Origin of the sequence: Micromonospora halophytica, from assembly GCF_900090245.1 — a bacterium.
Classification (GTDB): Bacteria; Actinomycetota; Actinomycetes; order Mycobacteriales; family Micromonosporaceae; genus Micromonospora; species Micromonospora halophytica.
On the sequence record NZ_FMDN01000007.1, the window covers coordinates 1 to 56426 of the forward strand.

Sequence of the window (56426 nt, forward strand, 5' to 3'; positions counted from 1 at the left end):
AAGCAGGTCGACGGGTGGCAGGACATGCCGCTGACCCAGGCCGCCCAGACCGTGCAGGTCTCGGCCTACCCGGACCACTACGCCCAGTGGGAGCAGCAGGCCGCCGACCTCGTCACCGAACACTGGAACAGCTGACCCCACCCCGCACCACAACGCTGGCCGGCACCCCGATGGGGTGCCGGCCAGCGGCCTATCCACCAGCACAACCGGGATGACCACTTGTCCACGCCTCACCAGCCCTGCCCGCCCCACCACCGACCCGGCCGCGCTGGCGTTGCTGCGCCGTGGCCTGGTCGCGCCGGGACTGCTGGCCGGGTCGAAGCGGCGTGAGCGTGGCACTCCCCTCCCCACCGAGACGGGAGTACGGGCGCTGGAGGCCGACGCGCTGAGCCTCGGCTACGTCGTCGGGGCGCGGCTGCGCGCGTACCTGTGCCGGCAGGAACCGGCCCGGCTCGCCGCCCTCGGCTCCGCCCTGCTCACCGGCCTCGCCACCCTGGTCGGCGCGCACGTGCCGCACCTGCCGCTGTTCAAGGACTTCGACGGCGGGTTCCGGCCCAGCCTGTGGGAGGTGGCGTGCTGGTACGCCGCCGCCCGGGCCGAACGGGTACAGGTCCGCGCCGACGGCGTGCGCACCTACCGCCGCCAGCCGGGCGAGAGCCTGCGGGACTTCGCCGCCCGGCTGACCCACCTCGGGCCGGCGGAGGAGACGTCCGCCGGGCAGCCGCAGCCGGCGACGTTCGCGGCTCTGGTGCGTGGTGACGCCCCGGTCCGCGACGCCGCCCGGGTCTACGCGCTGCACCCTGACGGCCCGGACACCACCCGGATCCGCCGGCACACCGCCGCGGACCTGGTCGCGCAGCTCGCGCCGGTGGACTGACTGACCCCCGGGTACGACAGAAGCCCCGGCTCGTCGTGAGCCGGGGCTTCGCGGTCTGGTGGGCGATACTGGGTTTGAACCAGTGACCTCTTCCGTGTCAAGGAAGCGCGCTCCCACTGCGCCAATCGCCCGTGGTCGAGAGCGGACGACGGGATTCGAACCCGCGACCCTCACCTTGGCAAGGTGATGCGCTACCAGCTGCGCTACGTCCGCGTGCCGCCCGGTTTCCCCGGCGACAGACAGAACTCTACCCGATGCCAAGATCGCCGCCGCGCCCGCCCCGCCGGTTTCGTCCGGCCCGGGTGATTGCGCTGGTCAACGACGGGGTACTGACTGTCCTCGACAGCACACCGCATCCCCCTGAAGGAGGCTGTCGTGGGAATCGGAACGAGCATCTTCCTGCTCGCGGTCGGCGCGATCCTGACCTTCGCGCTGGACGCGAGCGTCGGTGGCGTCAACCTCGACGTCGTCGGTTGGATCCTGATGGCGGCCGGCCTGCTCGGCCTCGTCATCACGGCGCTGCTCTGGGGCCGCCGCCGCGAGGTGGTCGCCACGACGACCGAGCCGGTCGAGTACCGGCGGGTCGAGGAGCGACGGGACGTCGCCCCGCCGCTGTGACGACCAGGGGCGCGGCCGCCGGAGCTGAACGGTCCGCCCCCGCACACCGGTCGACTCCACGCCGGCCACCGGGAACCGGTGGCCGGCGTGCGTGCTGGTGACGGTCGCCATGATCGCGGTCGGGGAGCCGATCGACGGGGCGCTGCTGCGCGACGTGCTGAGCCGGGTGGTGTCCGCCCTGCCCTGCTGATCGCGGCTGACGGAACGACGAAGGGCCGGTCCCGGAGGACCGACCCTTCGTCGCTGGTGGGCGATACTGGGTTTGAACCAGTGACCTCTTCCGTGTCAAGGAAGCGCGCTCCCACTGCGCCAATCGCCCGTGCTCGTACCGAGGTGGGGACGGGATTTGAACCCGCGTACACGGCTTTGCAGGCCGTTGCCTCGCCTCTCGGCCACCCCACCGAGGTTGCCCCCGTCATGCGTGGCGGCATCTCCGAGCGGACGACGGGATTCGAACCCGCGACCCTCACCTTGGCAAGGTGATGCGCTACCAGCTGCGCTACGTCCGCTTGTCTCCGGGCGTTCCCGGTGACGGATGAGAACTTTAGCCGAGCCGTCGAACAAGTGCCAAATCGGGGGTGGTTCCGGCGCGCCACCCGGGGCTGCCTGCGCGCACACGACCCCTGAAGCTTCCTAGGAGACTGGGTGGTGAGGCGGCACGGGACGAGGGCCGCCGCAGGGAGGTCGGAACTGCCCCTACGGCAGGTCGAGCGGCCCTGCGCAGCGGGCCGTCGAGGCGTCGAGCGGCTGTCCGGCTTCCGACTGTCGAGGACGCAACCGGCCGGTTCGGTGACGCGCTGTGCTCACTTCGATGGGTTACCGTAACCGGCGTGACGAGACGTGCCGCCGATGTCCGCCTGGATTCCCTGCTGCGCACGGCCTGCGACGTGATCGTCGAGCGTGGACTCGCCAACACCCGGACGGCCGACGTGGCGCAGGCCGCCGGGGTCAGCCAGGCCCTGGTGTTCTACCACTTCGCCACCAAGGAACGCCTGCTCGCCCAGGCCTTCGCGTACGCGGTCGAGCAGGACCTGGCCCGACTGGACGCGGTGGTCCGGTCCTCCACCCCGCCGCTGACCAAGCTGCGCCGACTGCTGCGGCTCTACACCCCCGCCGGCCGGTCGATCTCCTGGTCGATGTGGATCGACGGATGGGCGGAATCGCTGCGCACCCCGGAACTGGAGAAGGTCTGCCGCCGGCTCGACCTGCGCTGGCGTCAGGACCTGGCCGCGGTGATCAGCCACGGGGTGGCCGACGGCACCTTCGTCTGCACCGACCCGGCCGGCGCCGCCTGGCGGATCAACGCGGTGATGGACGGACTGGCCGTCCAGTTGGCGGTGCACGAGCGGGTGATCACCCGCCGTCAGGTCGGTGAGTGGATCCGCCTGGTCGCCGCCCGCGAGCTGGGCCTCGACCAGAGCCAGCTCGACTGACCGGCGTCGACCCGCCGGCCCGGCCCGCCAGACCGACCGGCTCCGCCCCGGCGGGGCCGATCTGACGGGCGGGCCGCAAAACCGCCCGGACCGACACGAACAGCCGGACAATCGACGGCATGGACCTGCTCGAGACGTACCGGCGGAGCCTGGCCGAATTCATCGACCGGGTGGAGCAGGTGGCCCCGGCGCAGTGGTCGGACCCGACGCCCTGCCCGGGCTGGGACGTGCGCACCCTGGTCAACCACGTGGTGGCCGAGGACCGGTGGACGGTGCCGCTGCTCGCCGGTCGGACGGTCGCCGAGATCGGCGACCGTTTCGACGGCGACCAGCTCGGCGACGACCCGGTGGACACCGCTCGGCAGGCGGCGTCGCAGGCCGAGGTGGCCGCGACCCACCCCGGCGCGCTGGACACGACCGTGCACCTCTCGGCCGGCGAGACGGCGGCCGGCGAGTACCTGCACCAGCTCATCGCCGAGCATCTCGTACACGGATGGGACCTGGCGGTGGCGATCGGCGCGGACCCACGCCTGGACGGCGAGGCGGTCGCCGCCTGCGCCCGCTGGTTCGCCGGCCGGGCGGCGGACTACCGGCGCGGCGACCTGGTGCGGCCCGGCGTCGACGTGCCCGCCGACGCCGACGAACAGGACCGGCTCATCGCCGCCTTCGGCCGTGACCCGGACTGGACCCCACCGGCCTGACCCCGCCCGGCCGGCCGGGCGCGGGACCGACGGACCGGCAGGCGCGGCACACACGGCAGTCGCGACGGCCCGGCAGCGGGCGTACCTCAGGAGGGGGCAGCGGGGCGACGGTCATGGCGCTCCCGCAGCCGGCGCAGAGCCGGCGGGTGGACGTTGGCCAGGCCGAGGTCACCGCCGTAGTGGGCGAGCACCCGGCGGTCCATCACCCGCCGCCAGAGCGGGGGAACCAGCGCGGCGACGACCATGGCGGCGTAACCGGCGGGCAGCTGCGGCGAGGAGTCGAAGCTGCGCAGGGTCTGGTAACGGCGCAGCGGGTTGGCGTGGTGGTCGCTGTGCCGCTGGAGTTGGAAGAGGAAGACGTTGGTGACCGTCCGGTCGCTGTTCCAGCTGTGCCGGGGATCGACCTTCTCGTAGCGGCCGGCGGAGGTGCGCTGCCGGGCCAGCCCGTAGTGCTCCAGGTAGTTGACCACCTCCAGCAGGGAGAAGCCGACCACCGCCTGGAGCGCCAGGAACACCAGCACCCCCGGGCCGAAGGCAACCGCCAGCACGGCGTGGAGCACGACGCTCATCGCCCAGGCGTTGAGGATGTCGTTGCGCCACGTCCAGGGGCTGCGGCCGCGCAACCGGAACCGGCCCGTCTCCAGTCGCCAGGCCGACCGCAGACCGCCCACGACGGTACGCGGCCAGAACGCCCAGAAGCTCTCCCCCAGCCGTGAGCTGGCCGGGTCCTCCGGGGTGGCGACCCGGGTGTGGTGGCCCCGGTTGTGCTCGACGTGGAAGTGCCCGTACCCGGTGGGCGCGAGCGCGATCTTGGAGAGCCAGCGCTCCGCCGTCTCCCGCTTGTGCCCCAGCTCGTGGGCGGTGTTGATGGCGATGCCGTTGACCACGCCGACGGTGGCGACCAGCCCGGCCGCGCCGATCCAGGACAGCTCGCCACCGGTCCAGACGGCGCAGCAGAGCACCAGGGCGGCGTACTGGGCGGGCAGCCAGAGGTAGGTGAGCCAGCGGTAGTAGCCGTCGGCCGACAGCCGGGCCATCGCCTCCTCGGGCGGGTTGCGCCGGTCGTCGCCGATCAGCAGGTCGACCGCCGGGATGAGCCCGAAGACGACCAGCGGGGTGAGCCACCAGGCCCAGGCGTCGCCGGTGCCCCGCCAGGCGAGAAAGCCCAGGAAGGGCAGGACCGGGACCAGCAGGGCCAGCGGCCAGAGCGGCTTGCGGGTGTCACGCCAGGCGACGGGTCCGGCCGTCGCGGTGCCGAGGGTCATCGCCAACCTCCGATCTGTCGGGCTGCTCCCCCGACTGTGGCACCAGTCACGTCAATTTACAAGTGGCACCTTTTTGTAAAGCGAATGGAGTGACCGGGGCGGCGCGTACCGTCACCGACGACGTTGTCCGTGCCGACCCGGACACCTTCGAGGCGGTCGCCGGGACGTGCCGGCTCCTCGCGGTGGCGCCCGGCTTCGGGCAGCCGCGGCTCGGCGTGGTCGCCCGGGAGGGCCGGCAGGGATACGTCGACCTGCGGCGGCCCCCGGTCAGCGACGCGCCGGCGTCCAGCGGCGGGGACGCTCGAACGGCAGGCCGCCCCCCTTCGTCCCTTCAGGACTCGCGGGTCAACTGCCGCAGCCGCAGCAGCAGCCCGGCGCCGAGGAAGAGCAACAGCCCGCCGAGCAGGAAGGCCGCCTGCACCACACCGAACCCGCCGGTCGCGCTACCGGACGTCGGGCGACCGGCGGCGGGTGGCACCTCGGCCACCGCCCCCTCGGCCTGCCCGGCCGGCTCGTCGGCCGCGTCGGACTCCTCGACGCTCGCCTGCGACTCCGCCGGCTCCGGCGCGCGGCTGCTCGCCGGTGCGGTCGCGTCCGGGCCGACCACGTCGCGGGTGGCGGTCCGCCGGGCGAGCAGGCGCAGGTTCGGGTCGTACGCCTCGGCGGCGAGGGTGATCCGCCCCCGGGTGACGTCGGCGTCGAAGGCCACCCGGTAGCGGGCGGTGACCGTACGGTCGGGGCAGAGGGTGCCCGGGTCGAGCCGGCGGTCGGTCAGCCGGGCCACGGCCCCCTCGGTCTGGATCTGGAGGGGGAAGATGCCGGACTCCTCGACCCGGTCCATCTTCACCTGGTCCAGCCGGAGCCCGTCGACGGTGAGCACCATCGACCAGCGGACCTTCACGCACCCGCCGGGATCGGTGCGGGAGACCACCGCGGAGACCGTCCGCACCTCACCGCCGGCGGTGAACTCGTCGGGCAGTCCGCTCAGCTCGGTGGCGAAGGCGGCGAACGCCGGTGCGGGGGCCACGAGCCCTGTCGCCGACAGGCAGGCCAGCACCACCCCGAGCCGCACCGCGTTGCGCCACACCGTCGCCACCGTCATCCTCCTTCTGCCCTCTGCCGGTCCCGTCCAACCGCCACGCTATGAGCGGTGCGGGGAAGCGGGTAGACGGGCGTGTTCGCACGAGCCGTGAATCTTGGGACGGGTTGTCACGCACAGTGGTGAACCGGTCACCGTCGACCCGCGACACGCCCGGGAACGACGCCGGGGGACAATCCACGGGTGTCCGATCTCGCCACCGCCTTCGTCCGGCTGCACGCCCGTCTCGCCCCGGTGGCCTTCGTCCCGGAGGTGCGGCTGCACCAGGCCGACGAGCCGATCGGGCTCTGGGAGCTGACCGAGGGCGAGTTCCGCAGCGCCCAGCCGCCGCCGTTCTGGGCGTTCGCCTGGGCCGGCGGGCAGGGGCTGGCCCGGTACGTCACCGACCACCCCGATCTGGTGGCCGGCCGTCGGGTGCTCGACCTGGCCTCCGGCTCCGGCCTGGTCGCCATCGCCGCCGCCCGGGCCGGCGCGGCGTCGGTCCGGGCCGTCGAGGTCGACGAGCGGGCGGTGGCCGCCGTCGCGCTCAACGCCGAGGCCAACGGGGTACGCGTCGACGCCGAGTTCGGCGACATCCTCGACGGTGACGCCGCCGACGCCGAGGTGGTGCTCGCCGGGGACGTCTTCTACAGCGAGGCGATGGCGAGACGGATGCTGCGCTTCCTGCTCCGGGCCGCCCGGTCCGGGGCCCGGGTGCTGGTCGGCGACCCGGGGCGGGCCTTCCTGCCCCGCGAGCGGTTCCGCGAGCTGGCCGGGTACGACGTGCCGGTGCCGGAGGCGCTGGAGAGCGTACGGGTGAAGCACACCACCGTCTGGGAACTGGACGCCGCCCTGCCGGGAGCCGCCCGCTAGCGTGACGGCGTGCTGTTCCAGGGCTGGGGGGAGTCCGTCGACGAGCGGTGGCCCGACGTGGCCGTCGTCGCCGACCACGTCGGGGTCGACCATCTGGTGGTCACCCGGCACGCGCTGGTCCGGCAGGTCCTCGCCGACCCGGTGACCTGGCGGCCCGACAACGCCCTGGACGCGGTGACCCCGCTTCCGGTGGCGGCGCTGCGGGTGCTCGCCGGGCACCGGTTCCGGCTGCCGCCGACCCTGGCCAACAACTCCTCGGCCAGCCACCCGGCGATCCGGACCGTCGTCGCCGAGGCGTTGCACCCCACCCGGGTGGCCGCCCAGCAGCCCTGGCTGACCGGCCTGGTCCGGCAGCGGGTGGCCCGGCTCGCCGCCGCCCTCGACGCCGGGGAGCCGGTCGACCTGTACGCCGAACTCGCCGCCGACCTGCCGCTGCTGGTGCTGGCCCGGCTCGTCGAACTGCCGGACGCCCCGGTCGAGGCGGTGAAGGACTTCGCCCGGGCCGCGCTGGAGCTGTTCTGGGCCCCACTGGACACCGACCGGCAGCTCGCCCTCGCCGCCGAGGTGGGGCGCTTCCACACGGTGCTGCGCGACTTCGCCGCCACCGGGGGTGGCCTGGCCGCCACGCTGCGCGCCGACGGGCACTCCCCCGACGTGGTCGTCGGCGCCCTGTTCTTCCTGCTGGTGGCCGGCCAGGAGACCACCTCGCAGTTCCTCACCCTGCTGCTGCACCGGCTCACCGCCGAGCCGGCGGTCCGCGCCGGGCTGCGGGCCGGCACGGTGGCGGTCGCCGACGTGGTCGAGGAAGGGCTGCGGCTGGAGCCGCCGATCGTGACCTGGCGGCGGGTGGCCGCGGTGGACGCCACGCTGGGCGGGACGGCGGTGGCGGCGGGAACCAGTGTGGTGCTCTGGCTGGCCCGCGCCGGACGCGACCCCGACGTGGTCGCCACGCCGGGACGGTTCCTGCCCGGGCAACGCGGGTCGCGCCGGCACCTGGCCTTCGGGGCCGGGGCGCACCGCTGCGTGGGCGCGCACCTGGCCCGGATGGAGGCGGCGGTCGTGGTGACCGAGGCGGCGACGCTGCTCGACGGGGTGCGGGTGGCCCGCCCGCCCTGGTGCCCGGACAACCTCACCTTCCGGATGCCGGACTCGTTCGTCGTCCGCCGGGGCTGACCGTCGAGCGCACCCACGGCGAGGTCCGGGTGCGCACCCGACGCCTGTGCCGACCCGGACACCGGCACGAAGGTCAGGTGCTCAGCCGGCGTCCTCGGCCCAGGCACGCCAGTCGTCGAGCACGCCGTACAGGGCCGGGGTGAGCCAGCCGGGCGCGGAGCGGCGGAACACCCCCGGGTCGATCGCCCCGGCGCCGGCCGGCAGCGCGCCGAGCAGATTCGGCACCAGCTCGGTCAGGTTGGCCCAGTGCACCAGCTCCGGCTCCGCCGGCCAGGCGCCGATCACCACCCCGGCGGGGATCGCCCGGCGTTCCAGCGCCTCCAGGGTGAGCGCGGTGTGGTTGAGGGTGCCGAGGCCGGCGCGGACCACCACCACGGCCGGGGCGCCGAGGGAGACGGCCAGGTCGGCGACGGTCCACGGTTCGCCGGAGGGGCGCAGTCCCATCGGCACGAGCAGCCCGCCGGCCCCCTCGACCAGAACCAGGTCGTGCTTGTCGACCTCGGCGCGGATCGCGTCGACGGCGGTGTAGAGCTCCAGCGGCTCCAGCTCGGCGACCCGGGCCGCGGCGAGCGGGGCGAGCGGGTCGGGGTAGCTGGCCAGGGTCCGCCCGGTGAACGGGGCGGCGAGCCGGGTCACCGAGTCGACGTCGCCGGGTTCCCCGGTGGCCGTACCCGTCTGACCCGGCTTGACGACCGCGACCCGCATGCCGGCGGCCTGGGCGGCCGCGGTGATCGCGGCCGTCACCACGGTCTTGCCGACCTCGGTGTCGGTGCCGGTGACCAGCACCGCTCCCTTCCACGGCGTGGTCACCGCAGCACCTCCGCCCCAGCCGGCGCGCTCACGGCGCGCACTCCACGATCACGTCCAGCGCCCGCGCGAAGTCGGCCCGGCCGATCCCGGCGGAGATGGTCAGCCGCAGCCGGGAGCGGCTGTCCGGGGTGGACGGCGGGCGGAAGCAGCCGACCGCGACACCCCGGTCGCGGCAGTCGGCGGCCCAGGCGGTGGCGGCCTCAGGGCCGGGGGCGGTCACCGACACCACTGCCGCGTCCGGGGCGGAGACCGTCAGGCCGGCGGCGGTCAGCCGGCGGACCGCCAGCGCGGCCCGGTCGGCCAGCTCCGCACGCAGGTCGTCGCCGGCCCGGGCCAGCGCGACGGCGGCGCGTACGCCGGCGGCGACCGCAGGGGGCGGCGCGGTGTCGAAGATGAACGTCCGGCCCGTCTCGACCAGGTGCCGGACGAACTCGGCCGGACCGGCGACCACTCCACCCGCACCGCCGAGCGCCTTGGAGAGGGTGGCGGTGACCACCACGTCGGGTTCGCCGGCGAGACCGGCCGCGGCCACCCCGCCGGCTCCGTCCGGCCCGGTGACCCCGAGCGCGTGCGCGTCGTCGACCAGCAGCAGCGCGCCGTGCCGGCGGGCCACGGCGTGCAGGTCGGCCAGCGGGGCGAGGTCGCCGTCGACGGAGAAGACCGACTCGGTCACCACCACGGCCGGGCGGCCGGGGGCGGCGGCGAGCGCGGCGGCCACCGCGTCGACGTCGGCGTGCGCGGTGACCACGGTCTCCGCGCCGGAGATCCGGCAGCCGTCGATCAGCGAGGCGTGGTTGTGGGCGTCGGAGACCAGCAGGGTACGCGGCTGCGTCAGGCCCCGGACGGCGGCGAGGTTGGCCAGGTAGCCGGAGGAGAAGACGAGCGCCCGGTCGACGCCGAGCCAGTCGGCGAGGGCGTCCTCCAGCGCGTGGTGGACGTCGGTGGAGCCGCGGACCAGCCGCGACCCGGTGGCCCCCAGCCCGTACGCGGCCAGCGCCCGCGCGGCGGCGGCGGTGACCTCGGGGTGGGTGGCCAGGCCGAGGTAGTCGTTGCCGGCGAGGTCGACCACGGCGTCGCCGGCGGCCCGGGGGCGCAGCGTGCGGGTCAGCCCGGCCTTGGCGCGCAGCCCGGCCCGACGGTCCAGCGCCGCCAACCAGTCCACCACCGTCCCCGCCTCCCTCCGCCTGTGTCGCCGGCGTGCCGGGGATCGGCGCGCCGCCGGGCGAAATTACCACCCGGCCGGCGCCGCACGGCGTGGCGCGGCCCCACCGCACCGGTGGCGGTACGGACCCCGCGGACGACCCGGGCACGGGCCCGACGTGGGCGTTCCCGGCCACCCGGGGGCCTTGTAGGGTACGAGCCATGCCAGAGATCCTCGACCAGGCCCGGACCCAGGTGCTGGAGAACGGCGTCGGTCTCGACGAGTCCGGTGTCCTCGCCGTGCTCAACCTGCCCGACGAGCACCTGCCCGCCGCCCTCCAGCTCGCCCACGAGGTGCGGATGCGGTGGTGCGGCCCGGAGGTCGAGGTGGAGGGCATCGTGTCGCTGAAGACCGGCGGCTGCCCGGAGGACTGCCACTTCTGCTCGCAGTCGGGGCTGTTCACCTCCCCGGTCCGCTCGGTCTGGCTGGACATCCCCTCGCTGGTCGAGGCGGCGAAGCAGACCGCGAAGACCGGGGCGACGGAGTTCTGCATCGTGGCCGCCGTGCGTGGCCCGGACGCCCGGCTGATGAAGCAGATGCGCGAGGGTGTCGCCGCCATCAGGGCCGAGGTCGACATCCAGGTCGCCGCCTCGCTGGGCATGCTCAGCCAGGAGCAGGTCGACGAGCTGGTCGACATGGGCGTGCACCGGTACAACCACAACCTGGAGACCTGCCGCTCCTACTTCCCCAACGTGGTCACCACGCACTCCTGGGAGGAGCGCTGGGAGACGCTGCGGATGGTCCGCGAGTCCGGCATGGAGGTCTGCTGCGGCGGCATCCTCGGCCTGGGCGAGTCGGTGGAGCAGCGCGCCGAGTTCGCCGCGCAGCTCGCCGAACTGGACCCGCACGAGGTGCCGCTGAACTTCCTCAACCCGCGGCCGGGCACCCCGCTCGGCGACCGTCCGGTGGTGGAGGGCAAGGACGCGCTGCGCGCCATCGCCGCGTTCCGGCTGGCCATGCCGCGCACCATTCTCCGGTACGCGGGCGGCCGCGAGATCACCCTCGGTGACCTGGGCACCCGCGACGGTCTGCTCGGCGGCATCAACGCGGTGATCGTCGGCAACTACCTGACCACCCTGGGCCGACCGGCGACGGCGGACCTCGACCTGCTCGAGGACCTGAAAATGCCGGTGAAGGCGCTGTCGGAGACCCTGTGAGGCGACGGTGACCGAGCTTGCCGAGCCCGTGCGGCCGACCGACCGCGCCGGTGCCACGGCCCCGCCCTGGTGCGACCGGTGCGGCGGGGAGTCGGCGACCGGCGGGCACGCGGCGTGCGCGGCGGCCCGCGTCCTGGAGCCGCCGCGCTACTGTGCGCACTGCCGCCGCCGGATGAAGGTGCAGGTGCTGCCGGTCGGCTGGTCGGCGGCCTGCGTCGAGCACGGCGAGATCCGGGGCTGAGCAGGTGCTGCGGGGGCGGTCGGTGACGCTGCGTCCGGTGACGGACGCGGACGTGCCCACCCTCGCGGCCATCCGGGCCACCCCGGAGGTCCGCCGGTGGTGGCGCGGCGGTGACGACCTGGTCGGCGCGGTCCGCGCCGACCTGGCCGACGCCGACCTGACCGTGTACGCAATCGAACACGACGGCCGGGTGGTCGGCGCGATCCAGTGGTACGCCGAGACCGACCCCGACTACCGGCACGCCGGGTTGGACGTCTTCCTCGACCCGCAGGTACGCGGGGCGGGCCTGGGCGGGGACGCGATCCGCACCCTGGCCCGCCACCTGTTCGACGACCACGGGCACCACCGGCTCGTCATCGATCCGGCGGCGGCGAACACCGCCGCGATCCGGGCGTACGCGAAGGTCGGCTTCCGCCCGGTCGGGGTGATGCGCCGCTACGAGCGGGCCGAGGACGGCACCTGGCACGACGCCCTGCTGATGGACCTGCTCGCCGGCGACCTCGCGGACTGACCGGGCTGCGGTGACCGCCCCGGTGCCGGTGGGCGGCCCGGTGCCAGTGGGCGGGACGGTGCCGGTGGGCGGGACGGTGCCGGTGGGCGGGACAGGGTCAGCCGGCGTCGGCTGCGGCCCGGGCGGCGACGCACCGGGTGGCCTGGCCCCGCCCCGGAGCTGAACCGCCGGTGGGCCGGGTACGTGTCAGCCGTCCCAGTGCACGGTGGCGTCGGGGCCGCGACGGGCCCCGTCGGCCGGGCGGTGCGGGACGGTCCGGCCGTCCGGCATCAGGTGCCGCACCGGCACGTCGTGGCCGAGCACCGCGACGTCGGCGATCAGCCGGCGGTGGCAGCGCCACCAGACGCTCTCGCTGCACATCACCGCTGTGGTCCGGGTGCCCGCGTCGGCCAGGACGTCGTCCAGCGCCGCGCTGAAGTCGGGGGTGCGGGTGTACGCCGCGTACGCCCGGAACGCCGGGACCGTCCACCAGGTGTCCGGCTCCGGGGTGCCGGCCGGGGTGTGCCGGCGGCCGCCGAGCCGAGGCTCCCAGCGGTAGTCGACGCCCCGTTCCGGCAGCCAGCGTTCGAGGGCCTCCCGTCGCACGTCGGGGTTGGTCCGGCTGGCCGGGTACCGCCGGACGTCGACGACCAGCGCGACCCCGGCCCCGGTCAGCAGTTCCCCCAGCCGTTCCCGGTCGGCCGCCCCGTGCCCCACCGTCAGCAACGTTCGCGTCACGCGTTCAGCATGCCCCGGATCTTGGACAGTTACCGTTCCATGCGAACGACAACTGTCCAAGATCTGCGGTCGACGGGGCAGCGCGCGGGGGGTGCTATGGGCACACTGGGGCGGGTGTTGCCCGCGCTTCCCGCCGACAGGGCGGATGCCCTGGACTGGCTGGTGTTCGAACAGTCCGGTGTCGTGACCACCGCCCAGGCCACCCGCCTGCTTACCGCAGGGGTCGTCCGAGGGTTGGTCCGGTCCGGACGATGGCGGTCGGTCTGCCGTGGCATCCTGCTCACCGGCAACGGCCGGCTCACCAGGGACCAGCAGTTGTGGGTCGCCGTGCTGGCCGCGGGTCGGGGCGCGGTCCTGGCCGGGGCGACGGCGGCGGCCGAGGCTGGGGTACGAGGGCTGCGCCTGGCTCCGCTGCACGTGCTGGTGCCGGCGGCCCGACGAGCGGCGCGGACGGTGCTGCGCAACCTCCCGATCGACATGGCGGCGGTGCTCGTGCACCGCACGGCCGTGCTGCCGCAGTCGCACCTGCAACTGGCCCGGCCACCTCGCACCACGACCGCCCGTGCGTTGGTGGACGCGGCGGGCTGGGCCCGCGACGTCGACGAGGCGCAGACGCTGCTCGCTGCGGGCTGCCAGCAGCGCCGGGTGACGCCCGAGGAAATCCGGGCGGTGGTCGACGCGCTGCCCCGCGCACCCCGCCGGGCGCTGATCCGACAGACCGTGGCGGACATCGCCGGTGGGGCGGAGGCGCTGTCCGAGATCAACTTCGTCCGGCTGTGCCGACGGCACGGCCTGCCTCTGCCGGACCTGCAACACCGGCGGGCCGACGCCGCCGGTCGGGTCCGCTGGCTGGACGCGTACTGGCGGGAGTGGGGTGTGCACGTGGAGATCGACGGGTCGCACCACATGGACGTGCGGCACTGGGCGGCGGACATGCGTCGGCAGAACGACATCTGGACCACCGGGGACCGCATCCTGCGCTTCCCCGCCTGGCTGGTCCGCGCCCGCCCGCACGAGGTCGTCGCCACCCTCCACCGCGCCCTCACCGCAGCCGGCTGGCGCCCCCAGGAATGAATCTTGGACAGTTGCCGTCCGGTGCGAACGGCAACTGTCCAAGATTCCGGGGACGGATCAGGCGATGGTGCAGGTGGCGCCGTTGAGGGTGAAGGCGGTCGGCTTCGGGTTGGCGCCGGTGTGGGTGCCGTTGAAACCGAAGCTGGTGGACGCGCCCGGGGCGAGCGTCCCGTTGTAGGAGACGTTCGTGGCGGTCACCGCGGTGCCGGTCTGGGCGTACGTGGCCGACCAGCCCTGGCCGACCTTCTGCCCGGCGTTCGGGAAGGTGAAGGCCAGCGTCCAGCCGTTGATCGTGCTGGTGCCGGTGTTGGTGATCGTGATGTTCGCGGTGAAGCCGGTGCTCCAGTCGCTGGTCGTCCAGGCGACCGTGCAGGTGCCGCCGGTCGGCGGGTCGGCGGTGGTGACGGTGACCGGCGCGGAGGCCACGGAGGTGTTACCGGCAGCGTCCACCGCGACGACGTAGTGGGTGTAGGTCGTCGCGGGGGTCAGGCCGGTCAGCGCCAGCGTGGTCGTGGTGGGCGAGCCGACCAGGATGTCGGTCGCGCCGGCCTCCCGGTAGACCCGGTAGCCGGTGACCCCGACGTTGTCGGTGGCCGCCGGCCAGCTCAGGGTGAGCCCGGTGGCGGTGACCGCCGAGGTGGTCGGGGTGCCGGGTGCGGTGGGTGCGGTGGTGTCCGGGGCTGGCGCGGCGGGGGTGGTCACCGACACCGTCGGCGAGGCCGTGGACCGGTTGCCGGCCCCGTCGCGGGCCCGCACCGAGAACTGGTACGTCCGCTCCGGCGTCAGCCCGGTCACCGCGAGGCTGTTGGTCGACGCCGGGAGCAGCAGCGTATCGCTGCCCACCTGCGCCTGGGTGACCTCGTAGCCGGCCAGACCACTGCCACCGGCGTCGGTGGAGGCCGGCCAGGTCAGGGTGAGCCCGGTCGGGGTGACCGCCGAGGCGACGGGCGTGCCGGGCGTGGTCGGGGCGGTGGTGTCCGGGGTGGCCGGGCCGGGCTCGGAGCCCCAGACCCGGGTGCCGTCGTGGTAGAGCGGCACCGCCGGGTTCGGCCCGGCGGTCCCCTGGTACGACGGGTCGTTGGTCGGGTCCCAGGTGCCGCCCTCCGGCACGCCGATCTTGAACTGGACCTCCATCCGGTGCTGCGACTGCCCGGCGGGGGCGATGGTGTGTCCGGTGCAGTCGACCTCGACGTACCAGATGTCGCCACTGAACTGCTTCGCGGTCGACGGTGACGGGCAGCCCTGGGTGTAGCCGGGGGTGACCTGCACCGGTCCGGTGCCGTCGGGGCGGAAGTAGTAGCGGAACTTCGCCGTGGTCAGCGCCCGCGCCGGGAAGGCGGACCTGTTGTAGACGACGGCCTTGAGCCCGGTCGCCCGGGGCTCGGCCTGCATCACCGTGGTCTCCACGGTCAGCTCGTCGATGTCCGGCGTCTCGGCGGTCGGGAAGCCGGTGAGCGGGCTGCCGCCGTACTCCTTCGTGAGCCGGACCAGGGCCGAGGTGAAGCCGGCGTTGTAGTCGGTGGCCACCTCGTTCATCACGTAGTCCGACCGGCTGTCGGTGTAGGCGTCGTTGGCCGCGGACGGGCCGCCGACCAGCGCGCCGTGGAGCACGTGCCGGGTCTCGGCGGGCACGGTCTGGCTGTCCCACCAGGAGCCGTGGGCGGTGCGGTGGTGCGGGTTCTTCGGCGGGTTGGCCCCGAAGCCGATGACGTAGCTGGAGTTGCGGGGGTTGTCGCCGAGCGCGTAATTGATCTGCCGGACGGCGAAGTCGTGGTATCGCGCCTTGCGGGTGGCGTCGGTGATGTGGTCGCTGTGCACCAGGGCGACGAAGCTGGTGTTGGCCGCGTACCGCAGCGCGCCCCAGGAGTCGAGCACCGCCATCCCGCCCGGCGAGTAGGGCACGCGCACGCCGTTGACGCCGACGGTCCAGTAGTCGAGCCACCGGTTGGCGTCGTCCAGGTACTTCTGCCTGCCGGTGAGCTTGTGCAGCAGCACGTAGGCGCCGTACTGCTTGTTGTCCCAGGCGATGGTCCACTTGTAGGACTTGGTGCTGGTCTGGTTCTCGTTGCCGAGCTTGTCGTACTCGCTCTCGGCCTTGGCCAGGTAGGCGGCGTCTCCGGTGGCCCGGTGCAGCCAGATCGCGCCCCACACCAGCTCGTCCTGGTATCCGCTCCAGGACCGGTAGAAGCTGGTCGCGTCGGTGATGCACTCGTGGTAGTTCTTCCGCACCGTGTCGGCGAAGGTGTAGAGCTGCTTCGCGTGCCCGAGCAGTTTGTCGGCGTAGGCGGCGTCGGTGGGCCGGAAGACCATCGACGACGCGGCCATCGCGGCCGCCGTCTCACCCGCCAGGTCCGCGCCGCCACAGCTCGCGTCGATCTTGTACGCGGGTCGCGCCATCGGCATGACCTCGGCCGGCCCCCACCACTTGTGGTCGTCGTCGCCCTTGCCGACCTGGCCGTAGAGCACGTTCGGCGCGGGATGCGCCCTGACGAACCAGTCGTTGACGAAGCGCAGGTTGTTGAGCAGGTGCGGGAGCTGGCCGGAGGCGACGTAGCCGTCGCGGTACTCCACCGCGCCCCAGGCCAGCATGGTGGTGCTGAACGCCATGGGGAAGCCGAACTTCACGTGGTCGCCGGCGTCGTACCAGCCGCCGGTGAGGTCGAGCCCGACGTCGGCGCCGTCGGTGAGCGCCGAGTCGCCGCGCCAGGAGACCCGGTTCCAGGCGGGTTTCCTCCCGGACTGCTGCGCCTCGTAGAAGAGCAGCGACTTCTGCAACGCCTCTGCGTAGTTGAAAGCGGGCGCGGCGGCGGCGTCGGCGGTCCGCACTCCCGCACCGGCCCGGACCGCGCCGTAGTTGAAAGCGGGCGCGGCGGCGGCGTCGACCGGGGCGGCGGTCGCGGCGGACGGGGCGGCGACGGCCAGGGCCAGGCCACTGGTCAGTGCGGTGCCGGCGGCGAGGACGCGGCGCAGCCAGGGTCTGCCGCGCAGCGGCGACCGGAGGGGATGGCGCATGGCGAGCTCCTGTGGCTGACGCCTCCGGCTGCGGTCACCGGACGGGACGGGTGTCGGAGGTGGTGGGCCGCCGCCGGAGGCTGTGGTGGTGGTGAAGGGTCCAGAAGAGGCTCGGGAGCGCTCCCATGGATGTTCGACAATGTAATCTGGACCTCACCGGTTTGTGAAGGCCGCAGCACGCCGGACGCAGCGTCGGATGCGCCGTAGGTGTTACAGCGACACGCCGTCCACAGCGTCTCGACCGACCGGATTCTCGGAATGTCTCCGGCACGTCGTCCCAGCTCAGGCCGATCGTCCGATGCCGCAGGCGACTGCCACTCGTGAGATCATGTGCCGTCCCCTCTACCGATCTCGGAGGATTTCCTCATGCCACAGCGTCGGCACGTGGCGCGCGCGGCCTTCAGCGCGGCTGCCGCCACGGCCTGCCTCGCCCTCGCCACCCCGGCTTGGGCGTCGAGCACCATCCCGCTGCACACCGACCACAAGGGTTCGACGGCGGCGGACTTCCCCACCCAGATCTGCGGTGACGAGCGCTTCGAAGGCCGCGCCGCCAACCAGGACGGCTGGCACTTCGTACTGCCCGGCGGCAAGGAGTCCGGCAGCTTCGAGACGCTCACCCTGACCTACACCGACGGCATCACCGAGGTCGAGATCAAGGTTCCGGACGCCTCGGACGCCTACCCCGACTTCCTCTACTCCGCCGGCGGCCAGGACTCGCGCGTCATCCACGCCTACGTCTTCACCCCGGCGGGCTGGACCCTGGTCGACGGCAGCGCCATGATCAGCGGCGAGGCGGAGAAGTTCAACCTGAGCCACACCTGCCCCGGCACCCCGTCGCAGAGCCCGAGCCCGACGCCGTCGACCACCGCGTCGCCGAGCCCGTCGACCTCGACCTCCCCCACCCCCGGCGAGTCGAACACCCCGAGCGAGTCGACCTCCCCGTCCGCGAGCACCGGCGGTTCCGGCGGCAGCGACGGCGAGCTGCCGCTGACCGGCGTGGCAACCACGGGCATCGCCGTGACCGGCCTCGTGCTGATCGGTGGCGGTGTCGCGCTGACCGCGCTGCGGCGTCGTCGCGACCGGATCACCTTCACCAGCTGACCGCACACCGCGACACCACCGGCCGTCGGAGCATCCCGCTCCGGCGGCCGGTTCGCGTTCCGCGGCGGTCGGGACGGTGGGCCCCACCCGCCCTCGCCGAACCCTTCCGTCGAGGACGCACGTCACCGACCGGACGACCCCCGGTGCCGTACTGACCGGTAACCCTCGCCGACGACAAGCAGGCATTCATCACACCATCGACGATCCTCGATTGCTGATGGGCGTATGCGCAGCTCAGCACTCCTGCGCCAGGCTCAACAAACGGCGCAATGGACGGTAGAGAGCACCATTCGCGTCCTGACATACGAACGTACTGTTGCCGCCCCGTTCAGCCGCGCGCGACAGTACGCCACACCAGCGGTGCCATCGACGCCGCCGCTTTCCCCGGTCGACTGAGGAGAACGCGATGGCTCTACGACTCGCCGACGGCACCGCCTGGTCCGACACCCTCGCCCGCGCGGTGGCCGCCGTGCCGGAGGCCTTCGGGCCCGAGGCGGACGGCGTCACCACGCTGCACAACCTGCTCTCCGGCGAGTGGCGGGCGGCCGGCGCCCCGAGCCCGGTACGCACCCCGATCGACAGCACCGTCCTGGTCAACATCGCCCGACTCGACGCCGACACCGCCCGCGCCGCGGTCTCCCAGGCCGCTGCCGCGCACCGCGACTGGGCCGCCACCCCGCTCGCCGAGCGCAAGGCCCGCGTCACCGACGCCCTGGACGCCCTCACCGCGCACCGTGACCTGCTCGCCCTGCTGCTGGTCTGGGAGATCGGCAAGCCCTGGCGGCTGGCCTGCGCCGACGTGGACCGCGCCCTGGACGGCGTCCGCTGGTACGTCGAGGAGATCGACCGGATGCTCGCCGACGGGCGGGAGCCGCTGCCCGGCCCGGTCAGCAACATCGCCTCCTGGAACTACCCGATGAGCGTGCTGGTCCACGCCGAACTGGTGCAACTGCTCGCCGGCAACGCGGTGATCGCCAAGACCCCCTCGCAGGGCGGCGCGGTCTGCCTGACCGTGGCGCACGCGCTGATGCGCCGCGCCGGGCTGCCCGCCACGCTGCTCTCCGGCAGCGGCGAGGAGCTCTCCGAGGTCCTGGTCCGGGCGCCCGAGATCGGCGCGGTGGCGTTCGTCGGCGGACGCTCCAACGGCGGCAAGGTCGCCGCGGCGCTGCTCGACACCGACAAGCGGCACTTCATCGAGCAGGAGGGGCTCAACGCCTGGGGCGTGTGGAACTTCTCCCAGTGGGACACGCTCGCCGCGCACCTGAAGAAGGGCTTCGAGTACGGCAAGCAGCGCTGCACCGCGTACCCGCGCTTCGTCGTCCAGCGCGACCTGGTGGACGAGTTCCTGGACATGTACCTGCCGGTGGTGCGCTCCGTCCGGTTCGGACACCCGCTCGCCGTCGGCGCGGACTGGCGGGCCGGTGACCCGCTGCCCGAGCTGGACTTCGGCCCGCTGATCAGCGCCGCCAAGGCCGAGGAGCTGCGCCGCAAGGTCGAGGACGCGGTCCGTCACGGCGCGGTGCCGCTGCACCGCGGCAAGCTCGACGGAGCGCCCTTCCTCGACGGGCAGGACACCTCCGCGTACGTCGCGCCGGCGGTGCTGCTGGCCCCGCCCGGCCGGTCCCGACTGATGCACGCCGAGCCGTTCGGCCCGGTCGACACCATCGTCGTGGTGGACACCACCGACGAACTGCTGGCCGCGATGAACGCCTCCAACGGCGCGCTGGTGGCCTCGCTCGCCTGCGACGACGAGGAGTTGGCCGGCAAGCTCGCGGTCGACCTGCAGGCGTTCAAGGTGGGCATCAACAAGCCCCGCTCGCGAGGCGACCGGGACGAGCCGTTCGGCGGCCGGGGCGCCTCCTGGAAGGGCGCCTTCGTCGGCGGCGACCTGCTGGTGCAGGCGGTCACCCAGGGCGGCGACGGCCGACTCTACGGCAACTTCCCGGACTACAGCAGCTACCCGGCGACCTGATCCCGGGGCGGCTGGCACCCGCTGATGTCGATGACCGGTCAAATCTCCCCGGGCGTCACCGACGACCGTCGCGCCGGCCGATGCTGGGCCGCCGCGCTCGGCTACGTACGACGACCGCCCCGCTACGTCGGCGACGGCGACGGCGACGGCGACGGCGACGAGTGGATCGTCGTCGAACCGCCGCCCGGCATGCCCGGCGCGGCGATCGCGATGGACATCAGCCAGAGCCCCCGGAGGAGTTCCCCCGCGTCCACCTGGACCTGGACGCGGGGGGACGGGGTCTCGACGAGGAGGTCGAGCGGCTGGTGGGGCTGGGCGCGCGGCGGGTCGACTGGCGGCACTGTCCCACCGAGCCGGAGCCCGGCCAGCGGCCGTACGTCGTCCTGGCCGACCCGGAGGGGAACCGGTTCTGCGTCTCCGGGCACCGGCGCGCCGGCGCCCACTTCGGCTGACCCCGGCCCGGGCAGGGCCCCCGCACCGGCCCTTCCCGGGCGCCCGCCGGAGAGCACCGGGGACTCGGCCGTTGTCATACCGTCGCCGGCGGCGTCGGGTGAGGTGGACCCGTCACCCGACGCCGGGTGGTCACGGACCGGCGTCGCCCCGCCCGCCGCAGCGGCGGCACGCGCCGTCGGGTCGTCTCAACCCGGCCGGTCCGCGCGGGCGGTCGCGTCGGCCTGCCGGGGCGGCCCGACCCGGCCCGCCGACGCGACGCGGGCGGCCAGCGGCACCGTCACGGTCAGCAGGGAGCCGTCCCGCTCGACCGGGGTCGACCGGCCCAGCCGGCGTACGGTGCGCAGCATCGGGGCGTTCTCCGCCTGGACGTGCAGCAGCACGGCGGCGTACCCGGCCCGGTCGGCGTGGCCCAGCAGCCGGCGCAGCAGCGCCGAGCCGAGACCGCGCCGCTGCCAGTCGTCCCGGACCAGCAGGGCCGCCTCGGCCTCGTCCCCCTCACCGAGGAGGTTCGCCATCGCGACGACCGACTCCGCCGCCCCGCCGGAGCCGGGGACCGTCGCGACCAGGGTGACCCCCCGGGCCGGGTCCAGCAGCCGGCGCAGCCGGCCCGGCGACGGGCTCGCCGCCCCGCTCAGGTAACGCCGCTGCCGGCTGCGCGCCGAGCACGCCTCGTGCAGCTCCACCACGCCGGCCAGGTCGTCCACGGTCGCCGGGCGGACGACCGTCTCGGACGAGTCGGGCAGCACCAGGGTCACCCGGTCGGCGTCCCGGCGGGCGACGCCGACCGCCAGCTCGACCAGCGCCTGCGCCCGGGCGTACTCGGCCGGGGTGAAGCTCGGCTCCCGCCGGCGCAGCTCGTACGAGCCGCCGCTCGGGTCGGCGAGCAGCATGGTCGACGCGCCGACCCCACCGCTCGGGCCGGCCGGCGTCGCCCGCCAGGTCACCTCGTCCGCGCCGAGCAGGGCGCGCAGCGCCTCCCCGGTCGCCTCCGGGTCCCGCACCAGCCGGGTCGCCAGCCCGAGCACCCGGGTCGGCTGGTCCACCAGGCCACGCGCCTCGCTGCGCGCCACCCAGCAGTTCCGCCCCCGGCCCCGCTCCACGGCGGCGACCAGGTCCGCCTCGCCGAGCGCGTCCGGCGCGTCGACGAGGAAGTCGTCGACCGCCCCCGCCTCGGTGGTGTGCACCTGCACGGTGAGGATGTTGACCCCGCGCAGGGCGAGACTCGCCGTGAGCACCGACAGGTAACCCGGCCGGTCGTCCACCGTCGCCCGGATCCGCCACAACGCCATGTCCACACTCCCTTCCCCGCTACGACACTGCCGGGCGGCTGTTGCCACGGCGTTGCCCGGCGGTGACGCCCCGGGAACCGTTGGCCCGGCTCAGGTGACGCTGGTCACCGACGGTGGGCCGACCAGGTCGAGCCGGTCGCCGAGGATCACCGCGCCGGCCCGGACGAGCTGGGCCAGCCGGTCCACCTCCGTGGAGTGGAAGGCGGCGGCGGTGAGCGGCTCGGTGTGGTCCCGCGCGACGACCAGCACCAGACCGGCCCGCCCGAACGGCGCGACCGCGTAGTGGCTGCCGTCGACGCCGGTCGACGCCCGGGCCCGCAGCGGGGTCACCTCGGGCAGCCGGGGCGGTTCGGGCGTCCGCCAGCTGGCGTGCCCGACGGTCGCCGTCCCGCCGCCGCTGCGCGAGGCCCAGTCCAGCGGCACCACCGCGGCCACCGCCCAGTCGGCGGCGAGCAGCCCGGGCACCGCGTCGACCAGGGTGGCGACCCCGTCGGTGGGGTTCGCGGCGACCTGGGCGAGCAGTTCGGCGTCCTGACCGGTGGTGGTCGGCGCGCCGATCGCCCGCCACACCCCGTCGACGCGTACTCCCGGGATGGCGGCCAGACCGGCCAGCAGCCGTTCCACCCGGGCGGCTCCCGGCCAGACGACGGTGAAGTCGTCCACGGCCCGCCCGCCGAGCCGTTCCAGGACGACGACCTGGACGATGTCGGCGCCGGATACGCCGAGCGTGCGGGCCACCTGGCCGAGCGTGCCGGGTCGGTCCGGCAGGGTCACCCGAACTCTCAGCAACATGTCAGTCCCTCCGCTCGGCGGGCCGGCCGGGACGGCCGGCAGGCTGGGCACCAGCCTGCCGGTTGACCATTTCGCCCCCGTTTCGCTGGCATGTCCCGAGCGGAAAATCCGACCTTGACAACAAAGCTGAGCTGCCATCAACTATTCGGATGACCGATCCGGCCGTCGACGCGCTCCGGCCTGGGAGTTCTCCGGCCTCCCCCGCCACGTCCCCCACCGATCCCCCGGCCGCCGGGGCGGACGCCGCCGGCGCGCGGGGCGGCTCCCCGAAGGGGCTGGACCTCGACCGGCTCGCCGCCCACCTGGCCACCCACCGGCCCGAGCTGGCCGCCGCGCCGCTGACCGCCACCCTGATCGCCGGCGGCAAGTCCAACCTGACCTACCTGCTGCGCTCCGGCGGGCACGAGGTGGTGCTACGCCGCCCGCCGCTCGGCCATGTGCTGGCCACCGCGCACGACATGGCCCGCGAGTTCCGGGTGATCTCGGCGCTGACGCCGACCGCGGTGCCGGTCCCCGCCGCCCTGCTGCACTGCGACGACCCGGACGTCATCGGCGCGCCCTTCTACCTGATGGAGCGGGTCCCCGGCGAGGTGTTCCGCAGCCGCGCCCAGACCGACCCGCTCGGCGACGCGCGACGACGCGAGCTGGCCATGGCGATGATGGACACCCTCGCCGCGCTGCACAGCGTCGACCCGGCCGAGGTGGGGCTGGCGGACTTCGGCCGCCCCGAGGGCTACCTCGGCCGGCAGGTGCGCCGCTGGGCCGGGCAGCTCGACCGCTCCCGCAGCCGCCCGCTGCCCGGCATCGACGAGCTGCGTGACCTGCTGGCCGGCAGCGTCCCGGAGGGGGCGAACGCCGGGCGGATCGTGCACGGTGACTACCGGCTGGACAACCTCCTCGCCACCGTCGACCCGGTCTCGGTACGCGCCGTGCTCGACTGGGAGATGGCCACCCTGGGCGACCCGCTGGCCGACCTGGGGCTGCTGCTGACCTACTGGGACGTGCTCGGCGACAGCGACCTCGCCGCCGGCAACCCGGTCGCCGACGGGATCGGCCCGCGCGCCGGCTTTCCCACCGGGGCGGAGCTGATCGAGCGCTACGCCGGGCGCAGCGACGTCGACGTCGGGCCGTTGCACTGGCACGTGGCGCTCGGCTGCTTCAAGCTCGCGGTGATCTGCGAGGGCATCCACTACCGGCACACCCTCGGGCAGACCCTCGGTGCGGGCTTCGACCGGATCGGCGAGATGGTCGCGCCGCTGGTCGGGCACGGCCTGCACGCGGTCGGGAAGAAATGACGGAGCTCGGGTACGAGGTGACCGGGCCGCGCCGCCGGTCCGCCTCTGCCTGAGCCGCCCGCGGGGACCGCCGCCCGCCGGGTGACCCCGGCCACCCGCGCCCCGTCAGGCGGAGGCGCGGTGGATGAGCTGGGTGTCGAGCAGGATGTGCGGGCTGAGGATCTCGTCACCCCGGATGCGGGCCACCAGCAGTCGCGCCATCTGCCGGCCCATCTCCTCCACCGGCTGGAAGACCGTGGTCAACGGCGGATCGGCCTGCCGGGCGACCGGAGCGTCGTCGAAGCCGATCACCGCCACGTCCTCCGGCACCCGGCGGCCCGCCTCGCGCAGCGTCCTCAACGCGCCGAACGCCATCAGGTCGGAGGCGACGAAGACGGCGTCCAGGTCGGGGCAGACCTCCAGCAGCCGGCGCATACCGGCCGCGCCGCTGCCCTCGCTGAAGTCCCCGTACGCGATCATGCGGGGGTCGACCTCGGCCCCGGCGGCCCGCACGGCGTCCCGGTAGCCGGCGAGGCGGGCCAGGCCGGCGCCCATGTCCTGCGGACCGGCAATGGTGGCGATCCGCCGCCGCCCCCGGCGGGCCAGGTGCTCGACCGCCTGCCGGGCGCCGCCGACGTTGTCCACGTCGACGAACCAGGAGGGCCGGGCCCCGGGCTGGAGCATGCGTGCCGGCCGGCCGCCGAGCACGGTGGGCAGGCCCCGCTCCTCCAGCAGCGTGGGCAGCGGGTCGGAGTCGTGCAGCGAGAGCAGCAGGACGCCGTCGACGTGCTGGTTGGTCAGGTGGTGCTCGACCCGTTCCCGCTCGATCGGGGACTGCACCATGGCGAGCCAGAGCTGCAACGGCGTCTCCAGCAGCCCGGAGCTGACGCCTCGGACGATGCCGGCGAAGAACGGCTCGGTGAAGACCCGCTCCCCCGACTCGGAGACCACCAGCGCCACCGAGTCGGTCCGCTGGGTGACCAGGGCCCGGGCGGCACGGTTCGGGACGTACCCCAGCTCGGCGATCGCCTGTTGCACGGCGGCCCGGGCCTCCGGGCTGACCTGGGGTGAGCCGTTGACCACCCGGGAGACCGTGCCGCGGCCGACACCCGCGCGGGCGGCGACCGCGTCGAGTGTCGGGCGCCCGAGCGACCGGGTGCGCTGCGTTGTCATCGTCTGCTCCTCCGACGTCGGGCGGGCCCGCCACCACCCCGGGGAGGGGGTACGGGGGCGGGACCGCCCGGAATGCTGCTGGCCTTCGCCTATTGTGCGGCCAGACCGTTGCGTCGGATCACCTCGGCGTACCACCTGGCGCTGGACTTGGGGATACGGGCCTGGGTGTCGTAGTCGACCCAGACCATCCCGAACCGCTTGGTGTAACCCCAGGCCCATTCGAAATTATCCATCAGCGACCAGGCGAAGTAGCCCCGCAGGGGTACCCCGGCCTCGATCGCCTCGTGCGAAGCCCGCAGGTGGGCGTCGAAGTAGCCGAGCCGGTCGACGTCGTCGACCCGCCCGTCCACCACCGTGTCGACGAAGGCGGAGCCGTTCTCGGTGACGTACAGCGGGAGGTCGGTGTACTCCTCGTGCACCCGGCGCAGCGTCTCCACCAGACCCGGGGCGTCGATCTCCCAGTCCATGTCGGTGACCGGCACGCCACGGGTGACGAACCGGACGTCCTCGCTGCCCGGCCAGCACGAAGGGGCCCGCCAGTACTTCTCCGGCTCGGCCCCCTCGACCGGGGCGGCCACCACGTGCCGGCTGTAGTAGTTGACGCCGACCAGGTCCAGGGGGGTGGAGATGACCGCCAGGTCGCCGTCGCGGACGTGCCCGAAGTCGGTGACCTCCCGCAGGTCGCCGGCGAGGTCGGCCGGGTACGACCCGCGCAGCACCGGGTCGAGGAAGAACCGGTTGGCCAGCGCGTCGATCCGGCGGGCGGCGTCGACGTCGCCGGGGGCGTCGCTGGCCGGGGTGACCGGGTACAGGTTGACCGTGATGCCGAGCTGTGCCTGCGGCCGGCTGGCGCGCAGCGCCTGCACCGCGAGGCCGTGCCCGAGCATCAGGTGGTGGCCGGCGCGGACCGCGTCCGCCCCGTCCGAGCGGCCGGGGGCGTGCACGCCCGAGCCGTAGCCGAGGAACGCCGAGCACCACGGCTCGTTGAGCGTGGTCCAGTACTTCACCCGGTCGCCGAGGGCGTCGGCGACGAGTTGGGCGTAGTCGGCGAAGCGGCCCGCGGTGTCCCGGGCCGGCCAGCCCCCGGCGTCCTCCAACGGCTGGGGCAGGTCCCAGTGGTAGAGGGTCAGCCAGGGCTCGATCCCGTTCGCCAGCAGTTCGTCGACGAGTCGCCGGTAGAAGTCCAGGCCCTCGGCGTTGGCCGGGCCCGAGCCGCCCGGCTGCACCCGCGGCCAGGACACCGAGAACCGGTACGACTTCAGGCCCAGGTCGGCCATCAGCCGGACGTCGTCGGGCATCCGGTGGTAGTGGTCGCAGGCCACGTCCCCGGTGTGCCCGGCGACCACCCGCCCTTCGGTGTGGCTGAACGTGTCCCAGATCGACGGGGCACGGCCACCCTCGGTGGCCGCCCCCTCGATCTGGTACGCGGCGGTCGCCGCGCCCCACAGGAAGCCGGGCGGGAAGGTCAGTTCCGGCCCCTGGTCGAGTACGCCGACTGCGGGCGGATGGCTCGGGTTGCTCACGACTTGACGGCACCTTCCATGATCCCGCCGATGATCTGGCGGCCGAACAGGATGAACACGATCACCAACGGCACTGTGCCGACGGCGGTCGCGGCGAACACCTGCGAGTAGTCGGTGTAGTAGGCGTACGAGAGGAACGCCAGCGACACCTGCAGGGTCGGGTTCTCGGGGGTGAGCACGGCGTACGGCCACAGGTAGGAGTTCCAGGTCTCCATGAAGGTGAGCAGGCCGAGCACGGCGGCGGCCGGGCGCAGCGCGGGCAGCACGATGTTCCAGTAGATCCGGAAGGTGCTGGCCCCGTCGACCCGGCCCGCCTCGATCAGCTCGTCGGAGATGGCCTGGATGGCGTACTGCCGCATCATGAACACGCCGAACGCGCTGACCAGGAAGGGCACGGTCACCGCGTAGAGGGTGTCGTACCAGCCGAAGTCCTGGATCATGCCCCAGAGCGGGATGAGGCCGAGCTGGGTCGGGATCATCATGGTCACGATGATCGCCAGCAGCAGGATGTTGCGGCCCCGGAAGCGCAGCTTGGCGAAGGCGAAGCCGGCCAGCGAGCCGGTGATCACCACGGAGACGGTCACCACCGTGGAGACGATCAGCGAGTTGACCAGACCGGTGAGGAAGTTCGCCGCCTCGTTGTCGAGCGCCCGGCCGAAGTTGTCGCCGAACGAGCCGGCCGGGGTGATCGGCGGGGGCACGTCGTTGATCGAGTCCAGGCTGCGGGTGGCGATGACCACCATGTAGTAGAAGGGGTAGATCGAGAAGAGCACCGCCAGCACGAGGGCCACGTACATCAGCGGGCTGGTGCGCCAGAGGCGCTGGGAAGCCGAGTTCACGGGTCGCTCCTCACTTGACCGTACGGCGGACGAGCAGGAAGTTCACCAGTGAGACCAGGGCGATCATCACGAACATCGCCCAGGCCACCGCGGCGCCGTACCCGGCGGTGTTCAGGTTCTCGATGCCCAGTTCGTACATGTACATCGCCAGCGTCTGGAACTCGCGCTGGTCCCCACCGATGATGTTGCCGTTGGCGAAGACGAGCGGCTCGGTGAAGAGCTGGAGCCCACCGATGGTGGAGAGGGTGACCACGAAGACGAAGGTCGGGGTGAGCATCGGCAGGGTGATCCGCCAGAACTGCTTCCACTGGCTGGCCCCATCGATCGCCGCCGCCTCGTAGAGGTCCTTCGGGATCGCCTGCATGCCGGCGAGCAGGATCAGCGTGTTGTAGCCGGTCCAGCGCCAGTTGACCATGGACGAGATGGCGGTCCAGGAGCTCCACTTCTGCGCGTCCCAGTCGACCGGGTCGACGCCGACCAGGCCGAGCAGCCAGTTGAACAGGCCGAAGTCGCGCTGGAAGAGCATGCCGAAGACGATCGCCACGGCGGCGACGGAGACCACGTTCGGCATGAAGATGGCCATCCGGAAGAACGTGCGGGCGCGCAGGAACGTGCGGTTGAGCAGGGTCGCCAGGAAGAGCGCCAGCAGCAGCTGCGGGACGGTCGACAGCAGGAAGATGCCGAACGTGTTGACCGTGGCGTTCCAGAAGTACTCGTCGGTGAAGAGCCGGGTGTAGTTGTCGAACCCGATGAAGCTGTGCTCGCCGATGAGGTTCCAGTCGTGCAGCGACATCCAGGCGGTACGGAGCATCGGGTAGAGCCCGAAGATCGAGAACAGCACGAAGAACGGGGCGATGTAGAGGTACGGGGAGACCTTGAGGTCGAGGCGGTTGAGCGTCAACGCCCGGCTCCGGCGCCGGGTGGGAGGAGGCGGCGGCGCGGCCGGTGACGGCGGCGCGCTCGTGGCCGACAGGCTCATGGGGTGTCCTTTCCCGGCGCCGGCGGGGCCGGTGAGGCGGGCGGTACGTGGAACGGGACGCCGCCGGTGGCGCCCGGGAGACCCGGACGCCACCGCCGGTGGTGGATCAGTGCTCAGAAGGCGCCCTGGGTCTTGGCGTCCTTGGTGAACTGCTCCCAGGCCTTGTCCTTGGACGACTGCCCGCTCTCGTACGACCGCAGCGCCGGCTCGAAGGCGTTCTCCTTCACCGCCTGGTGCTTCGGGCCGAGGTGCAGCGGCTGGATCTTGGCGACGCTGTCACCGAAGATCTTGCCGGTCGGCGCGTTGTTGAAGTACTCGTTGGTGTAGGCGAGGAACTCCGGGTTCTTCAGCGCCTCCAGGTTGGTCGGCAGCGGGCCCTTGGCCTTGAACGCCGCCACCTGGTTCTGCGCGTTGGTCAGGTACTCGGCGAGCTTCGCCGCCTCCTTCGGGTGCTTGCTCTGGGTCGGCACGGCGAGCCAGGAGCCGCCCCAGTTGCCCGCGCCGCCGGGGACCGGCGCCACGTCCCACTTGCCCTTGTTCTCCGGCCCGGAGTTCTCCTGGACGATGCCGAGCATCCAGGACGGGCAGAAGGTCGCCGCGAAGGTGCCCTGCTTGAAGCCGGCGGACCACTCCGGCGACCAGGTGGCCGTCTCGGCGGTGATGTTGGCGTCGGCCATCGCGATCGCGGTGTCCCAGGCGGTCTTCACCGAGGCGCTGGTGTCGGCGATGACGTTGTCCTGCTTGTCGTAGAACAGGTCGCCGCCCTGCTGGAACATCACCGCGCTGGAGGCGGTGGTGACCGAGTCCAGCAGGCCCTTGCCGGTCGCGGCGCGGTACTTCTTGCCGGTCTCGATGAAGGCGTTCCAGTCCGGCCAGAGGGCCGCGACCTGGTCCCGCTCGGTCGGCAGCTTGGCCGCCTCGAAGAGGTCGCGGCGGTAGCAGACCGCCAGCGAGCCGACGTCGGTCGGCAGGCCGATCAGCCGGCCGTCCGGCGCCTTGCCGAGCTCCCACTTCCAGGGCAGGTAGTCCTTGCTGTGGTCGGACACCAGGGGGCCGAGGTCGGCCCAGTTCGCCGGGTTGGCCTTGAACTCGTTGAGGATGCCCTCCTCCAGGGCGACGACGTCCGCCGCGCCCTTGCCGGTGGCGAGCGCCCGCACGATCTTCGGGCGGTACTCGTTGAGCTGCGCGGTCTTGCGCAGCTCGACCTTGATGCCGGTGTCCTTCTCGTACTGCTTGACGATCTCGTCGTATCCGAACTCGCCGAAGGTGTCCACGACCAGCTTGGCGGGCTTGCCGCCGGACTCCGTGGCGTCGTCGTCGTTGCCGCAGGCCGCGAGACCGCCGATGGCGGTGACTGCGGCCAGGGCGGCGGCCGCAAGGCGGGTACGCCGCGTGGTGACGCTCATCCTGACCCCTCTTTCAGTGGTGAGGCTGGGTTTGGGTGTGGTGGGGGGTGCTGTTCGCGCTCCCGCGCCGGGCCGGCCGGCGGGCGGCTGCGGGGTGACCCGCAGCACGCTCATGGGAACGCTCCCATGAGATTGCCGGGGCATGACAGGGGTGTCAATAGACCGTTGGGAGCGTTCCCAGATCGTTACCGCCGATGGCGGTTCCCGCGCTCCGGGTGGTGCCGGCGGTTCAGCAGAAGCGGCGCAGCAGCGTGCTGGCGCGGCCCGGGTCGAAGACCTCCGGGTCGAAGCCGGGCCCGGCCCACTCCCACATCGCCTCGTGCTCGGGATGCGTCGGATCGGCGAGCGCGCTCAGCAGCACGGCGTAGCCGGCCGGGCCACCGACGTCCTCCGGCGGGCAGGCCCGCGCCCCGTCGAGGCAGACCGGGTAGCGCTCGACCTCCTCGGCGGTGAGTACGTCCTCGACCACGAGGTCGTGCTCCCACCAGTCGCCGAAGTCGTAGGTGTAGCGCAACCGGCCGCCCTTGCCGACCACCGCGTCGAGGCGGCTGTCCAGTTCGTCGCGCAGCGACAGCTCGCCGTCCGGGTCGGGTTCGCCGTACCGCGTGCCGTCGATCTCGAACGAGTGCAGGTGGCAGTCCCGCCACCCCATGGCGTGCTGCACCACCCGGTGCAGCCGGTCCAGGGTGTAACCACCGGGGACCAGCACCCGCCGCCAGACCGGCGGGCGCACCCCGGCGAGGGACATCTTCAGCTGGAAGATCTGACGTGGCATGCTGCCCCCTCCTCCCACCGCATAGGCTGCCGGCATGATCTGCCGAGCCTGCCGGGACCGGCGGCACGACCGCTGCCCCGGCCGGAAGTGGTGCGACTGTCAGCACCGTACCCCCGGACCCACCCCTCCGGTCACCGGTCCGGCCGGCGAATGAGCGGCGAGATGTCGATCCGCCGGATCTGGCCGGCGCCCGCCTCCCCGCCGTTGGACGACGCGGAGCTGACCGCGCTCTACGGCCGCGCCGAGGGTCCTCACCTGCGGGTGAACTTCGTGGCCAGCCTAGACGGCGCGGTGACCCTCCAGGGCTACTCCGCCGGGCTCTCCGGCGAGCCGGACAAGCGGGTCTTCGGCCTGCTCCGGATGCTCTGCGACGGGCTGGTGGTGGCCGCCGGCACGCTGCGGCACGAGGGCTACCGGGCGGTGCGGCTGAGCGAACCGCGCCGGGCCTGGCGGCGGGAGCACGGCCTGGCCGAGTACCCCACCCTGGTGGTGGTCTCCGGCTCCCTGGGGCTCGACCCGGCCCAGGCCGCGTTCGCCGGCGCGCCGGTCCGGCCGGTCGTGCTGACCCGGGTCGACGCGCAGGCGCCACCCGGGCTGGCCGAGGTGGCGGAGGTGGTGCGCTGCGGCGACGACCGGGTCGACCTCGCCGCCGGCCTGGCCGAGCTGCGTCGCCGCGGTCTCGACCAGCTGCTCTGCGAGGGCGGTCCGCACCTGTTCGGCGCGCTCACCGCCGCCGACCTGGTGGACGAGGTCTGCCTCACCGTCGCCCCGCTGCTGGCGGGGGCCGGCCCGGGCCGGATCACCGCCGGCGAGCCGAGCCCCCCGCGTGACCTGCCGCTACGGCACGTGCTGGCAGCCGGCGACGGAAGCCTGATGCTGCGTTACACCCGCTGAACACCAGCACGGCGAAGGACCTGCGCGGACAGCCCGCGAAGCCCGGCGGCCCACGTCGAAACCCCATAGCCTGGAGTCACCGGTCCTGCCCGATCGACCGACCGGAACGGGGCAGCCACGGAACGTGGGCGCGGTGAGGAGCAGATGAGCGCGGAGGGTGGGGCCGATCCACCGGCCGCCGGGCGCGGACCCGGTGCCGGGGCGCCGCAGGATCGCGGCGGGCGGCGGAGAACGGGCCGGCCCGACAGGGCGGCCGGGACCGTCGTGGAGAACCGCCGTCCGGCGCTGCTGGCCGGCGCGCTGGTGGGCGCCGCCGGCCTGCTGGACTTCCTCGCCGGCTTCGCGACGACACGCGCCGAGCCGTACGTGGTCATGACCAACCGGGAGATGGTCCACCTGCACACCGCCGCCTGGGGCAGGCTGCACCTGCTCATCGGCCTCGCGGCCCTGGTCGCCGGGCTGGTGATCGCCCTGGGGCCGCGCTGGGCCACGGTGCTCGGCCTCGGCGCGGTCGCCGCCGGTTCGGTGGCCGACCTGTTGTTCCTGCCCTACGATCCGCTGCGCGAGCTGCTCGCGGTGGGCTTCGAGATCGCCGCCGTGGTGGTCCTGGTCCGAAACCGGCGTCTCCCGGGTGGCCGGCCCGGGCGGCGGACCCGCGCCTGAACCGCCGTCGCGACCACGGGTGCGAGACGGCGGTCGACCCCGCCGAGCTGAGCGCCGGGCCTGGCGGCCGGTCAGCCGGACTCGCAGATCCGGCCGGTGAGCGCCGGGTCGGCCTGGTCGGAACCGCGCCACACCGGATTGACGGACAACAGCAGCGGCGGCGCCTGCCAGCCGGCGGCGAGGCGCTGGAACGGAGCGTACTCACTGCGCCGCAGGCTCACCGCCTCCCCGGAGAGGGTGTCCACCAGCCGGTCCTGAGCCACCGCCCGACCGATGACGCCGCCGTGGAAGGCCGGTATCTGGAAGACCGGCACCCGGGTGTACTCGCCCGGGGGCGCCTCGGCGGCGGTGACCGTCGGCAGGAAGGCCACGATGCGCACTCCGGGGACCTCGCAGAGCGAACGGTTGCGGTAGAAGGGCGCGTTGTCGAGGATCGACCGGACGAACGGCTCATCCGGATCGTCCTTGGTCTGCTTGGTCGCACTGGCCAGGGCGAAGATGCCGCGCAGCCCCCAGCCGGTGACCACGCCCCAGCCGGTCGACTCGCCGGGCGGCGGGTAGTAGGCGCGGCCCGGCTGGACGAGCGGGCTGAACAGCAGCGCGGTGTCCACCGCCGGGTGCCGCCGGATCTCCAGGAAGGTCCGCACCACCATGGCTCCTTCGCTCTGTCCCACCAGGGCCACCCGCCGGCCGGTCCGCCGGTGCAGCGCGTCGACGTGCGCGGCGAGCACCTCGGCGCTGGTCTGCAACGACTGCTGGGTGTCCGTCGGCGCGTACGGCAGGGGACGCTCCTGGTCGTCCAGACCGCGGTAGGAGAAGCGCTCGACGTTGCGGTCGGCCGCCGGTTCGCCGGCGTAGGACGAGCCGTAGCCGGCGAGCACGATCACCGCGTGGTCGACGGTGCCGGGCAGGGTCTCGCTGAGCACCGGCGGGCGCCACGGGCGGCGGACGCCCGCGGAGATGCCGATGACGTTCTGTGCGACGAAGGCCGCGACGAAGACACCGACCACGGCCACCGGCGCCACCGGCACCCGCGCCCAGCGGACGCGTGCCGGCCGGACGGCAGCGCGCACGGTCCGCTGCCAGAGCAACCCGTTGGCCGCTCCGGCCACCGCGGCCGCCGGCACGACCAGCCAGCCGATGCCGCTGGAGGTGACGGCGCCGGCGACGGTGAGGACGGCGAAGTTGAGCAGCGTCCAGCCGGTCAGCTCGATCGTGGGCAGCCCCCGCCACCACTGCCGCACCACACCGGCCCGCTGCAGGAACGGGGAGAGCAGCAACAGCGGGAGCAGCGAGGCGAGCAGGTACCAGGACAACGACACGCCCGCGGCGGCCACGGCGAGCATCGCCCAGGGTGAGATGATCATGACGACCAGTGCCGAGATCCGCACGTTGCGCCAGATCAGCCACCGCAGCGAGGGAGCTGTGCCGTCGGGCCAGGCCAGCATGATCAGCACGGCGGTGAGCACACCCCGAGCCACCACCACGGCCACCAGGCCGACGGCGAATCCCAGCCACGAGTCGTGGTAGACCAGCAGCCAGCGCAGATCGTGGTACGTGTCGTACGGCCAGACGGCGGTGACCTGGGGGGTCAGTCCGAGCGCGGCCCGGAAGCTCAGGGCGGCGAGGATCAACGCCTCCACCGCCGGCAGTCCGGCGGCGATGGCCAGCAGCGCCACGGACCGGGTACGGGCGTTCTGCAACCCACTGCACCTCCTCACCGGCACCCGGGGCTTCGCAAGCAGGATCACCCCTGGCCACGGTCACCGCAGCAGGTTCAGCGGAATCGGCCGCACGGAGCAGGCGCCGGCGACGCGGAGGGCGGCCACGGGCGGGCCACTGGCGAAGGCCCCGAGCCGGGCGTCGACTTTCCCACCACTCTGCGTACACGATCTACTCCGGACCGGCCGGGCCGGGCGGGGACGCGGGTGGCGTCCGCCGCGTCGCGTGGCGGTGTGTCGTACCCCTCGGGCAGGATGCAGGGCGTGCGCCCTGACCGAGACGAGCAGCTGACCGGAGCCCTCCGATGACCGACGACCTGCTCGACGGCCCGGGCGAGGCGGTCGGCCGCGTGCTCGGCACCGCAGACGCCACCCCGCTGACCTTCTGGACGGCCGTCTCCCCCGGCAGCTACCTCCAGCTCGACGACGTGGTGGTCACCCGCCGCGAGCTGCCCGACCGGGAGCCGGTGACCATCGCCGGAGTGGTCACCCAGGTCCGGGCGCGGCACGAGGGCGCCCAGTTCGACTCGGACGTCTTCGCCATCGCCGACGGCACCCTCCCCGCCCAGGTGCAGGAGGCGGCCGAGGTCACCACCACCCGGGTCGACCCCGAGCTCTACGTGCCACCCACGCCGGGCGCGGCGGTGTTCCGGGCCGAGGGCGACGCCCGGGCCCGGGCGCTGCACTTCGACCGGATGGAACGGCGGATCCCGATGGGCATGGGGCGCGACGGCGTCCCGGTCTACCTCAACGCCGACTTCCTCGACGGCACCCGGGGCGCGCACGTCTCCATCTCCGGCATCTCCGGCGTGGCCACCAAGACCAGCTTCGCCACCTTCCTGCTCTACTCGGTCTTCCGCTCCGGGGTGCTCGGCGGCGACGCGGTCAACGCCAAGGCGTTGATCTTCAACGTCAAGGGCGAGGACCTGCTCTTCCTCGATCACCCCAACGCCCGGCTCGACGACCCCACCCGGGCGGCGTACGCGAAGCTCGGGCTGGACGCCGGCGCCTTCCCCGACGTGCGGGTGTACGCCCCGCCCCGGGTCGGCGACTCCTCCGGCACCCCCGACGTGAGCAGCCGGCTCACCGGCGTGGACAGCTTCTACTGGACGCTGAGCGAATTCTGCGCGGACCGGCTCCTGCCGTACGTCTTCGCCGACGCCGACGACGAACGCCAGCAGTACACGATGGTGGTCCACTCGGTCGCCGCCCACCTGGCGCGGTACGCCCAGCCCGCCGACGGCGGGGTGAGCATCGACGGGGTCCGGCTGGGGTCGTACGCCGACCTGGTCGACCACGTCGTCGAGCAGCTCAACGACGACGAGACCCGGGGCGACTGGGCGGGCGGCGCGGTCGGCCTGGGCACCGTCAACGCCTTCGCCCGCCGGCTGATCGGCAGCAAGAAGGACCTGGGCCGGCTGATCCGGGGCGACCTGGCCACCCGCCGCCCGCACAGCATCAACACCGCGGAGAGCGCCCAGGTCACCGTGGTCGACCTGCACAACCTGCCCGACCGCGCGCAGCGCTTCGTGGTCGGTGTGACGCTCAAGAGCGAGTTCGAGCGCAAGGAGAAGGCCGGCACCGCCAAGCCGCTGCTCTTCGTCGTCCTCGACGAGCTCAACAAGTACGCCCCGCGCGAGGGCTCCTCCCCGATCAAGGAGGTGCTGCTCGACATCGCCGAGCGGGGCCGGTCCCTCGGCGTGATCCTGGTCGGCGCGCAGCAGACGGCGAGCGAGGTGGAACGGCGGATCGTGACCAACTCGGCGATCCGGGTGGTCGGCCGGCTCGACCCGGCCGAGGCGTCCCGCCCGGAGTACGGCTTCCTCCCGCCGGCCCAGCGCCAGCGGGCGCTGCTGGCCAAGCCGGGCACCATGTTCGTCAACCAGCCGGACATCCCGGTCCCGCTCTGCCTGGAGTTCCCCTTCCCGGCGTGGGCGACCCGGGTCTCCGAGGCGGGCCGGCCGCCGTCGCAGACGCTGCGCTCGATCACCCAGTCGGCCGACCCGTTCGCCGTGGTCGGCTCGGGCTCGTCCGACGACGACATCCCGTTCTAGGGGCTGGTCAACATGAAGATCCTGCACACCTCGGACTGGCACGTCGGCAAGGTGCTCAAGGGCCAGTCCCGGGTCGACGAGCACAAGCAGGTGCTCGCCAACGTCATCGAGATCGCCGTCGCCGAACGTCCCGACCTGGTGATCGTCGCCGGCGACCTGTACGACACCGCCGCCCCGACGCCGGAGGCGACCCGGCTGGTCACCCGGGCGCTGACCGCGTTGCGGCGCACCGGGGCGGACGTGGTGGCGATCGGCGGCAACCACGACAACGGCCAGGCCCTCGACGCGCTGCGCCCCTGGGCCGAGGCCGCCGGCATCACCCTGCGCGGCAGCGTCCTGGCCAGTCCGGCCGAGCACGTCGTCGACGGGGTGACCCGCGACGGCGAACGCTGGCAGCTCGCCGCGCTGCCGTTCCTGTCCCAGCGGTACGCCGTGCGCGCGGTGGAGATGTACGAGCTGACCGCCGCCGAGGCGACCCAGACGTACGCCGACCACCTGGGCCGGGTGCTGACCCGGCTCACCGAGGGCTTCACCGAGCCGGACCGGGTGCACCTGGTCACCGCCCACCTGACCGTGGTCGGGGCGAGCACCGGCGGCGGCGAGCGGGACGCGCACACCGTGCTCGGCTACGCCGTCCCGGCGACGGTCTTCCCCGGCACCGCCCACTACGTGGCGCTGGGCCACCTGCACCGCTCGCAGCGGGTGAACGGGCCCTGCCCGGTGCGCTACAGCGGCAGCCCGATCGCGGTGGACTTCGGCGAGCAGGAGAACGTCCCCTCGGTGACGATGGTCGAGGTCACCGCCCGCACCGCCGCCCAGGTGCGGGAGGTGCCGGTGCCGGCGGCGGTGCCGTTGCGTACCGTCCGGGGCACCCTCGCCCAGCTCGCCGAGGCGACCCCGCCGGAGGGCTGGCTGCGGGTCTACGTCCGGGAGCAGCCCCGGGCCGGGCTGCGCGAGGAGGTGCAGGAGCTGCTCCCCCGCGCGCTGGAGATCCGGATCGACCCGGAGCTGGTGCCCGCGCCGGGCAGCGGGGCCCGGATGGCGCAGCGGGCCGGCCGTTCCCCACGCGAGCTCTTCGCCGACTACCTGGACAGCCGGGGCCACGACGACGACGGGGTGCGGGAACTCTTCGACGAGATCTTCGAGGAGGTGGATCGCTGATGCGCCCGATGCGGCTGGACATGGCGGGTTTCACCGTCTTCCGCGACGAGACCACCGTCGACTTCACCGACGCCGACTTCTTCGCGCTGGTCGGCCCGACCGGCTCCGGCAAGTCCACCGTGCTGGACGCGATCTGCTTCGCCCTGTACGGCACGGTGCCCCGTTGGGGCGGGGCCCGGGGGCTGGCCAACGCGCTCGCGCCGTCGGCCACCGAGGCCCGGGTCCGGCTGGTCTTCGAGTCCGCCGGGGACCGCTACGTCGCCACCCGGGTGGTCCGCCGCGACGGCCGGGGCAACGTCAAGACCGCCAACGCCGGGTTGCAGCTGATGCCGCCCGGCTTCGACGTCACCAAGCTCGACACCGGGCTGAGCCCGGAGGACCTGGGCGAGGTGGTCGCCGGCACCCCGGCCGAGATGGAGCAGGCGGTGCTGGCGGCGGTCGGGCTGCCGTACGAGCAGTTCACCTCCTGCGTGGTGCTGCCGCAGGGGCAGTTCGCCGACTTCCTGCACGCCAAGCCGGCCACCCGGCAGCAGATCCTGGTCAACCTGCTCGGCCTCGGCGTCTACGAGGACGTGCAGAAGCGCGCCACCGAGCGGGCCGGGCAGGCCGAGGCGAAGCTGGAGGCGGTCGACCGGATGCTCGCCGGGCTGACCGACGTCGACGACGCGGCGCTGGCCGCCGCCACCGCCCAGGTCGAGCGGATGCGGGAGCTGTCCGGGGCGGTCGCCGCCGCCGTACCCGAACGGGAGCGGGCGCGGGCGGCGGCGCAGGAGGCGACGGCGGCGCTGGCCGCCCTCGACGCCGATCTGGCCGGGCTGGCCGGGGTGCGCGCGCCGGACGGGGTGGCCGAGGTGGCCCGGGCGGTGGCCACCGCGCGGGCGGCGGCCGACGAGGCGTCGGCCGCGGTGGCGCTGGCCGAGGAGCGGGAGGAGAAGCTGCGCGGCGAACTGGCCGCCGCCGGGGACGAGAGCACCCTGCGGCTGCTGCTGCGGGGGCACGGCGACCGGGAGCGGCTGGCCGGTGAGGCCGAGACGGTCCGCGCGGCGGTCGGCGCGGCGCAGGCCGAGCACGACGCGGCGGTGGCGGCGCTGGCGACGGCCCGCGAGGCGGCGGCGCGGGCCGACGCCGACCTGGAGGCGGCGTTCCGCGCCCACGAGGAGGCGAAGGCCACCGACCAGGCGGTCGCGCTGCGGGCGCACCTGTCCGACGGCGCGACCTGCCCGGTCTGCGAGCAGACGGTGGCCCGGGTGCCGGCGGTGCCGGCGGGCTCGGCGGTGGCCGCGGCGACCGCCGCCGGCAAGGCCGCCCGGTCCGCCACGAAGGCCGCGCAGGCGTTGGTCCAGGAGCGGGACGCGGCCGCGCGGGACCTGGAACGGGTGCTGGTGCACGCCCGCGCCCGCGCCGACCAACTCTCGGCCCGACTGTCCGAGCTGGACGGCCAGCTCGCCGGGGCCGCCGCGCCGGCCGCGCTGCGCGCGGCGCTGGACGAGCACGCCCGGCTGCGCCGGGCCCTCGACGAGGCCGCGACGGCGGTGCGGGCCGGCCGCGACGCCGCCCGCCGGGCCAGGGGCGCGTCGGACACGGCGGAGGATCGGCTGCGCGCGGCCTGGCGGGGCTTCGACGCCGCCCGCGACGGGCTGGCCCGGTTCGGCCCGCCGGCCGCCGACCGGGACGACGTGGCGGGCGCCTGGGCCACCCTGGTCGGGTGGGCCGGCGAGCAGGTGCGGCAGCGGCGTACCGAGCGGGTCGGGCTGGCCGCGTCGGTGGTGGAGGCGGAGACGGCCGCCACGGCGGTCGAGGAACGGATCGCCGGGCTGCTCGCCACCGCCGGGCTGCCGCCCGACGACGACCCGGTGCGGGCCGTCGCGGTGGCGTCGGAGCGTGCCGAGGCGGAGCGGCGGCGGTTGCAGGAACGCCGCGAGCAGGCCGGTGAGCTGCGGGAACAGCGGGCCGAGCACGAACGGCGGGCACGTACCGCCCGGGCGCTGGCCGGGCACCTGCGGGCCAACAACTTCGAACGGTGGCTGCTCGCCGAGGCGCTGGACCTGCTGGTCGACGGGGCCTCCCGGATCCTGCGCGAACTCTCCCAGGGGCAGTACGACCTGGTCCACGACAAGGGCGAGTTCTTCGTGGTGGACCACCACGACGCGGGGCTGCGCCGGGCGGTGCGCACCCTCTCCGGCGGCGAGACGTTCCAGGCGTCGCTGGCCCTGGCCCTGGCGTTGTCCGAACAGCTCGCCGGAATGTCCACCACCGCGGCGAGCCTGGAGTCGATCGTGCTCGACGAGGGCTTCGGCACGCTCGACGCGGCCACCCTGGACACCGTGGCGGCAACCCTGGAGAGCCTGGCCGCCCGGGGCGACCGGATGGTCGGCGTGGTCACCCATGTGCCGGCCCTGGCCGAGCGGATCCCGGTCCGGTACGAGGTCCGCAAGGACGCCCGCACGGCCCGCGTCGAACGGACCGGGCTGTGACGGCGCGGCGGGGCGGTGTCGTGGCGGGCGGCGTCGGAGCGGCGGGCCGCCGGCCGGTGCGGACGGAGGCGACGTGACCGGGCCGCGGCTCTTCGTGGACGCCTGGGACCCGTCCTACGGCGCGTCCTTCGAGGCGGCCCCGGGCGGACCGGCCGCGCCGAGCAGCGCCCAGGTCGACGCGGACGTCGAACTGCCCGCGGTGGACTGGCGGGCGATCGGTCCCAGGCCGGGCCTGCGCGCACCGGACGTGGTGCTGCTCGTCGACGGGGTACGCCGGATCGACGCCAGCGTCTGGACCGCCGAGGACGACGGCGCCTCGTACCCCGGCGTCGCCGCCTCGTACGCGGCCGGGGTGGTCCGCTGCGACCTGGAGCGCGGCGCGGCGGAGCTGGCCGGGGCGAAGGTCGGGCGGGGCCTGTTCACCGCCAGCCCGTCGGCCGAGGAGGTGATCTGCGGGCGGGTGCGCTACCCGGTGCACCGGGTCGGCGGGGCGGGTGAGCTGAGCAAGCTGCCCACCGCCGTGCAGGCGCCGCTGACCGCCCTGGAGGTGGAGGTCTCCGACGCCGCCCGTACCGACGGGGATCTGCTCGTGGTGGACGGTCCGCTGCGCGCCCGCCGGCAGTTGCCGCGCACCCTCGGCTACATCAAGACCCAGCACAGCCAGTACCTCGACGCCCGGTTGACGGCCGTGGTGACCGGGCTGCGTCCGGGCGAGCGGTCGCCGGTGTTCCGCCTCGGCACCGCCTGGGGCGGCTGGTCGTGGTACCTGCGCCTGCCGGTCGCGGCGGGCGCGCCCTGGGCCGGCATCGTCCGGCTGGAGTGCTCGGCGGAGCTGCCGCCGCAGGAGGCGATCGCGCTGGCCGACCTGTCGCTGGTCACCCTGCCCCGGTTCGCCTCCTCGCCGTACAAGGACCCGCGCGCCCCGCAGAACCTGGTGCCGATCGCCGGGCTGGAGCGGCGGCTGCGCGCGCTGCTGGGCGACGCCCGGCTGCTGCACCGGGCGCTGACCGTGGCCACCCGGGGTCGCGGGGCGCGACGCTGATGGGCCGCCGCCGTGGCGACGACCGGGTCGTCGTGCCGGTCGACACCGGCCGGGCCGAGCTGGTGCCCGATCCGGACCGCCCCCGCTCGTGGACGCTGCTGCTGGACGGCGCGCCGCAGTCCCATGTGGATCTCGACGACCCGGCCCACCTGGAGTTCGAGTACGTCCGCCGGCTCGGCGCGGCGATCGACCTGCTCGCCCCAGCCGGCGCGCCGCTGCGGGTGCTGCACCTGGGCGGCGGTGCGCTGACCCTGCCCCGGTACGTGCAGTCCACCCGTCCGGGGTCCGCCCAGCGGGTGTCCGAGGTGGACGGCGCGCTGGTCGACCTGGTCCGTCGGGAGCTGCCCTGGGCGGCCGATCCCCGGCTGAAGGTACGGGTCGCCGACGCCCGCGCCACGCTGGCCGTCACCCGCGACGGCGCGTACGACGTGGTGGTCGCCGACGTCTTCGCCGGCGCCCGTACGCCCGCCCACCTGACCAGCCTGGAGTACGCCGCCGAGGTGGCCCGGGTGCTCGCCCCGTCGGGCTGGTACCTGGCGAACCTCGCCGACGGCCCGCCGCTGCGGCACGCCCGCGCCCAGGTCGCCACGGTGCGCCAGGTGCTGCCGCACGCCTGTCTGGTGGGCGACGCGGCGGTGCTGCGCGGGCGGCGGTACGGCAACCTGGTGCTGGTCGCCGGCCGGGTGCCGCCGCCGGTGCCGGAGCTGACCCGGCGCGCTGCCGGGGACTGGTTCCCCGGTCGGGTGGTGGCCGGCGCGGAGCTGGACCGGTTCGCCGGTGGTGTGCCGGTCGTCCACGACGCGGACGCCGTCGACTCCACTCCACCGCCGCCCGGAATTTTTTCGGTACGCCGTTGATCCGTCGGGCCGACCCGCACGTATCTTGGGGCGGCCCTCCCCGTGGGCCCGCTGATGTCGTTGGACAGCAGGAGGTCTGCATGAGTGCGGTCGCGGCCGGCTTGCACGGCGAGATGGCCGGGCCAGGGTGGATGTTCGCCCGGGCCCAGCCCCAGTCCCGTGCCTCCAGGTCGACCCGGGGGGTCGACGCCGGACCCACCGATCGCCAGAACGGCCCGCTGACGCCGCGACCGGCGCCCGGGCGTCACCAGGCGGTGTCCCCTGAGGCCAGTCACTCCGACCAGCTGATCCGGCTGCTCTACGCCGAGCACGCCGGGCCGCTGCTGATGTTCGTGATGCGGCTGACCGGTGGTGACCGGCAGCGCGCCGAGGACATCGTGCAGGAGACCCTGCTGCGTGCCTGGCGCAACGCGCACCGGCTGGGCGTGCAGGGCCAGGGCTCGCTGCGCCCGTGGCTGGTGACGGTGGCCCGGCGGATCGCCATCGACGAGCACCGCAGCGAACAGGCCCGCCCGGCCGAGACGTACGACCGGGACCTGACCGCGTTCGCGGAGGCGGACAGCACCGACCGGGTGCTGCGCACCATGACGGTGGCGGACGCGCTGCGTACGCTGAGTCAGTCCCACCGGGAGATCCTGGTGGCGACGTACTTCCGGGGCCGTACGGTGCCGGAGGCGGCCGCGGAACTGGGCCTTCCGCTCGGCACGGCCAAGTCGCGGGTCTACTACGCGCTGCGCGCCCTGCGCACGGCTCTGCAGGAGAGGGGGGTGACGGAATGAGCCGGGCTGAACACATGGACGTCGCCGCGTACGCGCTCGGCGTGCTGGACCAGCAGGACACGGAACGGTTCGAGGAGCACCTCGCCACGTGCTGGGCCTGCGCCGCCGAGTTGGAGACGATGGTGCCCGTGGTGGGGCTGCTCTCCGACATCGACGGCGAGACGATGATGGCGATGGAGCACACGGCGACGGATCCGGCGCTGCTGGACCGTACGCTGGTCGCGGTCCGCGCCCACCGGCGGCGCGCCCGGTTCCGTCAGGTGCTGTCGATGGCCGCCGCGGTGGTGGCGGTCGGCGCGCTCAGCGGCATCGGCGTGGCCACCCTCGACATCGGTGACGGCGGCGGCCAGGTGATCGCCGAGCCGACGCTGTCCGCACCGCCGGTGGACGGGTCGCCGACCCCGCAGCCCACCCGGTCCGGCCCGGGTGCGGGCGGTCCGAACGAGATCCCGGGCGAGCAGCACGACGCCACCGACGGCAGCACCGGGGTGAAGGCCACCATGTGGCTGGCCAACAAGGAGTACGGCACCTGGATCGGGTTCAACCTGACCCGGCTGCCCGGCCCGCGCACCTGCCGGCTGGTGGTGATCCGCAAGAACGCCACGACCGAGGTGGTCTCCACCTGGTCGGTGCCGGGCGGTGGCTACGGCACCAACAGCAATCCGCAGGACCTGCAGCTGGAGGCGGCCACCTCGGCGCCGAAGAACGACATCGCGAGGTTGCAGGTGCAGTCGGTGGACTCGAACGGGGTGGCCAGCCCGCTGGTGACCGTCGTCCCCTGAGCTCCTGCCGTACCGATCGGCGTCGGCCCCGCGCGGGCCGGCGCCGTTTCGGCGTTCCCGCCGGTGCGGACCGGATGTGCCGGTACACGTATCGGTGCCCGGATCGGTTCAACGAATTTCGGTGAAATTGCCCACGGTCGATCATTCAACCTTGACAGCGGACCCTCCGTACTACCCGGTGAACTGCCAAGAATGAGGAGGGCACGTGGCACAGATGAAGCGGACCGTCGTCGTCGCGAGCGCGATGGTCGCACTTACGGCCTGCGCTCCCGCGGGTTACGACGCGAACAGCAGCGCGGCCGAGCCGGTCGCCGTCGCCGCGGCCGAGCCCACCGCGGCGGTGGAGCCGGAGACCTCCGCGACTCCCGAGGCGCCCGCCGCCGACCAGGCGCCGCCTCCCGCGGATGTGCAACTGACCGACCGGCTCGTCGGCAAGAACGTCGCCCGGATGGGCAAGGTCGTGACCGACCAGGACGGCTTCGTCCTCTACCGCTTCGACAAGGACTCGGACGACCCGCCGTCGTCGAACTGCGTGGACAAGTGCGCCCAGATCTGGCCGCCCGCGCTGACCGACGGCAACCCGCAGCTGCAGGGCGTCTCCGACGACAAGGTCGGCACCGTCACCCGCCAGGACGGCACCCGCCAGATCACCATCGGCGGTTGGCCGGTCTACCGCTACATCGGTGACAAGAAGCCGGGCCAGTGGAAGGGCCAGGGCGTCGGCGGCACCTGGTTCGTCGTCCAGCCGGACGGCAGGAAGAACCTGGAGTGCCTGCCGACCGGCACCCCGAAGGCGGTCGCCCCGCCGGCCGAGAGCAGCACGGACAGCGGCGGCGGCGAGTACACGTACTGACCGGACCCCCGGTGTGAGACCCGGTGGTCGGCCGCAGCCGGGGAGGGCGTGGCCGGCCACCGTCACGGATCCGGACGCCGACGTGCCGGCAGCGTCGTGCGGTCCGGTCGTGGCGCCGGTCCCGTCGCGGGCCGGCGCCACGGTTCCCCGGTCGAGCCCTCCCCCCACAGAACCCCGGGAGCGGACGAGGGCGGTGTGCGCGTCAACGCCAGCCGGCGCGCCACCGAGGTCCCCCCAACCCCGCACCCACGGCCGCCACGCGGCCGGTCCGTTCCCGGGATGGAGACACCGCCGACGTGCAGGGCGTCGGCGGTGTCGTCCGTCACGGGCCGCCGCGTGGCAGAGTGTGCGGGTGACCTGGACCGAGCCCGCCGCGCGGCGGACGCTGCGCCCGCCGGCCGAGCACCGGCTGGCCGCCACCGTCCGGGCGCTCACCTTCAGCCCGTACGACCCCTGCGCGCGGATCGCCGGGGGCACCTTCTGGTACGCCACCCGCACCCCGGCCGGCCCGGCCACGCTGGCGCTGCGCCCCGCCGGGGGTGACCTGCTCGCCGAGGCGTACGGCCCGGGGGCCGGGTGGATCGTCGACCGGGCCGACGCGATCGCCGGGCTCCGCGACGACCTCACCGGTTTCGCCGAGCTGGCCGCCGCCCATCCGCTGGTGGCCCGGCTGGCCGCTCAGCATCGAGGGCTGCGGATGCCGGCCACCGGGCAGGTCTTCCCCCGGGTGCTGCGGGCGGTCCTCGAACAGAAGGTGACCGGCAAGGAGGCGTACCGGGCGTACGCGGCGACGGTGCGGCATTTCGGCGAGCCGGCACCCGGGCCGGTGCAGTCGCTGCTGCTGCCGCCCACGCCGGCGGCGGTCGCCGCCGCGCCGTACTGGGTCTTCCACCCGTTCGGGGTGGAGCAGCGCCGGGCCGACACGCTGCGCCGCGCCGCCGCGCTCGCCGAGCGGCTGGAGCGTTGCGCGGACAGCGCCGAGGCGACCCGCCGGTTGACCGCGGTGCCCGGCATCGGAGCGTGGACGGCCGCCGAGGTGGTGCGCGTCGCGTACGGCGACCCGGACGCGGTCAGTGTCGGCGACTACCACGTGCCGAACACGGTCGCCTGGGCCCTGGCCGGTGAGGCGCGCGGCGACGACGAGCGGATGCTGGCCCTGCTGGAGCCGTTCCGTGGTCACCGGGGACGGGTCTGCCTGCTGCTGGCGGCGGCCGGCGTCCAGGCGCCGAGGTTCGGGCCACGGATGCCGATCCGCTCCTTCGCCCGCTTCTGAGCGGCCCTGTCGGGGTCAGCCCCGGGCGCAGAGGCGGCGCAGGGTGCGGGCGAGCCAGTGGGCGTACCCGTGCTGCACGGCCCGGCCGAGCGGTCCGGCGGCCCGCATGAACCACACCGCCGGCCGGCTGAAGGCGACCACCTCGAACCAGACCGCGCCGGTGTCGTCCCGGGTGACCAGGAACGCCTCCTCGCCGTGCTCGGGATGCCCGGGGAGGGTGCCGTAGCCGAAGCCGGCCCGCCGGGCGCCGGACTCCGCCCAGACCACCTCGCACGGGCCCCAGATCCGCAGCGGACCGACGCCGAGGCCGGGGGTGACCCGGACGCCGGGGGCGGCGCGCGGGGCGTCGGTGCGCATGCGTACCCCGGCGGCCCGGTGCAGCCGCCAGGTCAGCACGGCCTCGGCCGCGACGGGGAAACTCCCGTCGGGCAGCCGGTACCGGTGGCGCAGGTGGTGCCAGCCGGCCGGCAGCGCCCCCTGCCGGGTGGTTCCCACCTGCGGATACGTCAGCTCGGACACGGGTCCAGCCTAGGGCGGCGCGGTGGTCGCCGCAGCGTCGCCACCAGGGTCGGCGGGATGTCGCACACCGGGTGGGCGATGCGGTCGAACGCTCGCTGCCTATTGAGACATTTGCATTGATCTATCAATGTCCGGTAGGAAGACCGAAAGCACGTCGAGGTGCTGGTTCCTGGGAAGGAGCGACGATGAAACATGCCCTGCGCCGCCTGCGGACGGCGGCGGTCACGCTCAGCGCCCTCACGCTGGGGCTGAGCCTGGTGTCGGTACCCGCCGCCGAGGCGTACTCGGTCCAGCCGCTCGCACCACACTCCGAGCGGGCACCCGAATCGGAGCAGTTCTCGGCGGAGGGGGTGACCACGGTCGGTGAACTCCGCACGGTCGACAGCTCGCTCTCGTACGCCCGCGACGGTCGGACCCAGGTCATCCGGCACCCCGGCGCGACGTACGTCAAGGTGCACTTCAGCGCCCTGCGCCTGGCCGACGGCGAGTACGTCACCGTGTCCAGCCCCGACGGCAGCGAGAGCTACCGCTACGACCGCCACCTGAACCGCGCGACCGGCTCGGACTACACCACCGACGGACGGCCGGGCTTCTGGGCGATGTCGGTGGACGGCGACACCGCGGTGGTGACGCTGCACAGCCGCCGTGCGTCCCGGGGCAGCGCCGCGACCATCGACCGGTTCTGGCGCGGCTACGACCGCGCGGAGATCAGCCAGCACAACATCTCCACGCAGTCCGTCTGCAGCACCGACGCCCGCCGCGACGTGGTCTGCTACCAGAGCAGCCACCCCAGCGAGTACGCCCGCAGCAGGGCCGTGGCGCGGCTGCTGATCAGCGGCGGTGGGATGTGCACCACCTGGCGGGTGGGCAGCACCAACCGCATGCTGACCAACAAGCACTGCTTCTCGACGCAGTCCGCCGTCAGCGGCAGCGAGATGCAGTTCAACTACCAGTGCGCCACCTGCGGGGGCAACAACCCCGGCCCGGGCACCAAGGTGAGCGGCGCCACGCTCTACAAGGTGAGCAGCGGCGGGTCCGGCGAGCTGGACTACGCCCTGTACTCGGTGAACAACTTCGCCAGCATCCAGGGCTACGGCACGCTGTTCCTGAGGACGACCGCCACCACCACCGGCACGCGGATGTACATCCCGGGCCACGGCGACGGCAGGCCGAAGCGGCTGTCGATCTTCGAGGACACCCAGGGCGGCACCCGGTGCACCGTCAAGAACGCGAACTACAACACCTGGAACATCAGCTACAGCTGTGACACCTCCGGCGGCAACTCGGGCTCGCCGGTGCTGGACGCCAACCACCGGGTGATCGCCCTGCACCACCTCGGCGGCTGCCCGTCGAACCAGGGCGCCAAGGCCCACCTGATCTACAACCAGATCGCCAGCCTGATCGTCAACAGCTGACGGTGAGTGCCGGAGCGCGCGACCGGCGCGCTCCGGCACGGTGGACCACGATGATCATCGAAGCGCCAGGGACGGACCGGACGACGGCGCCGGGTGAGACGTTCACCGGGGACACCCACCGCCCGGGCGGCGTCCGGATCAGGCCGCCTCACGCAGGTCGGCCAGGCCGAGCCGGGTACGCCGGCGCAGCAGTTCCTCCAGCTCGGCGACGGTGCCCACCTCACCGAGGACGTTCCTGCCGCCGCCGAAGCGGGCCGGGTAGCGATGGGTCAGGCGGTACCGGTGCCGGCCCCGGACCAGCTCCACGGTGACCTGGAAGCGCCCGCAGCAGCAGCACACCAACCTCACCCGGCGACGGTAGCTCCGAGCCGCGCAGACACCATCCGGGCAGGGAGGACGAGCGGACGGACTCCGGACACGCCGCACCGCTGCCGACGGTGATCTGCCTCACGACTGTCGGTGCCGTCTGGTTGACTGGTCGCCGTGGACCTGCCGATCAATCCGCCGGTCGAACCGATGCTGGCCAAGAGCGTGGCCCGGTTGCCCACCGATCCCGGCCTGACGTACGAGCCGAAGTGGGACGGCTTCCGGTGCATCGTGTTCCGCGACGGCGACGAGGTCGAGCTGGCCAGCCGGGGCGGCAAGTCGATGACCCGCTACTTCCCCGAGGTGGTCGAACAGGCCTGTCGGCAGCTGCCCGAGCGGTGCGCGGTCGACGGCGAGCTGATCGTGATCCGCCGGGACGGCCCGGGCGGGCAGCCCCGGCTCGACTTCGAACTGCTCGCCCAGCGCATCCATCCGGCCGCCTCCCGGGTGAAGCTGCTCGCCGAGACGACCCCCGCCGACTTCGTCGCCTTCGACCTGCTCGCCCTCGACGACGAACTGCTGACCGGCGAGCCCTATCCGGTGCGCCGGGCCCGGCTGGAGGCGGCGCTGGCCGGGGTCCGTCCGCCGGTGCACGTCACCCAGGTCACCACCGACCCGGAGACGGCCCGCCGCTGGTTCGAGGTGTTCGAGGGCGCCGGGCTGGACGGGTTGATCGTCAAACCGGCCGACCTGCCGTACGAGCCGGGCAAGCGGCTGATGTCCAAGGTCAAGCACGCCCGCACCGCCGACGTGGTGGTGGCCGGCTTCCGCTGGCACAAGTCGGGGCCGGTGGTCGGCTCCCTGCTGCTCGGCCTCCACGACGACTCCGGGGTGCTGCACCACGTGGGGGTGAGCTCGTCGTTCACCATGGCCCGCCGCCAGGAGCTGCTGGCGGAGCTGGCCCCCTACCGGGACGTCGACGGCGACCACCCGTGGGTGCACGGCGACCACGAGCGCGGCCAACGCATCCCGGGCGGGGTGAGCCGGTGGACGGGCACCAAGAACCTCGAGTGGGAGCCGCTGCGTCCCGAGCTGGTGGTCGAGGTGGCGTACGACGCGATGGAGGGCGACCGGTTCCGGCACACCGCCCGGTTCGTCCGCTGGCGGCCCGACCGCGAGCCCGGCTCCTGCCGCTACGACCAGCTCGACCGTCCGGTCCGGTTCGACGTGGACCAGGTCCTGCGGGGTGACCCGGCGGCGACCGTCGAGCCGGCCACGGCCGGTCCGGCGTAGCCTGGGCCGGAAAACGATCACGGAGGCTCGCTGGTGACCCGCACATCCCACCGGATCCGTCGGGTCCGGCTCACCCTGGCCGGGCTCGTCTCGGGCGCGCTGCTCGCCGCCGGCTGCACGCTGCCGGCGCTCGTCCCGGGCAGCGCCGAGAAGGCGGCGGCGCCCGGCACCGCGCCGACCTGGCGGGCCTGTCCGGAGGTCGCGGAGGAACTGGTCGGTCGCGGCGCGCCCGGCATGCGGTACGAGTGCGCGAAGATCGCCGTGCCCCGCAACTGGGGCACCGGCGCCGGGGCGACCGCCGGCCCGGGCACCGGGAAGACCTTCGAGATCGCGTTGCTGCGGGCCCGCTCGTCGAAGCAGCGGGACCGGATCGGCTCCCTGGTGATCAACCCCGGCGGGCCGGGCGGCTCCGGGGTGGACACCGCGGTCTACCTCTCCTTCGGCCAGGCCTTCGGCGGGTTGCCGGCCTCGATCACCGACCGCTTCGACATCGTCGGTTTCGACCCGCGCGGGGTGTCCCGGTCCAGCCCGGTCAAGTGCATCTCCGACGCCGACCTGGACGCCAGTTTCGGCGCCGATCCCGACCCGCGCAGCCAGGAGTCCTTCGACGCCTACCGCACGCTCAACCAGCGGGTCGGGCGCGGCTGCGGCGACAAGTACGGCGACCAGCTCCCCCTCTACGGCACCGAGCAGGCCGCCCGGGACATGGACGCGGTGCGCGCGGCGGTGGGCGACGAGAAGCTGACCTACCTCGGCTACTCCTACGGCACCCTGCTCGGCGCCACGTACGCCCAGCTCTACCCGCGCAACGTGCGGGCCATGGTGCTCGACGGCGCGGTCGACCCGCGGCAGCAGCTGATCGCCGGCTCGGAGAGCCAGGCCAAGGGCTTCGAGCGGGCGTTCGGCAACTTCTCCCGGTGGTGCGCGGCCAACGCCGGGCGCTGCCCGATCGCCCCGGACGCCCGGGCCGCGGTGACCTCGGCGATCGACAAGGCGAGGGTCTCCCCGGCACGCGGCGCCGACGGGCGGGAGGCCACCTCGGGCTGGGTCTTCTACGCGGTCATCTCGTCGCTCTACACCGAGTCGGGCTGGGAGGAACTGGCCCGGGCCGTGGACGAGCTGGAGGCAGGCGACCCGAGCGGGGTGTTCGCCCTCGCCGACGCGTACGCGGGCCGGGACGAGGAGGGCAACTACTCCAACCTGTTCGACGCGAACCTCGCCGTCAACTGCGCCGACGAGACGGAGAAGCCGAGCATCGCCCGGATCCGCGAGCTGCAGTCGCAGTGGCGGGACAGGTACCCGCTCTTCGGCCCGTCGCTGGCCGTGGGGATGCTCGGCTGCGTGGAGTGGCCGGGCCAGCGGGACCCGTACCCGACCGGCCGGGCCGAGGGCGCCCCGCCGATCGTGGTGGTCGGCACCACCGGGGACCCGGCCACCCCGTACGAGCAGACCGCGAAGCTGGCCTCGATGCTGGGGGTGGGCCGGGTCCTGACCTGGGAGGGCGAGGGGCACACCGCCTACCCGCAGACCACCTGCGTCACCGACGCGGTGGACGCGTACCTGATCTCGCTGACGGTGCCCCGGGAGGGGTTGCGCTGCCCGGCCCGGTGACGCAGGCACTGCGTACCCGGCTGGGCCGGCGCGCTGAGGCCCGTCACCCCTGCGGCGGACGCCTCCTCCTGGACCGTTCCCAGACCGGCCGCTCCGGCGGGGCGGGCGGCAGCGGTTCGAGCTCGGGCAGGTCGATGCCCTGCCGGGCCGCCAACTCCTCCAGCAGCGCCCGCATCCGGCGCACGTCCCGCTTCAGCTCCTCCTGCTCGTCGTGCTCGAAGGCGTCGTCGTCGACGATGAGCCGGCTGGCGAAGTGCGCGGTGATCAGGGGGATGACCAGCAGGACCATGGTGGAGATGAGCAGCGCCGCGAGGGTACGCCCCTGCCAGCTGGTCGGTGAGATGTCGCCGTAGCCGACGGTGGAGGCGGTGACCACCGCCCACCAGACCGCGTCGGCGGGGCTGCGGTTCTCCACCTGGCCGTAGATCACGCCCGCCACCACGATCATCAACAGGTACGAGGCGATCAGGGTGCGCGGTGAGTTCGCGAACCAGACCAGCCCGCGGTAGATCCAGCGGAACGGCAGCAGCAGGAACTCCATGCCGCACCATGCTGCCCGCTGCGGACAACCCCGGCGGGCACATCGGTCGGTGTCGTTGTGGCAGGCTGCGGCCATGACCGACGTGATCTTCCGGGAGGCGGTCCGGGCGGACCTGCCCGACCTCATCGCCCTGCTCGCCGACGACGTGCTCGGCAAGGCCCGGGACTTCACCGAGGTGGACGAGGCGTACGAGCGGGCGTTCGCCGACATCACCGCCGACCCGCGCAACCGGCAGGTCGTCGCCGACCGGGGCGGCGAGATCGTCGGCTGCATGCAGATCACGTACATCCCGGGGCTGGGCCGGCACGGCGCCGAGCGGGCCCTGATCGAGTCGGTACGGGTCCGCTCCGACCTGCGCGGGCAGGGGCTGGGCCGGCTGATGATGGAGTGGGCGATCGACGAGGCCCGGCAGCGGGGCTGCGCGCTGGTGCAGCTCACCACCGACAAGTCCCGGGACGACGCACACCGCTTCTACCGCACCCTGGGCTTCGTCGCCAGCCACGAGGGCATGAAGCTCCCGCTGTGACGGACGTCGGCCGGGCGACCCGCGATCCATCCGCGCGATCAGGTCCGTAGCGTCCGCGCACCCACCCCGACCTGTCCCGGCCCGAAGCCCGGCGGCGATGCCACCGCCCTGCCACGGGGCCTGGTCCGGAGCCGGTCGGGTGACGCCGACGCCGGCGTCCCGGCGAGAGCGGCGGCGGTCGGCGACGCCAGCACCGGAGGCCGGGATCGGGGTCGGGACGTCAGTCGTCGACCAGGTGGCCGTCGCGGAGGGTGAGGGTACGGTCGGCCAGTTCGATCAGGGCCGGGTCGTGCGTGGCGACCAGCGCGGTCATCCCACGGGCGTGCACCACGGCGCGCAGCAGATCCATGATCGACCGGCCGGTCTCCGAGTCGAGCTGGCCGGTCGGCTCGTCCGCGATCAGCAGGTCCGGCTCGTTGGCCAGCGCCCGGGCCACCGCCACCCGCTGCTGCTGGCCGCCGGAGAGCTCGTACGGCCGCTGCGCCGCGTGCCCGCCCAGCCCCACCAGCTCCAGCAGCACCGCCACCCGCTCCTCCCGCTGAGCCGCCGGCACCCGGGCCAGCCGCAGCGGCACCCCGACGTTCTCGGCGGCGGAGAGGATCGGCACCAGCCCGAAGGTCTGGAACACGAAACCCACCGTGCCCCGGCGCAGCCGCAGCAGCTCCGCCTCCCCGGCGGCGGTCACGTCGTGCCCGGCCACGTGCACCCGGCCGCTGTCCGGCCGGTCCAGCCCGCCGACCAGGTTGAGCAGGGTGGTCTTGCCGGCGCCCGAGCGGCCCCGCACCACCACCAGTTCGCCCCGGCCCGCCCGGAACGAGACGTCCCGCACGGCGTGCACCGCGTGCGCGCCCCGGCCGAAGGTCCGGCTCACCCCCTCCACCCGGACGACCTCGTCGACGACCGCGTCGACGGCCCCGAGGGTGGAAACCTGCTCGCTCATGCGTCACTCCGTTCGGTGCCGGCGCCCACGTCGCCGGGACGGACCTGGACATGGTCCGGTTCGAGGTCGAGGCGGACCCGGTCACGCAGCGACAGGGCGTCCACGAAGGACGCCGGCAGCTGCATCCGGCCGCTGCGGTCCAGCACGGCGTACTCCTCGCTGACCAGTTCGGTGCTGCCGTCAGCGGCGACCCGCGCCGTCCGGCGTACCTCGGAGGAGGTCCGGCCGTCGCGGATCGCGACGGTCCGGCGGACCTGGGTGGCCACGGCCTGGTCGTGGGTGACCACCACGACGGTGACGCCCAACTCGGCGTTGATGGTGCGCAGCGCCGCGAAGACCTCCGCGCCGGTGGCCTCGTCCAGCTCACCGGTCGGCTCGTCGGCGAAGAGCACCTCCGGGTCGTTCGCCACCGCCACGGCGACCGCGCAGCGCTGCTGCTCGCCGCCGCTGAGCTGGCCCGGCCGGCGGTCGGCGCAGTAGCCGACCCCCACCATCTCCAGCAGCTCCTGCGCCCGCGCGCGCCGGGCCCGCCGGCCACCGGAGCGCCCGGCCAGCCGCATCGGCAGCTCGACGTTCTCCCGCGCGGTCAGGTACGGCAGCAGGTTACGGCCGGTCTGCTGCCAGACGAAGCCGACCACGCCCCGCCGGTAGCTCAACCGCCGCCGGTTCGACAGCGCGAGCAGGTCGTAGTCGGCGACCCGGGCGATCCCGGCGGTCGGGGTGTCCAGCCCGGAGAGGATGTTGAGCAGCGTCGACTTTCCCGAGCCGGACGCGCCGACGATCGCCACCAGCTCACCCCGGTCGATGACCAGGTCCAGCCCCTGCAGGGCGACCACCTCGACCCCGTCGGTCTTGAAGATGCGGACCAGGCCGTCGCAGACGATGTGCCCGCGCAGCCGGTCCCGCCCGCCGGCCCGCTCGGCCGCGCGGTGCGCGGCCCGCTGCTGCAACTCGGCCAGGTCCGGTACGGCGGTGCTCTCGGCGGTAGCGGTCATCTCAGCTCTCCTCTCCGAGCCGGAGCACCTCGCCGAGGCGCAGCCGACGGTTGTTCACGGCCTCGACCGCGACGGCGAAGGCCAGGGCCAGTACGGCCAACCCGAGCACCCCGGCGACCAGGCCGGGTTCGAAACGGACGGTCACCGGCACCCCGCCGGTGAACGCGGACAGCCCCAGCACCGGGTTGAGCAGCACCGGCAGCAGGGCGCCGACCACCGCCCCGGTCAGCACCGAGACCACCACCAGCGGGGCCAGCTCGATCAGCAGCAGGCCCCGCCACTGCCGGCGGGACAGCCCCATGGTGCGCAACCGGGACAGCACCTGACCTCGACCCCGGGCCCCGGCCAGCACGGCGAACGCCAGGGCGAGCAGTCCGAGCACGGCGCCCCCGACCGCGCCCGCGGCGAAGCCGAAGACGAGCAGCCCGTTGACGCCGCTGCCGCCGAGCCGCTCCCGCTCCGCCACCCACGTCGTCACCCTCGGCGGCAGCGGACGCTTCCCGCCGGTCACCGCCCCACTGCTCTGGTAGCGGGCCTGGCCCTCCTCGGCGATCCGGGCCAGCGCGACCGGGTCGACCGGGCGGTCACCGGCGGCGAGCAGGAAGCCGGTCGGGGCGAGCGGGTACGGCCCGTCAGCGGGCAACTGTGGCCAGGGCAGCACCGCGAACCGGGTGACGTCCGCCGGCACCAGCGGGAACCACGGGGTCGTGCCGGCGACCCGCAACGGCAGCCTGTTGCCCTGCACGTCCACCCAACCGGGGCGCCGCCCGGCCCGGTCGGCGAGTTCCGCGTCGGCCAGCGCGGCGGCGAAGTCCGGTGACACCAGCGCCGGCAGCGCGGTGGCCCGATCGCCGCGCAGCGTCCCCGGCACCGTCACGTCGAGCCCCGAACGGCGGGCCACCTCCGCGAAGCCGGCGGGCTCCACCAGCAGCACGTACGCCTCACCCGCGCCACCGGGGCGGCCGTCGGCGTCGGCGTACAGCCGCTGGCCCGGCTGGGCGAGCACCGGGGTGACCGCCCGGACCCCGGGCAGCCCGCCCAGCGCCGCCACGGTGTCCGGGGCGAACCGGTCGCCAGCGACCAGCGCGTCGGCCGGCACGATCCGGGTGACCGCCCGGTCCCGGCCGTCGGAGATGCCGACGGCCACCACCCCGCAGAAGGCCGCCGTCGCGATCGCCAGCACCACCACCACCAACGGCGCGGCCACCCCGGCCCGGCCGGCGCGGGCGGTGCCGAGGAAGGCCACCGCCCCGCGGGCCCGGGCGGCCAGCCGGCTGGCCAGCCGCAACGGCCACGGGTACGCGCGCAGCGCCAGCAGCGCGGCGGCGACCGCGAGCAGCACCGGCACCGACACCAGCAGCGGATCCACCTCGCCGCCGAGCGGCAGTCCCCGCCGGCGCAGCAGGAACGCGGCGAGCACGGCCAGCCCGACCAGGGTGACCTCGGCGGTCAGTCGGCCCGCCCCGCCCCGGAACCGGAGCAGGTCCCGCCGCCCGCCCACGCCGCCGCGCTGGGCGGCCAGCACCGCCACCGGCAGCGCCACGGTGGCCAGCAGCGCGGCAGCCGCCGCCAGCCGGACGGCCGGGCCGGGCGTGCCGCCACCCAGCGGGTCGGCCGGGAGGAGACCGCCGAGCAGCCAGCCCGCCCCGGCGGCGGCCGGCACCACCAGCGCCGACTCGGCCAGGCCACGCCGCACCACCGTCAGCGCCGAACCGCCCCGGGCCCGCAGCAGGACGTACTCGTCGCGGCGGCGGCGTGCCGCCAGCCCGGCCGCCAGCACGATCAACCCGGCGAGGGTGGCGAGCACCCCGGCGGCGATGACGGCGAGCAGGGTACGGGCGGCGGCGAGCGCGTCCGCGTACTGCCGCAGCGGGATGTCGACGCCCTGGGAGAAGTGCAGCCCGGACGGCCGCTCGCGGTCCACCTGGGAGAGTCCGGCGATCAGCGCGTCGAGCCGCCCCGGGGCGAGCCGGTCGGGGTCGACCCGGTACCGGTAGCTGACGCCGGCCGCCCAGCCACCCTCCACCCGGTTGTCCAGCCCGACCGGGTCGGTCAGCCCGACGAGCTGGAACGGCTGCCCGTCCCCGACCGGCGGGGTCAGCCGCAGCGCGGACGGCAGCCCGTCCCAGACGCCGTCGGCCGGATCGTGGGGACGGAACACGCCGACCACCACCACGGGGGCGGCGGCGTACTCGCTGCCGTCCGGCCGGTACAGGGCCGCCCGGAGCCGGCTGCCGGCCCGTACCCCGAGGGGGCGGGCCACCGGCTCGGCGAGCGCGATCTCCACCGCCGCTTCCCGGCGGGTCCCCTGCCCGGGCCAGTGCCCGTCGACCAGGGTGGCCGCCTCGTGCAGCCCGGTCGTGGTGCGCAGGGCCAGGTCGAACAGGCCCTTGTCGCGGGTGAGTTCCGGGCCCTTCAGCCGGGCGAAGCCGGTGTCGGCGGCGTACCACCGCTCGTCGATCACCTCGCGCACCACCGGGGGCATGCCGGCGGACAGGTCCTCGACAGCGTCCCGGTGGAAGGCGGTGTAGCGCGTCGTGCCGGGGGGCTGGATCTCCGGTGCCCGGCTGTAGAGCAGGTCCCGCCGGATGCCGGGCACGTCGGCCATCTGCTGACGCAGGCCCTGGCCGGACAGCCGCTCCGCCAGCCGGGGCACCCCGGTGACCAGCACCGCCGTCACCAGCGTCAGCACCGTCAGGAGCAGAAAGTGCCCCCCGTACGCGCGGACCCTGCGCGCCACCGCCAGGACGCTCATCGTTCTCCCCCGATCCGGAGCTGGACCGCCGCGACGCGCCGCCGCAGGCCGGTGGTGAGCACCGCGCTGAACGCGAGGGCGGCCACCAGCAGCCCCAGCGCGGTGAGGCCGATCGGCGTCCACGGCACGGTGAACGCGGCCTCCGGCACCGGCCGCCCGGCACCGGGGGTGAGGATCACCAGCGGGGCCATGGTGGCGCCGACACCCGCGCCGACCAGCAGGCCGACCGTCACACCGATGCCGGCCAGGAAGGTCTGTTCGGCGAGCAGTGCCCGGGCCAGCACGGGTGGCCCGGTGCCCAGGGTGTGCAGCACCGCCAGCTCGGCCATCCGGCGTCGGCCGGTGGCCCAGACGTCCACGGCGAGGCCGACCAGGGCGAGCAGCACCGATCCGAGCGCGGCGGCGAGCAGCCCGGTCCGGGCGCCCCGCCAGTACGGGTCGCGGGCCGCCGCCTCGGCGGCCTCCCGCCGGTCGAGGACGGTCACGTCGGGCAGTTCCCGGACCGCCGCCGCGGCGGCGGCGTGCCCACCCGGGTCGGTGCGCAGCCACCACTCCGGCACCGGTCGCACGGTGGCCCGCTGCTGGACCAGCCACTGCGTCGCGGTGGGCAGGTCGATCAGCATCGCTCCCCCGGCGTCCCCGGCGCCCGGCACCG

Annotated in this window: 51 protein-coding genes and 5 tRNA genes (1 of these 56 running past the window's edge); 29 read left to right on the forward strand and 27 right to left on the reverse strand. The window is 74.0% G+C overall.

Annotated features, from left to right (window positions below; translation table 11 throughout):
* Positions 1–211 precede the first annotated feature (211 nt).
* Entirely contained in the window at positions 212–877 is a 666-nt protein-coding gene (locus GA0070560_RS12165; RefSeq protein WP_139131485.1) for a hypothetical protein, read from the forward strand.
* A 56-nt stretch (positions 878–933) separates the two neighbouring features.
* Here GA0070560_RS12165 and GA0070560_RS12170 read toward each other — a convergent pair.
* Positions 934–1008: transfer RNA gene (locus tag GA0070560_RS12170), tRNA-Val, on the reverse strand.
* A 9-nt stretch (positions 1009–1017) separates the two neighbouring features.
* Positions 1018–1090 (reverse strand) — tRNA-Gly (locus GA0070560_RS12175).
* A 162-nt stretch (positions 1091–1252) separates the two neighbouring features.
* Between GA0070560_RS12175 and GA0070560_RS12180 the strand changes: the two genes are divergently transcribed.
* Complete coding sequence (locus GA0070560_RS12180; RefSeq protein WP_091295084.1) at positions 1253–1495, forward strand: DUF6458 family protein; 243 nt, start codon at positions 1253–1255, stop codon at positions 1493–1495.
* A gap of 244 nt (positions 1496–1739) precedes the next feature.
* On the opposite strand, the gene GA0070560_RS12185 is transcribed toward GA0070560_RS12180, so the two are convergent.
* From GA0070560_RS12185 to GA0070560_RS12195, 3 genes are all read right to left on the reverse strand, one after another.
* Positions 1740–1814: transfer RNA gene (locus GA0070560_RS12185), tRNA-Val, on the reverse strand.
* A 12-nt stretch (positions 1815–1826) separates the two neighbouring features.
* Positions 1827–1897 (reverse strand) — tRNA-Cys (locus GA0070560_RS12190).
* A 34-nt stretch (positions 1898–1931) separates the two neighbouring features.
* Positions 1932–2004 (reverse strand) — tRNA-Gly (locus GA0070560_RS12195).
* A gap of 321 nt (positions 2005–2325) precedes the next feature.
* On the opposite strand from GA0070560_RS12195, the gene GA0070560_RS12200 reads away from it, so the two are divergent.
* Together GA0070560_RS12200 and GA0070560_RS12205 are read left to right on the forward strand one after the other, a co-directional pair.
* The gene (locus GA0070560_RS12200) at positions 2326–2928 is read left to right on the forward strand and encodes a TetR/AcrR family transcriptional regulator (protein WP_091295088.1); all 603 of its coding nucleotides are present in this window, start codon (positions 2326–2328) and stop codon (positions 2926–2928) included.
* Positions 2929–3047: 119 nt separating this feature from the next.
* Positions 3048–3629: a TIGR03086 family metal-binding protein gene (locus GA0070560_RS12205; protein WP_091295092.1), complete on the forward strand. Its 582-nt coding sequence runs from the start codon at positions 3048–3050 to the stop codon at positions 3627–3629.
* Positions 3630–3715: 86 nt separating this feature from the next.
* Here GA0070560_RS12205 and GA0070560_RS12210 read toward each other — a convergent pair whose 3' ends face one another.
* Both GA0070560_RS12210 and GA0070560_RS12215 read right to left on the reverse strand, forming a co-directional pair.
* Positions 3716–4894, reverse strand: coding sequence for an alkane 1-monooxygenase (locus tag GA0070560_RS12210; RefSeq protein WP_091295095.1), 1179 nt, complete (start codon positions 4892–4894; stop codon positions 3716–3718).
* A 331-nt stretch (positions 4895–5225) separates the two neighbouring features.
* Positions 5226–5996, reverse strand: coding sequence for a hypothetical protein (locus GA0070560_RS12215; protein WP_091295100.1), 771 nt, complete (start codon positions 5994–5996; stop codon positions 5226–5228).
* 180 nt (positions 5997–6176) lie between these two features.
* Between GA0070560_RS12215 and GA0070560_RS12220 the strand changes: the two genes are divergently transcribed.
* Positions 6177–6845, forward strand: a complete 669-nt coding sequence (locus tag GA0070560_RS12220; RefSeq protein ID WP_091295103.1) for a class I SAM-dependent methyltransferase — start codon at positions 6177–6179, stop codon at positions 6843–6845.
* Positions 6846–6854: 9 nt separating this feature from the next.
* Positions 6855–8018 carry a cytochrome P450 gene (locus GA0070560_RS12225; protein ID WP_091295106.1) on the forward strand — a complete coding sequence of 388 codons (1164 nt, stop codon included), beginning with the start codon at positions 6855–6857 and terminating at the stop codon, positions 8016–8018.
* 81 nt (positions 8019–8099) lie between these two features.
* Here GA0070560_RS12225 and bioD read toward each other — a convergent pair whose 3' ends face one another.
* Both bioD and GA0070560_RS12235 read right to left on the reverse strand, forming a co-directional pair.
* Complete coding sequence (bioD, locus tag GA0070560_RS12230; RefSeq protein ID WP_091295728.1) at positions 8100–8804, reverse strand: dethiobiotin synthase; 705 nt, start codon at positions 8802–8804, stop codon at positions 8100–8102.
* Between the two features lie 52 nt (positions 8805–8856).
* The gene (locus GA0070560_RS12235) at positions 8857–9993 is read right to left on the reverse strand and encodes an 8-amino-7-oxononanoate synthase (protein WP_091295108.1); all 1137 of its coding nucleotides are present in this window, start codon (positions 9991–9993) and stop codon (positions 8857–8859) included.
* A 197-nt stretch (positions 9994–10190) separates the two neighbouring features.
* On the opposite strand from GA0070560_RS12235, the gene bioB reads away from it, so the two are divergent.
* Genes bioB through GA0070560_RS12250 form a run of 3 tightly spaced genes read left to right on the forward strand, consistent with a single transcriptional unit; the run spans position 10191 to position 11938 of the window.
* The gene (gene bioB, locus GA0070560_RS12240; protein ID WP_091295111.1) at positions 10191–11186 is read left to right on the forward strand and encodes a biotin synthase BioB; all 996 of its coding nucleotides are present in this window, start codon (positions 10191–10193) and stop codon (positions 11184–11186) included.
* 7 nt (positions 11187–11193) lie between these two features.
* A complete protein-coding gene (bsaP, locus tag GA0070560_RS12245) occupies positions 11194–11427 on the forward strand; it encodes a biotin synthase auxiliary protein BsaP (RefSeq protein ID WP_091295115.1) in 234 nt (77 codons plus the stop codon).
* Between the two features lie 4 nt (positions 11428–11431).
* Complete coding sequence (locus GA0070560_RS12250; protein ID WP_091295118.1) at positions 11432–11938, forward strand: GNAT family N-acetyltransferase; 507 nt, start codon at positions 11432–11434, stop codon at positions 11936–11938.
* A 186-nt stretch (positions 11939–12124) separates the two neighbouring features.
* On the opposite strand, the gene GA0070560_RS12255 is transcribed toward GA0070560_RS12250, so the two are convergent.
* Positions 12125–12655: a DUF488 domain-containing protein gene (locus GA0070560_RS12255; RefSeq protein ID WP_091295121.1), complete on the reverse strand. Its 531-nt coding sequence runs from the start codon at positions 12653–12655 to the stop codon at positions 12125–12127.
* 114 nt (positions 12656–12769) lie between these two features.
* Here GA0070560_RS12255 and GA0070560_RS12260 point away from each other — a divergent pair, with 114 nt between their 5' ends.
* The gene (locus tag GA0070560_RS12260; RefSeq protein ID WP_245675487.1) at positions 12770–13729 is read left to right on the forward strand and encodes an endonuclease domain-containing protein; all 960 of its coding nucleotides are present in this window, start codon (positions 12770–12772) and stop codon (positions 13727–13729) included.
* A gap of 57 nt (positions 13730–13786) precedes the next feature.
* Here the strand turns inward: GA0070560_RS12260 and GA0070560_RS12265 are convergent, their stop codons facing one another.
* Entirely contained in the window at positions 13787–16741 is a 2955-nt protein-coding gene (locus tag GA0070560_RS12265; protein WP_091295127.1) for a glycoside hydrolase family 9 protein, read from the reverse strand.
* A 366-nt stretch (positions 16742–17107) separates the two neighbouring features.
* Here GA0070560_RS12265 and GA0070560_RS12270 point away from each other — a divergent pair, with 366 nt between their 5' ends.
* The 3 genes from GA0070560_RS12270 to GA0070560_RS12280 all read left to right on the forward strand — a co-directional run bounded on the left by GA0070560_RS12270 (position 17108) and on the right by GA0070560_RS12280 (position 20266).
* Positions 17108–17842, forward strand: coding sequence for an LPXTG cell wall anchor domain-containing protein (locus GA0070560_RS12270; RefSeq protein WP_091295130.1), 735 nt, complete (start codon positions 17108–17110; stop codon positions 17840–17842).
* Positions 17843–18248: 406 nt separating this feature from the next.
* Complete coding sequence (locus tag GA0070560_RS12275) at positions 18249–19814, forward strand: aldehyde dehydrogenase family protein (RefSeq protein WP_091295133.1); 1566 nt, start codon at positions 18249–18251, stop codon at positions 19812–19814.
* 161 nt (positions 19815–19975) lie between these two features.
* Positions 19976–20266, forward strand: coding sequence for a VOC family protein (locus GA0070560_RS12280; RefSeq protein WP_245675488.1), 291 nt, complete (start codon positions 19976–19978; stop codon positions 20264–20266).
* A 186-nt stretch (positions 20267–20452) separates the two neighbouring features.
* Here the strand turns inward: GA0070560_RS12280 and GA0070560_RS12285 are convergent, their stop codons facing one another.
* Together GA0070560_RS12285 and GA0070560_RS12290 are read right to left on the reverse strand one after the other, a co-directional pair.
* On the reverse strand, positions 20453–21556 hold the full coding sequence (locus GA0070560_RS12285) for a GNAT family N-acetyltransferase (protein WP_091295136.1): 1104 nt from the start codon (positions 21554–21556) through the stop codon (positions 20453–20455).
* A gap of 90 nt (positions 21557–21646) precedes the next feature.
* Positions 21647–22348: an ACT domain-containing protein gene (locus GA0070560_RS12290; protein ID WP_091295139.1), complete on the reverse strand. Its 702-nt coding sequence runs from the start codon at positions 22346–22348 to the stop codon at positions 21647–21649.
* 149 nt (positions 22349–22497) lie between these two features.
* On the opposite strand from GA0070560_RS12290, the gene GA0070560_RS12295 reads away from it, so the two are divergent.
* Positions 22498–23643: a phosphotransferase family protein gene (locus GA0070560_RS12295; protein ID WP_091295142.1), complete on the forward strand. Its 1146-nt coding sequence runs from the start codon at positions 22498–22500 to the stop codon at positions 23641–23643.
* A gap of 105 nt (positions 23644–23748) precedes the next feature.
* Here GA0070560_RS12295 and GA0070560_RS12300 read toward each other — a convergent pair whose 3' ends face one another.
* The 6 genes from GA0070560_RS12300 to GA0070560_RS12325 form a co-directional block, all read right to left on the reverse strand.
* Positions 23749–24795: a LacI family DNA-binding transcriptional regulator gene (locus GA0070560_RS12300; protein ID WP_091295146.1), complete on the reverse strand. Its 1047-nt coding sequence runs from the start codon at positions 24793–24795 to the stop codon at positions 23749–23751.
* Between the two features lie 89 nt (positions 24796–24884).
* A complete protein-coding gene (locus GA0070560_RS12305) occupies positions 24885–26318 on the reverse strand; it encodes a GH1 family beta-glucosidase (protein ID WP_091295150.1) in 1434 nt (477 codons plus the stop codon).
* A complete protein-coding gene (locus GA0070560_RS12310) occupies positions 26315–27157 on the reverse strand; it encodes a carbohydrate ABC transporter permease (RefSeq protein WP_091295153.1) in 843 nt (280 codons plus the stop codon). Before GA0070560_RS12310 ends, GA0070560_RS12305 begins: the two co-directional genes overlap by 4 nt.
* A gap of 10 nt (positions 27158–27167) precedes the next feature.
* Positions 27168–28136 carry a carbohydrate ABC transporter permease gene (locus GA0070560_RS12315; protein WP_091295156.1) on the reverse strand — a complete coding sequence of 323 codons (969 nt, stop codon included), beginning with the start codon at positions 28134–28136 and terminating at the stop codon, positions 27168–27170.
* A 113-nt stretch (positions 28137–28249) separates the two neighbouring features.
* Positions 28250–29542, reverse strand: coding sequence for an ABC transporter substrate-binding protein (locus GA0070560_RS12320; protein ID WP_091295158.1), 1293 nt, complete (start codon positions 29540–29542; stop codon positions 28250–28252).
* Positions 29543–29771: 229 nt separating this feature from the next.
* Positions 29772–30317: a plasmid pRiA4b ORF-3 family protein gene (locus GA0070560_RS12325; protein ID WP_091295160.1), complete on the reverse strand. Its 546-nt coding sequence runs from the start codon at positions 30315–30317 to the stop codon at positions 29772–29774.
* Between the two features lie 150 nt (positions 30318–30467).
* Between GA0070560_RS12325 and GA0070560_RS12330 the strand changes: the two genes are divergently transcribed.
* A complete protein-coding gene (locus GA0070560_RS12330; protein WP_091295164.1) occupies positions 30468–31211 on the forward strand; it encodes a pyrimidine reductase family protein in 744 nt (247 codons plus the stop codon).
* Positions 31212–31475: 264 nt separating this feature from the next.
* Entirely contained in the window at positions 31476–31874 is a 399-nt protein-coding gene (locus GA0070560_RS12335) for a DUF7144 family membrane protein (protein WP_091295167.1), read from the forward strand.
* Positions 31875–31945: 71 nt separating this feature from the next.
* Here the strand turns inward: GA0070560_RS12335 and GA0070560_RS12340 are convergent, their stop codons facing one another.
* On the reverse strand, positions 31946–33577 hold the full coding sequence (locus GA0070560_RS12340) for a hypothetical protein (RefSeq protein WP_245675489.1): 1632 nt from the start codon (positions 33575–33577) through the stop codon (positions 31946–31948).
* A 323-nt stretch (positions 33578–33900) separates the two neighbouring features.
* Between GA0070560_RS12340 and GA0070560_RS12345 the strand changes: the two genes are divergently transcribed.
* From GA0070560_RS12345 to GA0070560_RS12385, 9 genes are all read left to right on the forward strand, one after another.
* Positions 33901–35649, forward strand: coding sequence for an ATP-binding protein (locus GA0070560_RS12345; protein WP_091295170.1), 1749 nt, complete (start codon positions 33901–33903; stop codon positions 35647–35649).
* Positions 35650–35661: 12 nt separating this feature from the next.
* Positions 35662–36810 (forward strand): exonuclease SbcCD subunit D, encoded by a 1149-nt coding sequence (locus GA0070560_RS12350; protein WP_091295174.1) that lies wholly within the window; start codon positions 35662–35664, stop codon positions 36808–36810.
* Positions 36810–39284 (forward strand): AAA family ATPase, encoded by a 2475-nt coding sequence (locus tag GA0070560_RS12355; RefSeq protein WP_091295177.1) that lies wholly within the window; start codon positions 36810–36812, stop codon positions 39282–39284. The genes GA0070560_RS12350 and GA0070560_RS12355 overlap by 1 nt, the downstream gene beginning before the upstream one ends.
* A 73-nt stretch (positions 39285–39357) precedes the next feature.
* Positions 39358–40326 carry a hypothetical protein gene (locus GA0070560_RS12360; protein WP_091295180.1) on the forward strand — a complete coding sequence of 323 codons (969 nt, stop codon included), beginning with the start codon at positions 39358–39360 and terminating at the stop codon, positions 40324–40326.
* The gene (locus GA0070560_RS12365; RefSeq protein WP_091295184.1) at positions 40326–41183 is read left to right on the forward strand and encodes a spermidine synthase; all 858 of its coding nucleotides are present in this window, start codon (positions 40326–40328) and stop codon (positions 41181–41183) included. The genes GA0070560_RS12360 and GA0070560_RS12365 overlap by 1 nt, the downstream gene beginning before the upstream one ends.
* A gap of 80 nt (positions 41184–41263) precedes the next feature.
* Positions 41264–41962 (forward strand): sigma-70 family RNA polymerase sigma factor, encoded by a 699-nt coding sequence (locus tag GA0070560_RS12370; RefSeq protein ID WP_091295188.1) that lies wholly within the window; start codon positions 41264–41266, stop codon positions 41960–41962.
* Positions 41959–42744 (forward strand): anti-sigma factor family protein, encoded by a 786-nt coding sequence (locus GA0070560_RS12375; protein ID WP_091295191.1) that lies wholly within the window; start codon positions 41959–41961, stop codon positions 42742–42744. Before GA0070560_RS12370 ends, GA0070560_RS12375 begins: the two co-directional genes overlap by 4 nt.
* A gap of 205 nt (positions 42745–42949) precedes the next feature.
* Positions 42950–43597: a COG4315 family predicted lipoprotein gene (locus GA0070560_RS12380; protein WP_091295194.1), complete on the forward strand. Its 648-nt coding sequence runs from the start codon at positions 42950–42952 to the stop codon at positions 43595–43597.
* A gap of 352 nt (positions 43598–43949) precedes the next feature.
* Positions 43950–44870, forward strand: a complete 921-nt coding sequence (locus tag GA0070560_RS12385) for a DNA-3-methyladenine glycosylase family protein (protein WP_091295735.1) — start codon at positions 43950–43952, stop codon at positions 44868–44870.
* Between the two features lie 15 nt (positions 44871–44885).
* Here the strand turns inward: GA0070560_RS12385 and GA0070560_RS12390 are convergent, their stop codons facing one another.
* Complete coding sequence (locus GA0070560_RS12390) at positions 44886–45389, reverse strand: DUF1990 domain-containing protein (protein WP_091295197.1); 504 nt, start codon at positions 45387–45389, stop codon at positions 44886–44888.
* 185 nt (positions 45390–45574) lie between these two features.
* On the opposite strand from GA0070560_RS12390, the gene GA0070560_RS12395 reads away from it, so the two are divergent.
* Positions 45575–46804: a trypsin-like serine peptidase gene (locus GA0070560_RS12395; RefSeq protein WP_091295200.1), complete on the forward strand. Its 1230-nt coding sequence runs from the start codon at positions 45575–45577 to the stop codon at positions 46802–46804.
* 138 nt (positions 46805–46942) lie between these two features.
* On the opposite strand, the gene GA0070560_RS12400 is transcribed toward GA0070560_RS12395, so the two are convergent.
* Entirely contained in the window at positions 46943–47152 is a 210-nt protein-coding gene (locus GA0070560_RS12400; protein ID WP_091295204.1) for a hypothetical protein, read from the reverse strand.
* A 135-nt stretch (positions 47153–47287) separates the two neighbouring features.
* On the opposite strand from GA0070560_RS12400, the gene GA0070560_RS12405 reads away from it, so the two are divergent.
* Entirely contained in the window at positions 47288–48403 is a 1116-nt protein-coding gene (locus GA0070560_RS12405; protein ID WP_091295207.1) for an ATP-dependent DNA ligase, read from the forward strand.
* A gap of 54 nt (positions 48404–48457) precedes the next feature.
* Entirely contained in the window at positions 48458–50014 is a 1557-nt protein-coding gene (locus GA0070560_RS12410; protein WP_245675501.1) for an alpha/beta hydrolase, read from the forward strand.
* A 43-nt stretch (positions 50015–50057) separates the two neighbouring features.
* Here the strand turns inward: GA0070560_RS12410 and GA0070560_RS12415 are convergent, their stop codons facing one another.
* Positions 50058–50555 (reverse strand): ion channel, encoded by a 498-nt coding sequence (locus GA0070560_RS12415; RefSeq protein ID WP_091295214.1) that lies wholly within the window; start codon positions 50553–50555, stop codon positions 50058–50060.
* A gap of 73 nt (positions 50556–50628) precedes the next feature.
* Between GA0070560_RS12415 and GA0070560_RS12420 the strand changes: the two genes are divergently transcribed.
* Positions 50629–51081: a GNAT family N-acetyltransferase gene (locus tag GA0070560_RS12420; protein WP_091295217.1), complete on the forward strand. Its 453-nt coding sequence runs from the start codon at positions 50629–50631 to the stop codon at positions 51079–51081.
* 220 nt (positions 51082–51301) lie between these two features.
* Here the strand turns inward: GA0070560_RS12420 and GA0070560_RS12425 are convergent, their stop codons facing one another.
* The 4 genes in view from GA0070560_RS12425 to GA0070560_RS12440 are tightly spaced (at most 1 nt apart) and all read right to left on the reverse strand, a layout consistent with a single transcriptional unit that may run on beyond the window.
* Complete coding sequence (locus tag GA0070560_RS12425; RefSeq protein ID WP_091295221.1) at positions 51302–52021, reverse strand: ABC transporter ATP-binding protein; 720 nt, start codon at positions 52019–52021, stop codon at positions 51302–51304.
* Positions 52018–53016: an ABC transporter ATP-binding protein gene (locus GA0070560_RS12430; RefSeq protein ID WP_091295224.1), complete on the reverse strand. Its 999-nt coding sequence runs from the start codon at positions 53014–53016 to the stop codon at positions 52018–52020. Before GA0070560_RS12430 ends, GA0070560_RS12425 begins: the two co-directional genes overlap by 4 nt.
* 1 nt (position 53017) lies before the next feature.
* Positions 53018–55771, reverse strand: a complete 2754-nt coding sequence (locus GA0070560_RS29785) for an FtsX-like permease family protein (protein ID WP_091295227.1) — start codon at positions 55769–55771, stop codon at positions 53018–53020.
* Positions 55768–56426, reverse strand: the final stretch of a protein-coding gene (locus GA0070560_RS12440) for an FtsX-like permease family protein (RefSeq protein WP_091295230.1). It continues 2542 nt past the right edge of the window; only the last 659 of its 3201 coding nucleotides appear in the window; its start codon lies beyond the right edge, outside the window — the gene reads right to left on this strand; it ends in the stop codon at positions 55768–55770. The genes GA0070560_RS29785 and GA0070560_RS12440 overlap by 4 nt, the downstream gene beginning before the upstream one ends.

Coding starts and splice junctions, on each gene's coding strand:
- GA0070560_RS12165 (WP_139131485.1), top strand. CDS start 212: ATGACCACTTGTCCACGCCTCACCAGCCCTGCCCGCCCCACCACCGAC.
- GA0070560_RS12205 (WP_091295092.1), top strand. CDS start 3,048: ATGGACCTGCTCGAGACGTACCGGCGGAGCCTGGCCGAATTCATCGAC.
- GA0070560_RS12210 (WP_091295095.1), bottom strand. CDS start 4,894: ATGACCCTCGGCACCGCGACGGCCGGACCCGTCGCCTGGCGTGACACC.
- GA0070560_RS12215 (WP_091295100.1), bottom strand. CDS start 5,996: ATGACGGTGGCGACGGTGTGGCGCAACGCGGTGCGGCTCGGGGTGGTG.
- bioB (WP_091295111.1), top strand. CDS start 10,191: ATGCCAGAGATCCTCGACCAGGCCCGGACCCAGGTGCTGGAGAACGGC.
- GA0070560_RS12265 (WP_091295127.1), bottom strand. CDS start 16,741: ATGCGCCATCCCCTCCGGTCGCCGCTGCGCGGCAGACCCTGGCTGCGC.
- GA0070560_RS12270 (WP_091295130.1), top strand. CDS start 17,108: ATGCCACAGCGTCGGCACGTGGCGCGCGCGGCCTTCAGCGCGGCTGCC.
- GA0070560_RS12275 (WP_091295133.1), top strand. CDS start 18,249: ATGGCTCTACGACTCGCCGACGGCACCGCCTGGTCCGACACCCTCGCC.
- GA0070560_RS12285 (WP_091295136.1), bottom strand. CDS start 21,556: ATGGCGTTGTGGCGGATCCGGGCGACGGTGGACGACCGGCCGGGTTAC.
- GA0070560_RS12290 (WP_091295139.1), bottom strand. CDS start 22,348: ATGTTGCTGAGAGTTCGGGTGACCCTGCCGGACCGACCCGGCACGCTC.
- GA0070560_RS12295 (WP_091295142.1), top strand. CDS start 22,498: ATGACCGATCCGGCCGTCGACGCGCTCCGGCCTGGGAGTTCTCCGGCC.
- GA0070560_RS12300 (WP_091295146.1), bottom strand. CDS start 24,795: ATGACAACGCAGCGCACCCGGTCGCTCGGGCGCCCGACACTCGACGCG.
- GA0070560_RS12315 (WP_091295156.1), bottom strand. CDS start 28,136: ATGAGCCTGTCGGCCACGAGCGCGCCGCCGTCACCGGCCGCGCCGCCG.
- GA0070560_RS12320 (WP_091295158.1), bottom strand. CDS start 29,542: ATGAGCGTCACCACGCGGCGTACCCGCCTTGCGGCCGCCGCCCTGGCC.
- GA0070560_RS12325 (WP_091295160.1), bottom strand. CDS start 30,317: ATGCCACGTCAGATCTTCCAGCTGAAGATGTCCCTCGCCGGGGTGCGC.
- GA0070560_RS12330 (WP_091295164.1), top strand. CDS start 30,468: ATGAGCGGCGAGATGTCGATCCGCCGGATCTGGCCGGCGCCCGCCTCC.
- GA0070560_RS12345 (WP_091295170.1), top strand. CDS start 33,901: ATGACCGACGACCTGCTCGACGGCCCGGGCGAGGCGGTCGGCCGCGTG.
- GA0070560_RS12350 (WP_091295174.1), top strand. CDS start 35,662: ATGAAGATCCTGCACACCTCGGACTGGCACGTCGGCAAGGTGCTCAAG.
- GA0070560_RS12355 (WP_091295177.1), top strand. CDS start 36,810: ATGCGCCCGATGCGGCTGGACATGGCGGGTTTCACCGTCTTCCGCGAC.
- GA0070560_RS12365 (WP_091295184.1), top strand. CDS start 40,326: ATGGGCCGCCGCCGTGGCGACGACCGGGTCGTCGTGCCGGTCGACACC.
- GA0070560_RS12370 (WP_091295188.1), top strand. CDS start 41,264: ATGAGTGCGGTCGCGGCCGGCTTGCACGGCGAGATGGCCGGGCCAGGG.
- GA0070560_RS12375 (WP_091295191.1), top strand. CDS start 41,959: ATGAGCCGGGCTGAACACATGGACGTCGCCGCGTACGCGCTCGGCGTG.
- GA0070560_RS12395 (WP_091295200.1), top strand. CDS start 45,575: ATGAAACATGCCCTGCGCCGCCTGCGGACGGCGGCGGTCACGCTCAGC.
- GA0070560_RS12415 (WP_091295214.1), bottom strand. CDS start 50,555: ATGGAGTTCCTGCTGCTGCCGTTCCGCTGGATCTACCGCGGGCTGGTC.
- GA0070560_RS12420 (WP_091295217.1), top strand. CDS start 50,629: ATGACCGACGTGATCTTCCGGGAGGCGGTCCGGGCGGACCTGCCCGAC.
- GA0070560_RS12425 (WP_091295221.1), bottom strand. CDS start 52,021: ATGAGCGAGCAGGTTTCCACCCTCGGGGCCGTCGACGCGGTCGTCGAC.
- GA0070560_RS12430 (WP_091295224.1), bottom strand. CDS start 53,016: ATGACCGCTACCGCCGAGAGCACCGCCGTACCGGACCTGGCCGAGTTG.
- GA0070560_RS29785 (WP_091295227.1), bottom strand. CDS start 55,771: ATGAGCGTCCTGGCGGTGGCGCGCAGGGTCCGCGCGTACGGGGGGCAC.